The following is a 57,671-nucleotide window of genomic DNA, read 5'->3' as shown; positions in this document are numbered from 1 at the left end:
ACACGCCATGTCGTAATCAGAGACGGTAAACGCTTCATGGAACTCCAACGCAGTTGGGTATGAAGTGTAACGAGGTCCCGAATAGTTGTACTTGTTTAAGATTTCTTGGTCCCAAACGATTTGCTGATTCGTTGTTACTGGCTTGCTCGACATAGCGGTACTTCCAATTTAGATCCGCGAGAACCTAGGCTCTCTCAAATCAATTTACATACATTAAAATATAGACGCGTTATTTTGCCACACGACTTGTAAGGACGTTTGACGGCTAATCGCTTTTTGAACACCAATGCTCAAAATTGATAGCTTGATCACTAACCGACTTAGAGGATGTAAGATAACACAAAGGTGAGAGGGCTTATTTGATATGACACCATACCACATAAGCCCTTTTTATTAGATCATCTGAATGTTGATTTGGTTATTAAGAGGTTTTACTTTCTTCTGTAACTGCTTCAACTCCTCAATGATGGATTCGTTCAAGCGCGACTCTGCTTTTTGTCGAGTCAGGTTCTGCTTCATACGCTCTCGCTTCGGAAGATTTTGTCGTTCTTCGCCACGCGCCATGTCCTTAACCACATGATACAACTCCGAGGTCGCAGGGTATTCGGCGTCGAAATCGACACGTTCATCGCCCTGAACAAAGTCCATGATGTTGTACACGCGTATACTAATCTCTGACAAATCACACTGACCTTGAATGCCGGCAAGGCATAGGGTATTAACGTTGTCGAAGATGTTCGCGTTACGCTTCTCGATAGCTAGAGCTTGATGCTGCTTTTGCAACTCCGTCTGCTTCTTCACTTGAAGTAGAAGGTAACCTGCATAAGAGCCCAAGCCGAGAATAATAATTCCACCAGCAATTGCTAATAAGGTTACGTTCATTGGCTATTAACCCTTAAAACTGTCTAAGTCGATATCTTCGAATTGAGATAGCAGGTCTTCATCAGAGTTTGCTTTCTTGTTCGATACTACCGGCGTTTCTTCGAAGAACTCTTCTTCATCGTTTTCTGGCTCTAATAGACCCAAACGGCCCATTAGGTGCTCAATGCGATCAAGCTTCTCATCAACGAACTTCTGTAGACCTGCACCTAGGTTTTCACCATTTTCGATACGGTCCAGTAGCGTGTTCAGTTGTGGATCATTCTCAAGCATCTCTAACTCTTGCTCGTTAGATAGCTTACGCTCTTGCTTAGTTAGCTTCTTCACTGGTTCAACGATCAGTGGGATTTTTTTCTTGCTGCCTAAGCGTGGGTCGCGAGCTTGTGCTGCTTTACGCTGCTTCGTATCGCTACCATCTGAGTGGCGGCTGCCCGATTTTAGGCCTTTACGCTTTTTCAGACGTTTACGTTCACGACCTTCAACATCAGATTCGCTACGGTTACGAGTAACGATAACTTCAGGAGCACCATATGCTCCCGGCTTTCTAGATTTTTTACTACGGCTCATTACTGGGTCTTCCTCAGTAAAATTACATCATTTCCAATAAATTCGAGTTCGAGCTTATCCCGCTCTGCCAAAAACTGGAATGTTTGACGACTAAAGAAGACGACATGTGTCGGGTCATTCTTATAGTGCCAACCAGCAAACGCGTCCACGTCTATTACTAGCTTGGTCATCAGACCAATCCAGCCCTTGGGCTTAACTAAATTCAACCATTGCTGCCACACCTTATCTGGGTGGTAAAGATGCTCTATCACCTCGGTGGCAGTCATAAAGTCATACGTTTTCTCCAGCACAGAAGTTTCTGGGTGGTAGTAAATATCGTACAACTCCATGGTGTGTCCGACTTCTTCTAACATAATAGATAGCGTAGGGCCCGGGCCACAACCAAAATCCAACCCGTGTGAGTTGGATGAAATTTTGTCTGTTAATGGATCCGCGATGCGAGATAAAAAGCGGCGATAGCCGGCATCACTAGGATCGTTCTCATGGAGATCATAGTGCGCTTTCTCTTCGTTTGCTTCTAACCTTTGATCTGGTTTTACAAATACCAGCTCACATTGCTGACACTGCAGATAGGCTCTGCGTTTGTCTTCAAAATAGTGATTCACGCCTTGATGATGGCATAAGGGACAAGTATACATAGCACATCCTTAAACAGGGATGCGAAACATACCAGAAACTGCGTTTATAGTGGAGAGGTATTGGGTATTTTTTCATCAAATCAATAAAAAAAGCGATAGGAAAACCTATCGCTCTCTAAATCTGCCTATATCGGCCAAAATTTGCATACTCAACTTGGTACACAAATCTCCATTTGTTATTGGTGCTTTCCATGCCAAATTTGTTTGTTGTTCATCGTCCTGATGAGTTTTGGCTATCCTTTTCTAACACCTTGTTGCTGGGCTGTCCTAGCCTGATCCGTTTCTGTCTATACCGTTAGACGAGATGATCATCCATATCTAAGTCAGCTCCTAGCTGATGGCGGTTACTTTACCGTGTTACAAAAAGACTACAATAGTGCGACTTCACACTTTCGAACACTAATTGATCACACATTGATAAATTAGACACAAAAAGATAAATCATCACAAAAATCTATTAGTTAAGCCTAAAAAAAGAAAACGCCCCAATCATTTCTGATCGGGGCGTCTTCTTCAATCTCGCTCGAACGTACATTTCTTCACTCTGGCTAAGAGCGAGAAACCGACAAATTAGTGTAGACCACCAACGTACTTCGATAAGGTATCAATTTCTGCGTCTGTTAACTTTTTAGCTACATCACGCATCATCGCATTCATGTCGTTATTACGGCTACCATCGCGGAATTTTTCAAGTTGAGCCTTGATGTATTCTGCGTGTTGGCCTGAAATTTTAGGAAAGCCTGACAGCTCGGTGCCGTTACCACGAGGGCCGTGACAAGCGATACACGCTGTTAGGCCGCGCTCTGCGTTGCCCGCTGTGTATAGGATCTTACCTTCTTCAACTACGTTCTCAGGAGTAGAATTATTAGAGATTGGGAGAGATGCGTAGTATGCCGCTAGGTCAGCCATGTCTTGTTCAGACAGAGGCATCGCCATTGCACCCATTACAGGTTCATAACGACCTTGCTTACCACCACTCGTCATACCTAGCTTAAGCTCTTTTAACTGCTTCTCTAGGTACTTCTCATGTTGACCAGCCAACTTAGGGTACTGAGTGATCAGACTGTTGCCGTCAGCACCGTGGCAGGCAACACATGTTTGTGATTTGGCTTTACCAGCTTCAATACTACCTTGAGCCCATACTGAGCAGCTGGCTAAAAGACTCAAAATTAGCGCTAATTTCTTCATGACATTCCATTATAATTATCAAGCTTCCAGTACCACTCTATGTTGCCACTCATGGTACAATAGGCGACCTTATGCCGAGCACGGTTATTTTACACAAATTCACAAAAAAGTAATCAATCGACTACACAAAGTCGAGATGGAGTTAACAGTGAGCGTAAAAATTCATTATCAAAACACGCATTTCATTACCAGTGCACCTGATATTCGTCACTTACCAGAGGACGAAGGGATCGAAATTGCGTTTGCAGGACGCTCCAATGCTGGTAAATCTAGCGCGCTAAATCGCGTTACCAACCAAAAAAGCTTGGCGAAAACCAGTAAAACACCTGGTCGAACTCAGCTTATTAACCTATTTAAGGTAACGGACGGTTGTCATATCGTCGATTTACCTGGGTATGGTTTTGCTCAAGTACCGCTTGAGATGAAGAAAAAGTGGCAGAAGTCGCTAGGTGAATACCTTCAAAAACGTGAATCGTTGAAAGGTTTGGTGGTATTGATGGACATTCGCCACCCAATGAAAGACCTAGACCAACAAATGATTTTCTGGGCAATTGATAGCCGTATTCCAGTACAAGTGCTGCTAACTAAGGCTGACAAACTGAAGCAAGGTGCACGTAAAGCACAGCTGCTGAAGATTCGTAAAGATGCGCAATCTTTCGGTGGTGATGTCGCTGTTGATGTTTTCTCTTCACTGAAAGGCATTGGTGTTGACCAACTGCGTAACAAGATGGATGAATGGTTCGCGCCAGCGCTTGCTGATCAACTCATCGACGAACTAGAAAGCGAAGAACACAACGATTCAGAGTAGCCTCTTTATATCGAGGGAACACATAGCGAATCGATCGCGACTCCAAGAGATCGCACCTTATCAATACCCTGCCTTATATAGGTGGGGTATTTTTTTGTCTATAAATTAGCGGGTTAAACTCAAAAACCGAGAATAAAAAGTAAGATAAACCCGTCACAAACAACAGAAGTGAACCATACTAAAAGACAAACTTTTATAAACAGTACAATGAGAAAGGAACATTCATATGGAAAATGCCCCTAATCGTAATAGCGCTGATAATGGTTTCATTTTCAGGACTCGCCTCTGAAAAAGAAACAACGGAAACGCCACTGATCAACGTCGATATGACTTTAGACCTTGATGGCATGGAGAGGTATGCTCAAGATGCAAGCCAATCTCTGGAGGTGATATCTCAGTCACTGCAAGCCATCGTCAATAACCCTAACCTTAGTGACGAACAACAACTGGCGCTTAATCAAACGGTTGAAAGCATTAACAAACTCGCCGACACCACCAAAACCTCACTCAAGCAACTGCCACAAGCCTTAGACCAACATTCACCCACTCAATGCACTGATAAATAAGGCGCGAGCGATCAATCCTTTATCGGCACTTTGTAAAATAAAAGTTATTTCAAATGATAAAACAATCATTTTATGTGTGGATTTAAATTACCAATTGCTGATTGAATTCCAAATTCACAACGAATGGAAGAGATAAAGAAGGCACTTAAAAAGCGTAACAAAAGTACTAGAAATGGAGCATTTTTCAGGGGGTGTAGGTTGGAAATATTTTTCTTTCGCACAAGAAAAAACGCCCCAGTCAAATACTGACTGGGGCGGCTGAATCAGCCTAATCCAATAACGTGAAACAAAAGGTCTGAAAGATAGAACATCTTACCTCTGTACCCTACGAGATTTAATGTACAACAATTGCTCAGAAATGAAAACAATTTTTGTAGTTTTTTTTCATGAATGTTTTATTAAAACACCTAAACCCTTTGTGTGATTGAACTTTATTCGAGACAAAAAAAAGCCAGTGTTTGTGCACTGGCTCATACTAATTTGCTCAATAAGGTCAAAAACTGATTAGTGGGCTTGATCCCAGTTGTCACCGTGACCCGCTTCCGCAACAAGCGGCACATCTAGGTCAGCAGCAGATTCCATCAATTCTTGTACTTTACTTTCAATTTCGGCTAAAGATGACTCTTCCACTTCAAATACCAATTCATCGTGTACTTGCATCAATAGCTTAACTCGACCATCACCTTCCGCTTGAATCCATTCATCCACCAACAGCATCGCTTTCTTAATGATGTCTGCGGCTGTACCTTGCATTGGCGCGTTGATCGCTGCACGCTCAGCAGCCTTACGACGCATGCCATTACGAGATTGAATTTCAGGTAGGTGCAGACGACGACCGTAAATGGTTTCAACGAAGCCCTGCTCTGAAGCTGCGCTGCGTGTGTCTTCCATGTACTGCATCACACCAGGGTAACGCTCGAAGTAAGTATCCATGTAGTGCTGTGCTTCACCACGAGGAATACCTAGCTGCTTAGCCAAACCAAAAGCACTCATGCCGTAAATAAGACCGAAGTTAACCGCTTTAGCACGACGACGTTGCTCAGAAGTCACATCCTCAATATTAACGCCAATGATCTCAGCTGCGGTTGCCGCGTGGATATCTTTGCCTTGTTGGAAAGCTTCCAGAAGCGCTTTATCACCCGATAGGTGCGCCATGATACGCAATTCAATTTGAGAGTAATCGACCGCTAGAATCTTCCAGCCATGCTGTGCAACGAATGCTTGGCGGATACGACGGCCTTCTTCATTACGAATTGGGATGTTCTGTAGGTTTGGATCGGTCGAAGACAAACGACCTGTCGCCGTTACCGCTTGATGATACGAGGTGTGAACACGACCCGTTTCTGCATTGATCATCTTCGGTAGTTTGTCAGTGTAAGTAGACTTCAACTTCGCCAGACCACGATACTCAATGATCAACTTAGGTAGCGGGTAATCTAGTGCCAGTTCCTGTAGTACTTCTTCATTAGTTGAAGGCGAACCAGATGGCGTTTTCTTGATAACAGGCAGGCCCATTTTCTCGAACAGAATCGCTTGCAGCTGTTTCGGCGAGTTCATGTTGAACTCTTGCTCTGCAATCTCGTAAGCTTTTTGCTCTAACTCATCAAGACGAACCGCAATCTCTTGTGACTGTGCGCCTAACAACATGTCATCGACGAATACACCGGTACGTTCAATGCGAGACATGACTGGAATCAGCGGTACTTCGATCTCTTCATAAATCGCTTTTAGCTTTTCGTCTTGTTCGATGTTTTCCATTAATCGGTTATGCAGACGCAGTGTTACGTCAACATCTTCAGCCGCATATGGAGACGCTTCACCCAGCTCAATCTGATTGAACGTCAGTTGTTTCTTACCTTTACCTGCAATCTGCTCGAATGAGATGCAGCTGTGTTGTAGAAAACGCAACGCCAAGCTGTCCATATCATGCTTACCGCCAACGCTATTGAAAACGTAAGAAGCGAGCATGGTGTCATGCTTCATGCCTTTCATCTCAATACCGTAGCGCGCTAAAACGCTCATATCGTATTTGAGGTTCTGACCCACTTTAGCTTGTGCATCATCTTCAAGAATCGGCTTAAGCTGTTCTAGTACCCAATCACGATCCAGCTGTTGTGGTGCGTCTAGGTAGTCATGAGCAACCGGTACGTAAGCAGCAACACCTTCTTCTGTTGCGAACGATAGGCCAACCAGGTTAGCCACCATGTAATCTAGGCTGTCTGTCTCAGTATCAAAAGCAAACACCTCTGCCGCTTTCAGCTTTTCTAGCCAAGCGTTGAAAGTATCTTCATCAAGAATGGTTTCGTATTTGCTACGATCAATCGTCACTGCTGAAGTGTTCATCTCAACGGTTGAGGTTGCCGATGTGCCACTGCTGCGTACGGCTCCAGATTGCTCATCAGCTTCAACAACGCCAGTACCGCCCTCAAGAAGCTCATTCAGCCAAGATTTGAAGACAAGTTGACCATATAGCTTAATCAGCTCATCGGTATTTGGTTGCGTTTTTACGAGTGATTCTGGCGTCTCTTCAAGCTCAACATCCAGCTTAATCGTCGCCAGTTGGTAAGACATTTCAGCGTTATCTTTGTTGTCGATAAGCTTCTTAGCCATCGTCTTAGAACCACGGAAACCAAGCGCAGCAATATCATCTAGGTTTTGGTACAACTTCTCGATGCTACCAATGCCTTGCAGTAGAGCAGTTGCTGTTTTGTCACCGACACCTGGTACGCCAGGAATGTTATCCACTTTATCGCCCATCAGCGCCAGGTAGTCGATGATAAGCTCAGGTGGGATGCCAAACTTCTCGATAACGCCTTCGCGATCCATCACTACGTTAGTCATGGTGTTAATCAAAGTAACGTTGTCATCAACCAGTTGGGCCATATCTTTATCGCCCGTGCTGATCAAAACCGGCATGCCCGCTTTAGATGCTTGCGAAGCCAGCGTACCGATCACGTCATCCGCTTCAACGCCAGGGATAGAGATAAGTGGCAGACCCATAGCACGAATCACGTTGTGCAAGGGTTCGATTTGACAACGCAGATCATCCGGCATAGGTGGACGATTAGCCTTGTACTCTGGGTACATGTCATCACGGAACGTCTTTCCTTTCGCATCAAAAATCACCGCAATACGATCAGAAGCAAATTGACGCATCATGCTGCGCAGCATGTTAACTACACCGTAAACCGCGTTAGTCGGGATATCACCATTGCTCATGGTGCCAGGGTAAGCATGAAACGCGCGATATAAGTAAGAAGAGCCATCGATCAGAATCAATGGATTATCAGGAATACGAGCCATAATGTTTGTGTATCCAGTAAGTACAGAAATTATCTGTTAAGAATGCCACGTCTGTTGGTTGGATTCCACGTTGTCGATCCGTATCCGTTCACTCGGTTGTGTTCGATATAATCAATTTGTTGTTATTTTTTGTTCTTAGATACAGGTGTTCTGTGGATAACTCTGTTTATATTATTTATCCACCCTGTTGAGAACTAAGGCAAGCAAAGCAAAAAACACAAACAAACCATTGAAAATAAAGTAAAAATTTACAGATCGAACAGATGATCAACGATCTTTTTAAGATCTTACGTTGTGGAAAAGAATGCTGATGGCGTTTTATTCATAAAAATACGTGCTACTAAATATGCGTCCTATTGAAATGGTAGACATAAAAAAAGCGACACCCGAAGATGTCGCCTAGCAAAAACCGGTAAAGCCATTCAAATTGAATACCACAGCTTTACCTAAAAGCTATAAATTACACTGGAAGCAATGTGAGCAATGTCGTGTCAAAAAGAACTTAGTATAAGTTCGCGAGAAGTCTGTTGGGTAACCAAGTTGATACTTGATTACTTAACATCCTTGTGAACATTTCCTCATTCCCTAAGACATGTTTAATAATAATGATTATCATTTAATAGTCAACCACTAAATGATAATAAATCTCATTTAATTTTAATTGACTGATTAATGCTACGACTTCAACGCGTTGATTAAACCTATAGCTGCTTTACGAAGTGAATGCGATGTTCTCGAATATCCTCTTTTTCTTCCAGTTTTTCGATCTGATAACCATTCCTCAATAGTAGACGTAACATGGCAGGAAACTGATTACGCGATTTCACTTTGAGTTGTTGGTAGCCTTGCTGTTTCACCCGCTGCTCCTGAACATCTAATTGAGCCTGTGCGACTCCTTTGTTTCTCGCAAGCGGCGATACGCCACCAAACCAACTGTAAAAAGTGTTCGGTTCCAATTCATAGCCGATCTTAAAACCCAGTAGCACACCCGCTTCTTCCGCGACTAAAATCAAACTCTTCTTGCCTGATAAGCGTTGCGAAAGAGAAGCCACACTCTCTTTTTGAGCAAACTCGTTAATCTGCTCAACAACCGAAACCACTTCTTCCAGCGAGCCTTCACGTACGATGACTGACATACTTTCCACTCTAATAAACGAAAGGGTTGGCACGAAGGCCAACCCTTTAAATACTCTTTTGGCTTAACCTAAAGTCGTTACTTTTCTCTTAGATGCTCAGCGGCCTTTGCATTGTCTTCAGCTAGCCACTCAGCTACATCTTTAGCAAAGTAAGTTAGGATGCCATCCGCACCAGCACGCTTAAAGCACAGTAGTGATTCCATTACTGTATCGCGCTCTTTCAGCCAGCCGTTTTGAATCGCCGCTTTGTGCATCGCGTATTCGCCAGACACTTGGTATGCATACGTAGGAGCTTGCAGCTCATGCTTCACACGGCGCACGATATCTAGGTAAGGCATACCAGGTTTCACCATCACCATGTCCGCACCTTCGTTAAGATCCATAGCAACTTCGTGAATAGCTTCATCACTGTTTGCAGGATCCATCTGGTAGTTCTTCTTGTTACCACCTTTCAGGTTAGATGCACTACCGACAGCATCACGGAATGGACCGTAGTAGCACGACGCGTATTTCGCCGAGTACGCCATGATTTGAGTGTGAATGTGACCCGCTTCTTCTAGCGCTTCACGAATCTTACCAATACGACCATCCATCATGTCCGATGGAGCAACCACGTCGGCACCCGCTTCAGCGTGAGACAGTGCCTGTTTGATTAGCACTTCTGTGGTCTCATCATTCATCACGTAGCCATCTTCATCGATGATGCCATCTTGGCCATGTGTGGTGAACGGGTCGAGTGCGACATCTGTGATAACACCAATGTTCGGCACGTGTTCTTTTAGTGAACGTACAGCACGCTGAACCAAACCTTCAGAGTTATGGGCTTCAGCTGCGCATAAACTTTTAGCATCTTGGTTCACGACTGGAAATAGAGCAATCGCAGGAACACCCAATTTAGAAAGGTAATCCGCTTCCTCAAGCATAAGGTCGATGGACAGGCGTTCAACACCCGGCATAGACTCTACAGGCTCGCGGCGGTCTTTACCCATTAGGATAAACATTGGGTAGATTAGATCATCCACAGACAATTGATTTTCTGCCATTAGGCGACGGCTAAAGTCGTGCTTACGCATACGGCGCATGCGGCGACCTGGGAATTGACCTTGAATTGAAACAGACACTAGATTCTCCTTGCCTAGTCTAAGTACCGAAATACTTAGATATGAAAAGTGCTAAATACAGGCAAAAGCATATCACTGATGGCTCAGGACGCTAGCAGTAAAATATAAAACCCACTCAAAAACAGGGAGAAATGGCAAAAAATGACCTTCTCCTCACACTGCCGTATACTCATGGCAACTCAGTAAAGACCGCATTCAGGACAAAACAATGATCGACACCCATGCTCATATTTACGCTAGCGAATTCGATGAAGACCGCGAACAAGTGGTGCAGCGCGCACTGGCTCAAGGTATTGATACAATTCTACTACCAAACATCGACCTAGAATCTATCGAGCCAATGCTAGCAACGGAAGCTCAATTTCCGGAAGTATGTCGTTCAATGATGGGCTTACACCCTTGTTATGTTGATGGAAATATTGAAGAAACGCTAAAGACCATTCGCGCTTGGTTCGATAAACGCGACTTTATCGCGGTGGGTGAAATCGGTATCGATCTCTACTGGGATAAAACCTTTAAAGCCGAACAAGAGATGGCTTTCGTTACCCAACTGCAATGGGCAAAGGAACTCGACCTACCGGTGGTAATCCACACTCGAGATTCAATAGAAGAGACTCTGACTCTGCTAAAACAAGAGCAAGATGGCAGCTTACGTGGTGTATTTCACTGCTTTGGCAGCAGTCTAGAAGAAGCTCAAGCGATCAATGCGCTCGGCTTCCACCTTGGTTTAGGTGGTGTTTCGACCTTTAAGAATTCAGGTATGGATAAGGTGATCCCACACCTAGATATGGACTACGTTATCTTAGAAACGGACTGCCCTTACCTAGCGCCAGCGCCAAACCGTGGTAAACGCAATGAACCAGCCTACACAGAGCTGGTCGCCAAGCGCATTGCAGACCTACGAGGCATCACTCTAGAAGAAGTTGAAAAGATCACAACAGCCAACGCTAAATCATTGTTTAAGTTATAAATAATTTGGATAACCAATTTCTATTGTTTTCAACTAAATTCATTTGTTAAAAAAGGACTACCTGTATATTATCAACCACCTGCATATAGAGGTAGTTAATAATGTGTGACCACTCACAATACTTACAACGTCAGCATCGAACTCTATGGCATAAAATCTTGGGCATTAAAGAGCTCTATGTATGTCAGAACTGTGGCTATCAGTTGAAAATTCGATAACGAAGAAGAATAAAAAAAGCGGCCTAGGGCCGCTTTTTTTATTCTAGTTTTTACTACAAACTCTAAGTTAAGATTCTGCTTCTTCCTCTTCGTCGCCATCTGGCTTGCGCACATAGAAGCGAGCGAAGAACAGACCGATCTCAAACAGGATACACATTGGAACCGCTAACAGTGTTTGAGAAATCATATCTGGCGGTGTCAGCATCATACCGATAATAAAAGCACCCACGACAATGTAAGGGCGCTTCTCAGCTAGCGCTTTAGGTGTCGTTGCACCCGTCCAGCACAATAAGATAATCGCCACTGGTACTTCAAAGGCAATACCAAAAGCAAAGAACAGTGCGAGTACAAAATCAAGATAACTCGATATGTCCGTCGCAAACTCTACCTGCCCTAACGAGATAGCCGTAAAGAAGCTGAATACCAACGGGAATACCACGAAGTAAGCAAACGCCACACCACAGTAAAACAGCAGAGAACTTGAAGCCAAAAGTGGCATGATCAAGCGCTTCTCATGCTTGTACAAACCCGGAGCCACAAAAGCCCACACCTGATACAAAATAAACGGTACCGCGACAAACACAGCGGAAATTAACGTTAGTTTCAAAGGTGTGAAAAATGGCGATGCAACATCGGTTGCGATCATCGTCGCCCCTTCAGGTAGACGATCTACTAAAGGTGCGGATACGAATTCATAAATATCATTAGCAAAATAAATTAGCCCGATAAACACTACTAGAACGGCGAGAATCGATCGTAGTAGTCGATTACGGAGTTCTAGAAGATGGCTAATTAAAGGCTGTGTCTGCTCAGTCGAAGACATTTCAAACCTCTTAAACAGGAAGATCGAAAAGGAGCCGCGTATATCTGGCGACCCCTCCTTGCGAGACTATTCGGCTTTTTTATCTGACGGTGCTGAAGCTTCACTGTTTACCTGAATGGTTTCAGATTCGACAGTTTCCGTGACACTAGGTGTAGTCTCACTCGGCTTATCAGACCCAGGCTTAGCGTATGGACGTTGAACTTCAGCAGCGGCCTGCTTTAGTTCATCGACTGACGCTTTAAGGTCTGGAGATAAATCTTCCATACCCATTTGTTCCGCCTTGCGTAGATTTTCTTGTAGCTCTTGTACCTTAAGCTCGTGAGAAAGTTCATCTTTCACACTGTTTGCCATACTTTTCGCCGCACCCACAAACTTGGATACACTACGAATTGCCACAGGCAAACGCTCAGGCCCTAAAACCACTAACCCAACGACAGATATTAATACCAGTTCCCAAAAACCGATATCAAACACGATTTACGCCTGCTCTTTGTCTTTCTTTGTTTCAGCAGTCGCTTCTGTCTTCTGCTGTTCAATATTCTTTGGTTCGAAGTCTGCATCTTTCTGATCTGCAGGCTTTTCATCATCGCTCATTGCTTTCTTGAAGCCTTTAACCGCTGAACCTAAGTCACCGCCCATACCGCGCAGTTTCTTTGTTCCGAATAGCAAAATTACAATTACAGCAATGATTAGAAGTTGCCAAATACTGATACCACCCATTGTCATTGTCCTCGGGTCTGTCTACACAAAAAAATATAAAGAGAGTCTACTGTCTAACGACGGTAAGCTCGCCAACTAAGCAGCCAAAATGTGACACCTGCGATGCCACAGCCCATAGATAACTGCTCATAAGGGCTTGAAACTAATATTGCGGAGCATACGACTAAAGTGGCCCCAACGCCAAACAAAAACTTTCCAGTTGCTTGCTGACGCTTACTCTCTCGGTAACCTTGATAAAGCTGATCCATTCTATGGTTCATCGCTTTACCTTGGCGCAAGCTGTCATAAAGTAACTCTGGCAGCTCTGGCAGTTTTTCTGCCCAGAATGGCGCGCGCTCTTTGACTGCGTTAATCACAGCTTGCGGCCCCACCTGATTCATCATCCAGGTTTCAAGGAAAGGCTTTGCGGTTTCCCACAAATCGAGTTGTGGATATAACTGACGACCTAACCCTTCAACATACAACAAGGTCTTTTGCAGAAGTACCAACTGAGGCTGAACCTCCATGTTGAAACGTCTTGCTGTATTAAATAAGTTTAGCAACACATGGCCAAATGAGATTTCACCAAGTGGCTTGGCAAAAATCGGCTCACACACCATGCGGATCGCAAACTCGAAGTCATTAACGTTGGTATCATGCGGCACCCAACCCGAATCAACGTGCAGTTCTGCAACTTTACGGTAATCTCGGTTGAAGAAAGCCAGCAGGTTTTCAGCTAAATAACGTTTATCTTCGCTGCTTAACGTGCCGACAATGCCACAATCGAGACCAATCCATTGAGGATTATCTGGGTTCTCTGGGTTAACGAATACGTTGCCCGGGTGCATGTCTGCATGGAAAAAACTGTCTCGGAATACCTGGGTGAAGAATACCGTCACACCACGTTCCGACAGCAATTTCATATTGGTGCCGTTGGCTTTTAAGGTCTCGACATCCGAAACCTGAATACCGTAGATACGCTCTGATACCATCAAGGTTTCACTGCTTAAATCAGGAATCACCTCAGGAACGTATAACTCTTCACTGCCTTCAAAATTACGACGCAATTGAATGGCATTTGCAGCCTCTCGGCGTAGGTCCAATTCATCAAGTAAGGTTTTTTCGTACTCATGAACGACCTCAACCGGTCTTAAACGACGTGCTTCAGGAAGCGACTTAGCGACTATACTCGCCATTCGATGCATCAGTTTTAGATCTGCATCAATCACCGGGCGAATATCTGGTCGAATTACCTTCAGAACCACCTCTCGGCCGTTCTCTTTTAACTTCGCAGTATGCACCTGAGCGATGGACGCTGAAGCAAGTGGTTCAATATCAAAGTCGGTAAACCAGTTATCTAAACTGCCACCCAGAGCCTTCTCCATATCTTGCTTAGCCGATTCACCATCAAACGGCGCCACTTGGTCTTGTAAAAGTGCCAACTGATCAGCGATATGAGGGGGGAACAGATCACGACGTGTCGACATCATCTGTCCAAACTTAATCCACACTGGCCCTAGCTCTTGCAAAGCCAAGCGTAGACGATGCCCTAACTCTTTATCTTTGTGCTTGTTCTTAATCCAAAACAGTGACTTTCTCGCCAATAGAGGCGCTTTGGTCAATTGGTGCTCTGGCATCAGTTCATCAAGGCCATATTCCAACTGTACCTTGATAATATGATAAAGACGTTTCAGTTCTGTTGGGGTCATGCTTTCTCCAACAGAGCGTTCAACTTAGCTTCAAGGCGTGCAGCTGAGCTTTTTACGTCATCAACCTGATCGCAAAAATGTGCCACCTCTAATGGCGCAGGAGCAATTTTCCACTCTTCAGTCAGAACCTGAGCGAAGTGATTCTGATGTTTTGTTGCCTGCTTTGCCACAAGGCCACCAACGTTCTTAACGCCTTGCACCAAGGTATGAGCTACCACATCACCTGTCACGCGAGACAACCACTCTTCCAAGTCGGGTTTGCAGTCTGTCATCAGCTGAGAAAACTTCTGTGCCAACTGAATATCACCTTCCAAAATCAGCTTATCTTGCTTGATAAGCTTAGTAATATTCGATTGTTCACGGAGTTCTGGCAATACAGATAGATTCAAAGATAAGTAGCAATCAGGTTGCCCTTCGTATTCTGACAACACATCAATTTGTTGGCTAAAAACGAACGTAAGTGTTTTATTCAACTCTTTCAAATTGACTTGAATGATCTGCCCTTTTAAACGAGACAAACGACGAACCAGTGCTGGATCGTCGTTTACTAGCGTATTCAAAGAGGTTTCAATAACCGCGGTTACCAATGGATCAAATGGCATGACTGTCCTTACCTTTGAAAACGGATAAGCCTTAACCTATCCGTTCTATCTTTATTCTTATTTTCTATCTAACACGCTCAAAGCGCTTGCTACCAAGTTCAACTAGAACTTGTAACCTCGGTGCAGCGCTACAATGCCGCCCGTTAGATTGTAGTATTTCGTATTCTCAAAGCCCGCTTCTTGCATCATGCCTTCCAACGTTTCTTGGTCTGGGTGCATGCGGATAGATTCAGCAAGGTAACGGTAACTGTCTGCATCGTTAGCAATCAACTCACCCATTTTTGGCAATAGGTGGAATGAGTACGCATCATATACTTTTGAAAGTGGCTCAAGTACTGGCTTAGAAAATTCTAGAACCAATAGGCGACCACCCGGCTTAAGCACACGGTACATAGAGCGCAGTGCTTTGTCTTTATCGGTTACGTTACGCAGACAGAAACTGATAGTAATGCAATCGAAGTAGTTGTCTGGGAAAGGCAACTCTTCAGCATTCGCTTGTACGTAATGTACGTTGCCAACAATACCGCTATCACGCAGTTTATCGCGGCCAACATTCAGCATTGAATTGTTGATATCAGCAAGAACTACGTGGCCTTTTTCACCAACGATGCGCGAGAATTTCGCCGTCAGGTCACCAGTACCACCACCAAGGTCTAGAATACGCTGACCAGGGCGAACGCCACTGCAATCAATCGTGAATCGTTTCCACAAACGGTGAACACCACCCGACATTAAGTCATTCATGATGTCGTATTTAGCGGCTACAGAGTGAAATACCTCTGCTACTTTCGCGACTTTTTCGTCTTTCGCGACTGTTTCGAAACCAAAGTGTGTGGTTTCTGACTCTACTGCTGAATTTGTCTGCACGCTTGTGTCCATAATGCTGTTATCTACCATGGTAAGTTCTCATCGACAGCACACTCTGTGTTTAGAGGCGCTGCGGCCGATTAGTTTACTTTATCCTCAGCGGGTTGTCTTTCTACTAAGGAGGCATTTTCTGAAAAAGCCTCATTTTGCGCCATTTCTGCCAAGCCAATAGAGATAGGTTTCTTCACCTCAACGCCCAATTGCTTGAAACTTTCAGCCTGACGAATCACGTTACCGCGACCTGTTGCTAACTTGTTCATGGCGCCTTGATAGCTTTGATTGGCTCTATCTAGCGAGCTACCAAGACCTTCCATGTCATCGACAAACAGGCGCAGTTTGTCGTAAAGCTTGCTTGCGCGCTCGGCAATCACCTGCGCGTTCTGGTTCTGTCTTTCATTGCGCCACAAATTATCAATGGTGCGCAGTGCCACCAGCAAAGTAGTAGGGCTGACTAAGATGATGTTTTGCTCCATCGCGTCTTTCACCAAGCTAGGGTCAGCTTGAATCGCGACTTGGAATGCAGGCTCAACTGGGATAAACATCAGCACGTAATCCAAGCTTTGGATGCCTTTGAGCTGATGATAATCCTTCTGGCTCAGGCCTTTGATGTGCGCTCTCAGTGAGACCAAATGATCACGCAATGCGACATCACGCTGCTGATCAGTTTCAGCATTGAAGTAGCGCTCAAACGCGACCAATGCCATTTTAGAATCCACCACCACTTGCTTATCTTGTGGCAAATGGACTATCACATCGGGCTGATAGCGCTTACCTGCATCATTCTGTAGGTTCACTTGCGTTTGGTACTCGTGCCCTTCTCGCAGGCCTGACTCCGCAAGCACACGAGCCAGCACCACTTCCCCCCAGTTACCTTGCTGTTTGTTGTCACCCTTGAGCGCCTGAGTCAGGTTAACCGCTTCGCGAGTCATATTTTCATTAAGGCGCTGCAGGTTTTTCAATTCATGTACTAAGGTATGACGCTCTTTGGCTTCTTGGCTAAAGCTATCGTTAACCTGCTTCTTAAAGCCTTCTAGTTGCTCTCTCAGCGGTGAGAGTAACCCTTCTAAACTCTGCTTGTTTTGTTGATCGACCTTAGCAGTTTTGGTTTCAAACAGCTGATTGGCAAGATGCTCGAACTGCTGCTTTAGGCGTGATTCAGCCTGCTCTAAGAGCTGCAGCTTTTCACTGTTAGCAAGGTTCTCTTGATCGTGCCTTGCTTCTTGCTCACGGAGTTCAGCCTCCAACTCCGACTTATGGTCTTTCAGTACGTTAATCTCATCGGCATACTGCTGTCGTTCTTGTTTGACCGCTTCGAAGTAGCGAAGCTTTTCCATCGCCGCCATCACCTTACCGTGTGCTTGTTTAAGCTCAAATGCGGCTTTGTCTCGCTCGTCATCCATTTCATCGAGCTCTTGCTGTGCCTCTGCCAAGGAGGATTTGAGCTGTGACTGCTGAGATTCATGCAACAAACGATCAGACTCAAGTTGCTGCTCGAGCAATCGCTGCTGAAAAGAGAGTTTCTGTTTAACCCACCAACCCACGACGCCGCCACTGACGAGTGCGCCAGAAATTGCAGCAATAAGCGTTGCCTGATGTTCGATAATCCATTGCATGATAATGATTTAGCCTAATTGGAAATAACTCATTAAATGGTATTTTGATACTGGATAAATGTCCAGTTTGCCGTATTAAAATTCGACAGATAGACTAAGCGCTCCGTATTCAGTCCCACCCAATTAGAATGAGTTGCCATGAACGAACGTCGTGCCTTGGGCTTTGGCCTTTCCGCAGTGCTGCTGTGGTCAACGGTCGCTACTGCTTTTAAGCTGACCCTTGCTGAGTTTTCACCTATTCAAATGCTGACCATTGCCAGCATTGTGTCGTCGACTGCGCTAATCGCGGTCTGCGCCTTTCAAGGTAAGCTTTCTCAGCTAAGCACAACATTCCTATCAAACCCTTGGTACTACCTACTGCTTGGTTTGGTTAACCCGCTGGCCTACTACCTGATTCTCTTCAAAGCATACGACCTGCTGCCAGCTTCTCAAGCTCAGGCCATCAACTACAGCTGGGCTATCACGCTAACGCTGATGGCAGCGGTTTTTCTGGGACAAAAGATTCGCAAGCAAGATTGGGTGGCTTGTACCTTCAGTTATGCGGGTGTGGTTGTAATTGCTACCAAAGGCGATGTACTGGGTATGCAGTTCGATAGCCCACTTGGTGTTGCGCTAGCACTGCTTTCAACCCTACTGTGGGCGGGCTACTGGATCCTTAACACCAAAAACAAGGCTGATCCTGTGGTTGGTGTACTACTTGGATTCTTAGTGGCGTTACCCTTCGCGATTGGTTTAACCATTTTCCAGGGCGAAAGCTTTAGCCAAATCACGGCGAAAGGTTGGATGGCGGTGACTTACGTTGGCTTGTTTGAGATGGGAATTACCTTTGTGTTGTGGCTATCGGCATTGAAGTTAACCAACAACACGGCACGCATCAGCAACCTGATTTTCGCCTCACCTTTTATCTCTTTGATGCTACTTTCCACCATTATCGGCGAAGAAATTCACCCATCAACCCTGTTTGGTTTAGTGCTGATTATTGCTGGTTTGGTGATTCAACAAATCAAAGTAAGTAAATAGATCAGGCTCATTATAAAACATCGCTTGCTAACCTCTTCTCTTGGTAAACATTGTTAGGTGCCTACCCTCTCAAGGCTGGCACCTAAAATCGCAAACTATCCACTTCTTTGCCCCTCAACTACACCCTCTATCTCATTGAGAAAAAATAAAATCACGACCTAAATAACAAGGCTGAACAAAAAAATTTACCTTTACTGCATCCAATCGGTGAGCTCTTGCGTCTCTTGTAAGCATTTTGAGTTTAGATTAGGAGAAAAGATGCAACTTAAACTAACTACTGTAGGCCTAAGCATACTGCTTGCGAACACTTCAGCACTCGCTTCACCCCAACTTGATTCAGACATCACCCATCAACCTCAAGATGGAGAAATCAATATCTATGGCCCAGGAGGCCCCGACACCGCGCTTCGTCATGCCGCAGAAGCTTTCAGTAAAAAAAGTAAGGTGACGGTAAACGTGATCGCTGGGCCTGAATCAAAGTGGACGAAAGATGCACAGAAAAATGCTGACTTAATCTTTGGATCCGCAGAACAATCCATGAGCGCTTTTGTTGAAACCTACCCCTTTATTACCGATCAAGATGTTGAGCCAGTGTACTTGCGCCGTGCAGTGATTGCGGTGCCAAAGGGGAACCCAAAAAATATCAACGGGATTAAAGACCTACTCGAAAAACCAGCGCGAATAGTCGTGACTGAAGGTCTAGGGGTTTACAACACTTCCGGTACAGGCGTTTGGGAAGATGTCGCAGGACGCACGGGTTCACTGGCTGACGTACAGAACTTTCGCAAAAAAATCATTGCTTACGCCAAAGGCAGCGGAGCAAGTTTCAAAGCTTTTCAACAACAAAAGGCTGATGCGTGGATCACTTGGATTCACTGGCCGCTCAACCATGCCGATAAAGTCGACTATGTAGAAATTGAGCCAGAAAGACGCATCTACCGAGATCTCACCCTAGCAAAGGCAAAAGGTGCAGATCCACAAACTCAAGCTTTCATTGATTTCGTTAACAGCAGTGAGGGAGAAACCTTTTTCACTCGCGAAGGTTGGACTCGTTAATAAGGAAAACGACTGTGAAAAAACTATTATTTTCAGCATTACTGGTCACCTCAACTAGTTTTGCTGCACCAACAATAACTACGTCAGTTGGAGAGGTATACACCGATGCCTCAGGCAAATCACTTTATACCTTTAGCAAAGATCCAGTTGGGAAATCTGTATGTACTGACCAATGTGAGAAGTTATGGCCGCCTGTTCTTGTAACCGCACAATCCAGCAAGCACTTCGGTACGCAAGCAGGCTTCAGCCAAATAACAAGAGAAGACGGCAACAAACAATGGGCTTTGAACGGAAAACCACTTTATCGCTGGCTTAAAGACTCTCAGAAAGGAGAGATCACAGGTGCGGGCATCAAAGGCGTTTGGCCACTAGCCCGAGCGGATGATGTAACCATCAGACTGTACAATGATGGTAAGCAACGTTATCTGGTCGATAGCCATAATAAGACTCTCTATACCTTTGATAAAGATAAGCCAAACCAATCCGTTTGCTACGATGATTGCGCCTCTAAGTGGCCACCTGCTCTTGTGGATACAGAGATAACTCAAAAGGGGATAGCAAATCTAAAGCTGACGGGAGGATTTGGTGTGACTCAGCGCAACGACGACTCATATCAATGGACATATCACAACAAACCGCTTTATCGTTGGATAAAAGACCAAAAGCCCGGCGACACTAGCGGGAATGGCGTAAAACAAGTCTGGCACATTGTAGAACAATAATGAGGAAAGCGTGAACACCGATAAACATAAGATAGGTTTACTGCTTTCCCAAGTAGCGCTTCGAGACCAAGCTGCGTTCGAAGCGCTATACCAGTTGACCAGTACCCGGCTTTTCAACGTTATCCTCGGCGTCGTTAAAGACGAACACGTTGCAGCAGATATACTTCAAGAGGGGTTCGTAAAGCTCTGGCACAACAACCAGCAATATCCAGTAAATCACCCTTGGGCTTGGTTATGCCAAAGTATGAGAAACCTCGCTATAGATGAAATTAGAAAGCGGAACAATCGAGGGGAAGAACAACTGGTAAAGCCCCCCGAAGAGGTCGCTCTCGAAGTAACATCTGATTCAGGAGCCAACTTATCATACTGCCTAAACTCGCTCGCTGAAGAAAAAAGGAATGCGATTATCTTGGCCTATCAGCACGGGATGAGTCATCAAGAGATCGTCCACCATGTGAGCACTCCACTTGGCACAGTGAAATCGTGGATTCGCCGAGGTTTACAGGAGCTAAAACGATGCCTAACCCATTAAAAAACGCACGTTATCAAAATCAAGAGCTAAGAGATAAACTCGCCGGCGAATACGTTCTGGGAACATTAACGCCACTCGTACGAAAGAGATTGGAAACCCTCATGCGATCAGATCCCACTTGGTGGGAACACATCGACCTTTGGCATCAGCATTTGTCTAGCTTAACCCCAGCAGTCGACATGGCACATTCTGAAGGCAACTTGAAACCTCCGCCACGCCAAGTATGGAAAAACATCGCATCCCAAACAATCAAACCATCGAAGCAAACTCAAACTATGCGTTGGTGGTGGCTCCCTATTAGCATGGCTTTTTCTCTGCTCATAGGGTTGTCGCTACAACCTTTTGTATTACCAACCTCGCAACCAACAGAAATCGCACAGGTGCGCCCTATTAGTTACTTAGCCATGATGTCTTCTGAGAGCCAAAAAGACCATTTTGCTTTGGTCGCCTATCAAGGAGAAAAGCCCGGGCAATCAAGCATCCGCATGCAGCGAAATCGTGCGATGGCGAAAGTACCTATGGATAGAGCAATGGTGTGGATGAGAGATGGAAATACCGGTGAGCTCAAACTCATTGATAGCCTAGAAAATGTAAATAACGTCCGCTATATGTCGCCAACTGAGTGGCAAACGCTTAAAAGCAGTTCTGAACTGCTAGTGACCGCTAATCGCGACCCAAACAGTGAGATTTTATATCGAGGGCGTTGTGTTGAACTAAGCGACCCACCAACAAGCAAAGCATCATAAGCTCTTAGCTTTCGGCAAAGTCTAATACGGTATTGAACAGCAGCGATGGTCGTCATTATGAGTCCATCGCTGTTGCGGAGAAATTGTTAACTACACCCACTGACCAGCAGTAAAGCCTGAGCTCCAACACCATTGGAAGTTGTAACCACCAAGCCAGCCCGTTACGTCCATCACCTCACCAACGAAGAACAAGCCTTTGATGTTCTTACATTCCATGGTTTTTGAAGATAGATGATCGGTATCAACGCCACCAAGAGTAACTTCCGCCGTACGGTAGCCTTCTGTGCCATTTGGTGCGATTTTCCAGTTTTCTAGATGCTCAACAATGCCATTAAGCTGCTTTTCGTTGAACTGCTTAAGCGGTTTGTCTTCCAGCTCTTTACGGTCAATCAACACCTCAACAAAACGCTTCGGTAATACTTTTGCTAGTGTGTTCTTTAAGCTCTGGTTTGGATGCTTCTCACGAGAGTTGGCCAGCAATTCAGTCACATCAGCTTCTGGTACTAGGTTAATTGAAACTGACTGACCCGCTTTCCAGAACGAAGAGATTTGCAGTACCGATGGACCAGATAGACCGCGATGCGTAAACAGCAGCGCTTCTTTAAATAAGGTCCCATCTTGCGCTGTGATCTCCGCAGGAATCGCGATACCAGAAAGCTCTGCGAAATCTTCTTTATCTTCTTTATGCAACGTAAACGGCACTAAACCTGCTGTAGTCGGCATGACGGACAAACCAAATTGCTCTGCAATCTTATAGCCAAATGGCGTTGCGCCCAGCTTAGGCATAGACAAACCACCAGTCGCTACCACCAGTGAATCACATTCAACTTGGTCGGTATTGAGGTGCATCTTGAAGCCAGAGTCGGTCTTTTCGATAGAGTGAACGTCACAGCGGTAGCGTTGCTCAACTTTCGCTTGCTGACATTCTTCAAGCAGCATGCTCACGATATCTTTTGCTGTGTGGTCATTCACACAAAATAGCTGACCGTGATCGCGCTCTTCAAACTCAATGCCGTACTTGCTCACCATAGAGATGAAATCCCAGTTGGTGTATTGAGACAGAGCCGATTTGACGAAGTGGCGGTTTTTACACAGGAAGTTATTCGCAGACACATCGTAGTTGGTGAAGTTACAACGGCCACCACCTGAGATTAAAATTTTTCTGCCTGGTTTTTTCGCATGATCAACCACCAGCACTCGTCGGCCACGTTTACCAGCTTCCGCGGCACACATTAAGCCTGCGGCGCCCGCACCAATCACGATTACATCAAATTTTTCACTCATTGCGGTTCTGCTTTCTTCACTTTGCACCTTGAGAGCGCCCTGTTCTCAAAATGCCATCAATAAAAAAGGATGTGCATTAACAGCACATCCTTACTAATTGCTCGCTATTTTAGCGGCAATTTTAAACTTTGCAATTGGTGTTCCACCATTCAAACTTCGTATACTGGCTAGTGTTTTACAAAGTCCAACGAGAGAATAACCGACACTCTAAGCGCACTCGCTGATTTACCTAGACGATAAACGCGGCCACTAACGTCACACCAAGCAAAACCGAAGAAAGTATGAATAGCTCTCTTACTCGATCACATTTAGAAGTAAAAACCTCGTCATGATGATGGTGGTATTCTTTGCTTTTGATGTAACTAAACAAGCGAACTTGCTTGGTCATATTGCCATGAGTTGTGAAGAACCCGCCTCCGTCTACTTGTTGATAAAGTAGAGGATGTGCTTCTCGCATAATATAAATAAGCGTTCGTAGCGCCGTAAAATAACGCGCCCAGTTCACGCAAGTCACAACCATTAGTGCAAATAGAATAGTGTCGCCGCTGATCATCCTTTCCTCCCTACATCTTCAAAGGAAAACTCAAAAGAAAAAGATAATCAGAGTCTTTTTCTTACAGCCTAGGCTGCAGGAGCATCCATGATTGAAGATGAACCATCTTTTGCCAATTGCGCTAGGTCTTTATCAATAAAGAACAGTGCTTTACCGTCTTCACCAACAAGCTCTAGCTTATCCAATACACCTTTAAACAACTTCTCTTCTTCGTGTTGCTCTGCAACGTACCATTGCAGGAAGTTAAAGGTTGAGTAGTCTTGTGTGCTGAAAGCAACGTGAGCCAGCTTATTGATCTTTTCAGTAATCATCTGCTCGTGCTCGTAGGTTTCGCGGAATACTGCGCCAAGGCTTTCAAATTCATGTTTCGGGGCTTCGATCGCACCTAAAATTGGCATTGCACCTGTCTCACTTACGTAAGTGAAGAGACGCTGCATGTGTTCCATTTCTTCTACCGCATGAGCACGCAGAAACTCTGCTGCACCTTCAAATCCTTTGTCTTCACACCAAGCACTCATTTGTAAGTATAGATTGGATGAGAAAAATTCTAGATTAATTTGCTCGTTCAGTTGCTCAACCATAGTTTGTGACAGCATTTAAGACTCCTAAGTACATCCTCAATTTTCTCTACTATATCACTATTTTATTAATTTCTCGCTGACCATTAGTTAGCCGATATTTCGAACCTTCACTACGCAAGACGATGGATATGAGATCACTTCAGCAAAAAAAGGCATCGCATAGTGCTAATCTTTAATCAGACAATGAATAAAGGAGGTAGCGATATGAGTTACAAACATATTTTGGTCGCAGTCGATTTATCAGATGACAGCAAATTAATTGTGGATAAAGCGGTAGCATTGGCAAAGCCATTAGAAGCCAAAGTCTCTTTTATCCATATCGATATTAACTATGCCGAGCTCTATACCGGGCTGATTGACATCAACATGGCAGAAACCCAACACAACGCGATGGAAGCGTCTCGTATTCAGCTACAAAACTTTGCTGAACATGCTCAATACCCGATCACTCACACGCTTGTGGGTAGCGGCGATTTGAGCCATGAGTTGTGCGATACCATCACTGAGTACAACGTTGATTTAGTGGTGTGTGGTCACCATCAAGACTTTTGGAGCAAACTGCTCTCTTCTACACGACAACTGATCAATGCCACTCCGGTTGATATGCTGGTCGTGCCTCTAAGAGATTCAGAAGACTAATGATTTAAGGTTAGGTAACATACAGCTCATCTCTTAATAACGAAGTTTTACTATGAGCTATTTAGCTGGTGTTACCCTCCTATGGGCCTTCTCTTTTAGCCTGATTGGCGTCTACCTTGCTGGTCAGGTTGATTCTTGGTTCTCTGTTCTGATGCGTGTTGCTCTAGCAGGTATCGTCTTTCTTCCTTTCCTGAAGTTTCGTGGAATCCCTGGTAAGTTAATCGCTAAATTGATGGCGATTGGTGGTATTCAGCTTGGCCTGATGTACTGCTTCTACTATCAATCTTTCTTGCTGCTATCCGTACCGGAAGTGCTGCTATTTACCGTCTTTACTCCAATCTATGTCACTCTGATTTATGACTTCCTCAAAGGACAATTTTCACCTTGGTACTTAGTCACGGCTGCGATTGCGGTATTGGGCGCAGTATTCATTAAGTTCGCCGGAATTAACGACAACTTTTTGGTTGGCTTCCTTGTCGTGCAAGGTGCAAACCTCTGCTTTGCGATTGGTCAGGTGGGCTACAAAGTGGTGATGGAGAAGGAGTCGACAGAGCTTCCTCAACATACGGTATTTGGCTATTTCTACCTAGGCGCTCTGTGCGTGGCTTCGGTTGCGTTCATGCTTCTAGGCAACCCTGAGAAACTACCAACCACTGCACTTCAATGGGGAATCCTTATCTACCTAGGCTTAATTGCTTCTGGGTTGGGTTACTTTATGTGGAACAAAGGCGCATGCATGGTAAACGCAGGTGCACTTGCTGTAATGAACAACGTGTTGGTACCTGCAGGTCTAGTCGTAAACATCCTGATCTGGAACCGAGACGTTGATTTGGTACGACTATCGATTGGCGGCGGGGTTATCTTGCTTTCTCTCATCGTGAATGAGACGTGGGTGAAAAAGCGTGTGGCGAGATCGGCGGCCAACGCCTAACAAATTTTTATGCGCCAGCGCGGCCAAGTTCTCTTCGGAGACAAAAAGCAAAAGAGCGACCTAAGGTCGCTCTTTTTAGATCTGGCTAACGTGTTGAATAATGTTCAACAGTTGGTGTTAGTGAATATGATTCACAACCACAGCCTGGTTTTCAGTGAAAGCTACATCATCAAGTCGTAAGTTGATGCGTTCCAATTCACTTTCCAGTTTCTGGCTTTTCTTAAACAGCTTTTGCTGCTTCTTAATCATCTTCGCCAGCTTCTTATTGTATTTCTCTTGTTTCTTAGCCGCTTTCTTCGCTCGCTTCAGTTCTGATTTCTCATCACCACTCGCGTTAGCGATGCGTTTTTTCAGTTTGGCTTTTTTCGGTGACGCTTGTTTGTCTGCGTCTCCAAGAGCAACGGCTGGGTCAAACATCTGTACTGATGAGTCAGGCATCTCTGCCAAGGTGACTTCAGGCTTTGGTAGCGTTTCGGCTAACAGACCACAAGCCGCCTTCTCTTCAGCTGGCTTATTCTGACAACCGAGCGGTGGAATTGCTGTTGGTTTACATAGGTTCGCTTCGTCCGCCGATGAACGTGCACAAGAGCGGCACACAAACTTAGGTTCAGTAACCAAGCTGTGGATCTCGCCTAGGTGTTCGGTAATGTCTCGACGGTTTAACTTACAAAAGCGTTTAGCCATGCTACAACTCCAGCTAAGAATGATAATGATTCTTAGTTAGATATACATCCGTAACGCGACTATCGCAAGTGTTAAATGGCAATTTATCGTATTTATGACGGGAAATTTTCTTAGCGCATCGCTAAGTCATTGATGCCTTCACATACACGTCAAAACGGTTCTTTTTGGTTTCGATCGCCATACTCGGTTTTTGCTCATCTAACCAAGCCGCATAATCGGGTCTTTTGACCACAACTCGCTTTGATGCGAGCTTCATTGCAGGCGCTAATAGCGCATCAGCATCTAAGTCTGCACCGACCAAAGATTGGAATACGCGCATCTCTTTTTTAACTAGAGCCGATTTCTTTTTGTTCTCAGGGTGTGGGTACATTGGGTCTAGATAGACCACATCCGGTTGCTCAAAGTTAGGATCATCGCTGAGCTTATCCAGCGCATCATGACTTGAAGCATGAATCAACTTCATACGCTCGCTAACCCAGCCACCGATATCAGGGTCTTGCTGTGCACGCTGTAATCCATCATCAAGCAGCGCTGCAACAACAGGGTGACGCTCGACCATCTGCACCTTGCAACCTAGGGAAGCCAGTACAAATGCATCGCGCCCTAGGCCAGCCGTACCATCAAGAATGGTTGGCGTAGCGCCTTTATTTAAACCTGCCGCCTTGGCGATAGCTTGGCCTTTGCCACCACCAAACTTACGTCGATGACCAACCGCGCCGCCAACTAGATCAACGAAGATAGCGCCTAGTTTGGGCTCGTCTACTTTGCGCAGCTCAAGTCGCTCGCTAGTCAGCACCAAAGCAAATTCGCTGTTTTCATCGTGAGATAAATTCCAACGAGTCGCTAAGTCATTCAGATGATCGATTTGGGTAGCATCTTCGCAAATCAGTTGTAGTTGCAAGGTCGTCTCCAACAGACAGTAGTATTCAAAACAAAAGAGGCAACCAGTTTACCTGATTGCCTCAACAATACATATTGGCGGTGCAAACTATTAGCACTGAAAGTCACGAGATTAAAACAAGGCTGTACACAAGGCCTAGTTAGTTTGCGTTTTCTAGCGCTCGTTCTTGCTGAAGCTCATCAACCAGTTCAGCAAGCGGCTTAGGTCGGCCAATGATATAACCTTGTGCATAGTTCACTCCGAGCTCAATCAGCTTGTCGATGATCTGGGTGTTTTCAACGAACTCAGCCACTGTGTGCTTCCCCATCTGCTTGGCTAGATCATTGATAGAACGAACCATCACATGGTCCATCTCATTGACATCAATATCACGCACGAACAAACCATCGATCTTAACGATGTCGACTGGTAGCTTCTTCAAGTAACCAAACGACGATAACCCAGACCCGAAATCATCGAGCGCAATCATGCAGCCAAGGTCTTTGATTCGAGTGAAGAACTTGATCGCCTGTTTCATGTTGCTCATCGCCGCTGTTTCGGTGATCTCTAAGCAGATCTTATGACACGGAATCGACGAGTTACTCAAGCTTTCAATCAGGAACTCAACAAACTCTCGATTGCCCATCGAGTGACCAGAAAGGTTGATAGAACACATCCCTAAGTCATCAATCAGATGTGGGCGTTGCTCTAACCAACTCAATGTCTGACCGATCACTTGGCGGTCAATTAAATGCGCGATGTTGTAGCGCTCGGAAGCAGGCATGAAGATCCCCGGAGAGATGTATTCCCCATCCACATTCTTAATGCGCACCAAGATCTCGAAGTGCATTTTATCGCTGTCTTCATCTAAGCCAAGAATACGCTGCGCAAACAGTTCCAGGCGATCATTGGCTAGGGCTTCATGCACTAGGTTAACGCATTCCATCTCTAGATGACGTCGAAGTAAATCTTCATCATCTTGATGGTAAAGGTGATAGCGGTTACGTCCTTCCTCTTTAGCAGCATGACACGCCGCGTCTGCCTGAGCATGCACCATTTGTGGCGTTGCGGCAGTATGGTCGATCAATCGAATACCGATAGAGCAGGTTAAGTTAAGTCGGATGTCATCCCACAAGAATGGATTGTCGCCCATCATCGAGATGATACTGCGACACACATTCACCGCGTCTCTCTCAGTACAGTCTTTGATGAGTACCGCAAACTCGTCTCCACCCATACGCGCCAATACCGCATTGTATGGCAGTACCTCTTCCAATAACTGCGCGCTAAACAAGATCGCAGCATCGCCCGCTTCATGCCCTGCGGTATCGTTCAGTACTTTCAGCTGGTCTAGGTCTAAGAACAGCATTGCGTGGGTGCGCATGTGGCTCTCAACCTCTTTGAGTGCCTTCTGTAGCTCTTGCTCAAAGTGGTTACGGTTAAAGGTATCAGTCAGCAGATCATAACGTGCCTGATACTCCAACTTTTCAGAAAGCTCATGTGTCTCAGTGATGTCCTCGCCCACAATCAACAGCTGATCAGACTCCACCAGCGGACGGATATTTTCTCGAATCCAAATCGTGCTGCCATCGGCATGACGATACTCAATATCACGACGCCATACACCGCGAACCTTGTGCTGTGGCTGCAACAAGATATGACGTGGAATCATCGCGTTTTCATCGACATAGAACTCTCTAGGACGGTGACCTAAAAGTTCATCCAGTGGGTAACCAAGCAGCTCTTCGGCAAATTGGTTCACTTGTTGGATGCGATTATTACCGTCCAAAGTAATCATCATCACCGGTTGTTTGTCGTAATAGAGTTTTAGGTTCGCTTCACGCTGGAACAGCTTGTTCTCAGCCAACTTACGTGAAGTGACATCGCGCGCCTCAAATAAGAACTGAATATCGCCTTCTTCACTGCCCGGCATCGGCTTCAGTGAGATATCCAATACCATGGCACCGCGATCTCGGCACCAAACCTCAGCTTCAAAGCGTAAAGATGGGTGATCATCTCGCTCAACAAAATACTCTTTCAACACCTCACTGGCAGAGTCTTCCCAGTGCTGATGTTCTTGCAAAGGTGTTCCTAGCTTATAGCCCTGATTGTAGAGCAGCTCATGCAGCTTGCTATTACTCGACAGCAACACACCGCCTTTATCGATAATGCCCATAAACTGAAGGCTCTGGTCGAATATCGACTCCAACAGTCGTTGGCTTTGACGGCTTGCTCGTTCGCTCTTCTTGAGACGATTGAGGTAATACACCAAGGTGGCGATCACGCATGACATACCAAGGAACATTAAACCTATGGTGCGAATTTCATCGCGATAGCGCATCAGAAAAGGCTTAGGCTTGTTAAGGAACGTTACTGCAGCTTCGTTCTCTGCACCCAAATCCCAACGCGATATTTGTTGATAGTCGAGTTTAATCTCCGGAGCACCAGCGACCACAGGAGGCAACGGTTCATTAGGGTTCGCCAACACCTGCAACAAAACACGACCAGTGTTACGCCCTTGAGTTTCACCGCTTTGAATCACACCGCCAATGGCCCCAAAACCTAGGCCTAAGTCGTGCACCATATACAGTGGCATTTGCGTTTTAATGTTCAGCTGACGCCAGTCTTCATCACTACTCACATCACCTTTAGCGTCTCGGTAATACGCCCAAAACAGCAAGCTTTTCCCTAAGTCTGCACGCTGCGAAAAAGTCGTCAGTTCTTGGTATGAGTCTGGAACATAGTGTTCAATTAAATCTGCAAAGTTAGGATTTTTTTCAATGAATAGATCTATTTGCGCGCGAATGGCCTCACCAGTCACCGAGTGATCGGTCACCATGTAGACCTTTTTCACGGTCGCCTGGAGACGCTTAATCAGTTCGATGTTGCCAACCAGATCGATGTCTTCAGTGATGCCCGTGGCGTTCAAACCTTCGATCATTTTTGGAGAGAAGTGGTTGATGCCACCAAAGATAACCGGGGTTCCATCGAGATCCGACGCTAGGCGCTTCATCAGATTAAGAGCGTTGTTATCACTCACCACAACCGCTGCAAACTCTTCGTGCATTAATTTGGTGTGATAAAGCTGGTAAACGCGCTCGAGGTATTCAGGGTTTTGAGTGCGTTTGCTGTCGAGATAAACGACGCGGTAAGACAACCCGTCGCGATCGAGTTCTTCGGACAACCCTTTATGGAAATCATCAGTCCAAAAGAAGCCTTGATGGTAGGAGTGGATCACCAATACATCTTTTGTCTGCGCCGAAGCCAATACGCTCCAACACATCGCAATAAATAACACCCAAAATCGCACTGAATTCACCCTAACATCATTGTTGCTGCTAATATTATCACCCTTGGCTATGATATGTACTCTAGCCGATATATTTTCATTAAATCTAAGGGTTAAGCATGTCCACAACTACCGCTCGTCTCGATGACCTAGACCGTGCCATTCTGAAAACCTTAATGGAAGATGCTCGTACGCCTTACGCCGAGATGGCCAAGCAGTTTGACGTAAGCCCTGCGACTATTCACGTCCGTATCGAGAAAATGAGATCGGCCGACATTATTGAGCGCACCGAAGTGGTGGTAAACACGAAAAAGCTAGGTTACGACGTATGTTGCTTTATTGGCATCAACCTGAATGCAGCCAAAGATTACCACTCGGCAATCGCTAAACTGAATGCCCTAGATGAGGTGGTTGAAGCCTACTACACCACTGGTGCCTACAATATTTTCGTTAAGTTGATGTGTAAATCGATTGAAGAGCTGCAGTTCGTTTTGATCGATAAGTTGCAGGCAATTGATGAGGTGCAATCGACCGAGACGCTAATCTCACTGCAAAACCCAATCAATCGTAATGTGAACCCATAATCGATTGATAAGCCGATACAAAAAGAGCCTCACAAGGAGGCTCTTTTTACATTCTGACCAGCACAATATTACGCGCTGATACCTGCATGGCGCAGCATCGCGTCGATTTGAGGCTCACGACCACGGAAGCGTTTGAACAGCTCCATTGGCTCTTCACTGCCACCCATTTCTAGGATGTTATTCAGGAAGCGATTACCCGTTTCAGTGTTGAAGATACCCTCTTCTTCAAATGCTGAGAACGCATCTGCCGATAGCACTTCAGCCCATAGGTAGCTGTAGTAACCCGCGCTGTAACCACCAGCGAAGATGTGGCTGAAGCTGTGTGAGAAACGGTTCCAATCAAGGCTTGGTAGTACCGCCACTTTAGATTTCACATCAGCCAGTGTTTCAAGTACGCGCGCACCAACTTCTGGATCGTAAGTAGTGTGTAGCGTAAAGTCGAACAGACCGAACTCTAGCTGGCGTAAAATGAACATCGCTGATTGGAAGTTCTTCGCCGCTAGCATCTTCTCTAGCATCTCTTTTGGTAAAGCTTCACCTGTTTCGAAGTGACCAGAAATGAATGCTAGTGCTTCTTCTTCCCAACACCAGTTTTCTAGGAACTGACTTGGCAACTCAACTGCATCCCAAGGCACACCATTGATACCTGCAACCGCGCCTGCTTCTACTTGAGTCAGCATATGGTGGATACCATGGCCAAACTCGTGGAACAGAGTCACAACTTCATCGTGGGTAAACAACGCCGGCTTGTCGCCAACCGGTTTATTGAAGTTACACGTCAGGTAAGCGACTGGCGTTTGTAGTTCACCAGCAGCGGTAATACGACGACCACGGCAGTCGTCCATCCATGCTCCGCCACGCTTGTGTTCACGAGCGTACAAATCTAGGTAGAAGCTACCACGCAATGTGTTATTAGAATCAAAGATATCAAAGAAGCGTACCGACTCATGCCATGTGTCGACGCCTTCACGCTCTTTCACTGTCATACCGAATACACGATTCAGTACTTCAAACAGACCCGATACCGCTTTCGATTCAGGGAAGTAAGGGCGCAGCTCTTCATCTGAGATTTGGAATAGGTGCTGTTTCTGTTTTTCGCTGTAGTAAGGGATATCCCAAAGCTCTAGCTCAGACACACCAAACTCTTTTTCAGCGAACTGGCGCAGCTCTTCCACTTCACGCTCACCTTGAGGCTTCGCTTTCACCGCTAAATCATTCAAGAAGCCCAGAACCTGATCTGGCGTCTCTGCCATTTTGGTTGCCAGAGATTTCTCGCTGTAAGTGCCAAAGCCAAGCATACGTGCGATCTCATGACGCAATTTAAGCTGCTCGGTGATGATCTCTGTGTTGTCCCACTTACCAGCGTTTGGACCACGGTCTGAAGCGCGAGTAACGTAAGCTTCGTACAGCTCTTTACGCAGCTCTTGGTTATCACAGTAAGTCATTACTGGTAGGTACGATGGGATATCTAAAGTCAGTAGGTAACCTTCTTGCTCTTTAGCCTCTGCCGCCGCTTTTGCCGCAGCCAGTGCTGATTCAGGCATGCCTGCCAATTCAGCAACATCAGTCACCTGCTTGCTCCAACCCATGGTTGCATCAAGTACATTGTTTGAGAATTGAGAGCCCAGCTCAGACTGACGCTTGCTGATCTCACCATAGCGGTGCTGCTCGTCAGCGGGTAAACCAATGCCTGATAGTTCGAAATCACGCAGTGCATCGGTAATGGTTTTTTGTTGAGCACGATTTAATCCAGAGAACGCTTCGCTCGCCTTGATCGCTTTATACGCTTCAAACAGACCTTTGTGTTGACCAACCCAGGTGCCGTACTCAGACAGCAGAGGTAAACAGCTTTCATACGCTTCACGCAGCTCGTCGCTGTTCACAACCGAGTTCATGTGGCTTACTGGTGACCAAACACGGCCTAAACGATCATCCACTTCTTCAATTGGAGCAACTAAGTTGTCCCAGCTTGGTGAAGTATTACCTTCAAGTACTTGTTCTATCTTGTTGCGACACGCTTCAATCACTTGCTCAACCGCTGGCTTAACATGCTCAGGTTTGATTTGTGAAAACGAAGGTAAGTCCGTGAAGGTTAATAGCGGATTAGACATATAAACATTCCTTTGGCGTTAGAGACTTTCGTCTTTTTTGTAATGAGGTCGTCTTACAGTCATCAGGCTAAGCAGCGCCCTAAAAAATCACCTGCGAATAGTTATTAAATAGTGCCCATAAAGGCAAATTTCAATAGTAGAACCAATAACTAACTGCAGATAGCTGACGACTGTCCCTGAATTGTTCGAGAATTTATGGTCCATTGAGGGTTATAATAATCAGATTAACCCACCTACACTAACCACACTCTAAAACGAGAGTGTTACGAGAGTTTAATTTGTTAAGTTATCGCCACAGCTTCCACGCAGGTAACCATGCCGACGTAGTAAAGCATATCGTACAGAGCCTTATTCTTAATTCTTTGAAACAGAAGGATAAGCCTTTTGTTTACCATGACACTCACTCTGGTGTAGGTCGTTACGACTTAACGCATGAATGGTCTGAAAAAACCGGTGAATACAAACAAGGTATCGCTCGCGTCTGGGAACAGCAAAATCTTCCTGAAGACATTCAAAGCTACCTTGAGTCTATCTCAACGCTAAACAACGGTGACAAGCTTCGCTACTACCCAGGCTCGCCACGTGTTGCACGTGCCCACCTACGTGACCAGGACCGCATGGTACTGACCGAGCTTCACCCAGCTGACCACCCGCTGCTTGAGCAAGAGTTCCACCGTGATCGTCAGGTATCGATCTACAAAGAAGATGGCTTTAAGCGTCTAAAAGCAAGCCTGCCGCCCAAAGAGCGCCGCGGCTTAGTACTGATCGACCCACCGTACGAGCTTGCAAAAGAGTACCGTGATGTAGTGACAGCTATTGCTCAAAGCCATAAGCGCTGGGCAACGGGTATCTACGCAATTTGGTACCCAGTAGTGAACCGTTGTGACATCGAAGACATGATCGAAGGCTTAGAAAGCTTGGGCATCAACAAGATTCTACAGATCGAGCTTGGTGTATCACCAGACACCAACGAGCGTGGCATGACAGCATCAGGCATGATTGTTATCAACCCACCCTGGAAACTAGAAAGCCAAATGAACGAGATTCTTCCATTCTTGAAGGAAGCAATTGCTCCAGCAACCGGTCACTACAAAGTAGAGTGGATCGTACCTGAGTAACCTCGATACCACATTGAAGCTCAAAGAGCAGTCAAAAGACTGTGATGTGGACGAATAAATTTAAAACAGGGAGATTGAGTTCAACCAATCTGCCCTCAATATAATAATTAGACAATTTTAGAATCTATAGGACGTAGGTATCCAGTGTGCTCACTGTGACTACAACCCTCAATAAATGGAGAAAGTAATGGCGACTCATTTTGATTACATCTGTATCGGTGGCGGCAGCGGCGGCATCGCATCAGCAAACCGCGCGGCAATGCACGGTGCAAAAGTTGCACTTATCGAAGCTCAGGACCTTGGTGGTACTTGTGTAAACGTTGGTTGTGTTCCTAAAAAGGTAATGTGGCACGGCGCTCAAGTCGCTGAAGCGATCAACCTATACTCTGAAGACTACGGCTTTGATGTTGAAGTGAAGAATTTCAACTGGAGCAAACTGATTGAGAACCGCCAAGCGTACATCGGTCGTATCCACCAATCTTACGATCGCGTACTTGGTAACAACAAAGTAAACGTAATCAAAGGTTTTGCTAAATTCGTTGACGAAAAGACGGTTGAAGTAAACGGTGTACACTACACAGCTGATCACATCCTGATCGCGGTAGGTGGTCGTCCAACGATTCCAAACATCCCAGGTGCAGAATACGGCATCGATTCAAATGGCTTCTTCGAGCTAATGGAGCAACCAAAACGCGTTGCGGTTATCGGTGCAGGCTACATCGCAGTTGAGATCGCAGGCGTACTAAGCGCACTTGGTACAGAAACACACCTATTCTGCCGTAAAGAGTCTCCGCTACGTAGCTTCGACCCAATGATCGTTGAGACGTTAGTTGAGGTAATGGAAGCAGAAGGTCCAACACTTCACACGCACTCTGTGCCTAAAGAAGTAGTGAAAGAAGCGGACGGCACACTGACTCTACACCTAGAGAATGGCAACACTCAAAACGTTGACCACCTAATCTGGGCTATCGGCCGTCACCCAGCGACTGACGCTATCAACCTAGCATCAACGGGCGTGGAGACAAACGACCGTGGCTACATCAAGGTAGACGAATTCCAAGCGACTAACGTTCCTGGCATCTACTGTGTGGGTGACATCATGGAAGGCGGTATCGAGCTAACTCCTGTAGCGGTTAAAGCAGGTCGTCAGCTTTCTGAGCGCCTATTCAACGGCCAAACTAACGCGAAAATGGACTACAACCTAGTTCCTACTGTTGTATTCAGCCACCCACCTATCGGCACAATCGGTCTAACGACTCAAGAAGCTGAAGAGAAGTACGGTAAAGACAATATCAAGGTTTATACATCAGGCTTCACTGCGATGTACACAGCCGTAACCAAGCACCGTCAACCTTGTAAGATGAAACTAGTATGTGCTGGCGAAGAAGAGACTGTCGTTGGTCTACACGGCATCGGCTTCACGGTTGATGAGATGATTCAAGGCTTCGGCGTTGCAATGAAGATGGGCGCAACCAAAGCAGACTTCGACTCTGTTGTGGCAATTCACCCAACAGGCAGCGAAGAATTCGTTACTATGCGTTAATCAACACCTTTATTTGATACTTTTAAAAAGCAGTCCTTGGGACTGCTTTTTTTATGCCCGCTTTGAACCTTGGTTCTCGATTCGACGTAACACAAATATCCACCTAACTAGAAAATGGAGTTTGTGATGAATCTACTAATTGAATCATTTGAAGGCGGAATTTACTTAGCTTACCAAGTCGTTGGCGAGCAAAAGCGATTAATTAAAGACGACCACCAGCACCCGATGAAATTTTTGAGTGTCAACCAAGCGCGTGACCACTTTAGTGATCAAGGCATATCGTCAGCAACGCTGATACATAACAGCGCTTACGATGAGATGTGTGGTGAGCACTGTGGTAGTACACAACCATTCGAGATTGATTTGAAGTGGAGTTGAATGGCTTTTATGTTTCTTTATCAATAGAAAGGCTTGCACATCGGCAAGCCTTTTTCTTTGGTAGATTAACGCGCCATGCGTTTTTGCCTACGCTTAATATTCTGTTCTTTCACCATGAAATCAAATAACGGAGCAAACAGGTTCGCAAACAAGATTGCGAGCATGATGCCCTCTGGATAGGCAGGGTTGAGTACTCGAATACCGACCGTCATTACGCCAATCAGGAGCCCGTAGGCCCATTTACTATTATTAGTGAACGCTGCAGATACAGGATCGGTAGCCATGAAGAAGGTACCAAACGCGACGCCACCTAATACAAAGTGCCAGTAAAACGGCATCGAAAACATTGAGTTAGTATCCGATCCAATCCAGTTCAATAGACTCGACGTCACTACAAGACCAACAATCACACCAGCCACAATACGCCAAGACGCTATCTTCATGACAATCAGAATCACACCGGTCAGCATAATAAGCAGTGAAGACACTTCGCCCATCGAGCCTGGAATGTTTCCGATGAAGGCATCCATCCAAGTAATTGCCTCACCTGTCATGTTATTGACAAGCGATGATCCACCACCTTCATACCATTGGCTGAGCGGTGTCGCTCCTGAATAGCCGTCAGCGGCAACCCATACCAAGCCACCGGACATGTTGGCAGGGTAAGCAAAGTAAAGAAACGCTCGCCCCGCCAGTGCAGGATTGAGGAAGTTTCGCCCTGTGCCACCGAACAACTCCTTGGCAACGACAATACCAAAGGTGATACCTAAAGCGGCTTGCCACAGCGGGATGGTTGGCGGAAGAATAAGTGCAAACAATACCGAACTAACAAAAAAGCCTTCATTCACCTCGTGTTTTCGCACAACGGCAAACAAAACTTCCCAGAATCCCCCGACCACAAATACGGTGGCATAAACAGGTAAGAAGTAGAGCGCTCCCAAAAACATCTGGCTTCCCCAGCCGCTTGCTACTAACGACTGTGTATCACCAAACGCCCACGATAGGCGCCAACTACTATCGATGATAGAAGCCAGCTCGGCACCGGAATAGGTAGCCGTTAACCCCATCACGGATTGATGGCCTACGTTGTACATCCCCCAAAACATCGCGGGGAAAGTGGCCAACCACACCAGAATCATAATCCGTTTTAGGTCAATACTATCTCGGACATGAGTTATACCTCGGTTCACATTCCCTGGCGTGTAAAATATGGTCGCAAATGCCTCATACACTGGGTAGAGCTTTTCGTACTTCCCCCCAGCTTCGAAGCTAGGAGCCACATCTTCTAATCGTTTTTTCAAACTCATAATCTCAATCACCTTGTTGCTGAGTTATGGTTTTCTACGCATCAACTGCACTATTTGAGCAATTTTTAGTGCTTTTTGATCAAATTCATTTGAAGGTGTCTGCCATCGGCTATCTATATGTCGCTTAACAACGTGTCCTAGCCTCTGAATTACAAGGTCTAAAAACAACAAAGCCCCAGCAATCGCTGAGGCTTAAGTAAGGTTTCAATCCGACGAGTTACTTCACACACATCACGTTAAGTAGTGAAGAGCCTTTGAGTTGGTTTACGTTACCATTGGTGAACAGGCCTTTCTTATCCGCTCCCCAATAAGGTAGGTGCATTGGCCAATTCTGGTTTTCCATCACTCTTGAGCCGAGGATGCTCTGCCATTGCTTTTCAGTCATCAGCTTCATGTTGATCTTATTACATACCAGCTCTGCACTACCATAATCCAAACGACTCCAAGGCTTACCTTGCTCCATGTAGAACTGCTGCTCATGGTCTAGCAAGTAAGGGATCGCATATTGGCTACCGGCAACATTTGCCGTCACGCGAACTTCAATTTCTAGATCGTTATCTGAATTCTTGCCACCACTTGGCAGTGCCTGAATGGCAGCCGCACTCGTCACTGCTGCCGCTGGCTTGGCTGCTACGGGTTTCGCCGCAGGCTTAGTTGCAGGTTTTACAGGCGCCTTAACCGGTGTCGGTTTTGCTGCTTTAGGCTCGGCTGCTTTAGGCTCGGCCGCTTTTGCCACGATAGGTTGTGATGAGGTCTGCGACTTATCAACCATACGAATAAAGGCTTCGCCATAACCTTGCACCTTACGAACCTGAGCTAGATCTTTTCTCGCATCTGAAAATGTAGAGTAAGGACCAATCAAACAACGATAATCACCACCCTCAGGTTTCATCCATACGTTGGTCGAAATTTTGCCGTAAAGAGGTTTTGCTTGGCTCAGTGACAAAGGCTTGTTCAGCAGGCCACATTGAACCCAAAACAGCTCATTATCTGAATGACGCTTAGGCGCTTTATTACCCCAAACACCCTTACCGATCGGACATGATTGCTCTAGCTGTGGTAATTGATTAGTACTTGCCTGAGTAGCATCACATAAAACCGATTCTGCATTGACTTGGCTCGATACCAAGAGGGATGCAGCAATAAGCCCAATACGATAATTTCTAATCACAGCGCGACATACATCATTCATTGTCAATTTCATAACCACCACTTAAACCCTCACGGGTTAATTGTTACCGAATTAATGTCGATAAAACACGAATTCCATTTTAAGTATTATTGACACTATCAATGATACTTAGTTCAAGATCCATTAAGCAAAAAAAGAGCCGTAATTGCTTACGGCTCTTAGTTTAGTGATTTTTTTTACTAAAAATCAAACCAAGCTATCACCCTTTATAAATTTTAGGGTTAAACACGTCACGTAACCAGTCACCCAGTAGGTTGATCACCAGTACTAGCGTCACCAATACGACACCAGGGAAGGCTGTAATCCACCACGCACCAGAGAAAATGTAGTTAAAACCAGTACTGATTAGTGCACCTAGTGACGGTTGGTCTACCGGTAGGCCCAAACCTAGGAAAGAAAGTGCCGCTTCTGACATGATGGCATTTGCCACCTGTACCGTAGAGATAACCAAAATTGGCGATAAACAGTTTGGTAGAATATGACGGAACATGATGCGCGGAGCTCTGAAGCCCATCACGCGTGCTGCTTCTACATACTCTTTCTTCTTCTCAGCCAATACCGATGCACGAATCGTACGAGCATACTGCGGCCATTCAGCAATACCGATGATCACCACCAGCATCACTACCGCATATTGCGCGTAGAAGTCACTACCGAAGCTCGCCTTAAAGATAGCCGAGACAATGATCGCAACCATCATGGTGGAGAACGAGAGCTGAACATCAGCAAAACGCATCAAGAAGCTATCGATACGACCACCGAAGTAACCCGCAGATAGACCAATGATGATACCTAGGGTCAGCTGTAGACCAACGGCTAGGAAACCAATCGTCAGTGATAAGCGAGAACCGTAAAGCATGGTCGATAGAATGTCACGACCCTGTTCATCCGTACCCAGTAGGAAACGCTCTTCGCCATCTTCCATCCAAGACGGTGGTAGCTCAGAGTCCATGATGTCGATAGACGTCACGTCATACGGGTCTGTTGGCGCTAGAACAGGTGCCGCCAATGCCATCACTAAGAAAGCAGTGAAAACAGCAAAGCTGAACATTGCCACTTTGTCACGCAAGAAGTAGTACAAAATGTCTGACTGCTTAAATCGCTCCCAACGAGATGGAGCTGTTGTTGTTTGTTCCATGATTATGCTCCTTTCCCTGTGATGTTCACTGTTGGGTTAATGATGCCGTATAGCAGGTCAACAATGGTGTTCGTTACTACGAAGATAAGACCAACGAAGATAACGTATGCGGTAATCAGTGGTGTATCCACTCGGTTAATCGCTTCAAGGAATAGGAAGCCGGTGCCCGGCCACTGGAATACAGTTTCAGTAAGAATGGTGTAAGCCACCATAGTACCAATCTGAACACCACCTACCGTTAGTACAGGTAGCATTGTGTTTTTCAGAGCGTGCTGGTAGTAAATCTTGTTCAGTTCCAGACCTTTCGCTTTACCAAACTTGATGTACTCAGAGCTCAGCACTTCTAGCATCTCTGAACGAACCAGACGAATGAAAAGCGGTAGCATGATAGACGCAAGCGCGATACTTGGCAGAACTAAGTGTGCAAGGCCATCTAGCGTTAGGAAACCAGACTCCCAGCCAAACCAGTTTGCAGTTTCACCACGGCCAAACGACGGCAGCCAGCCAAGTTCAATTGAGAAGACATACATCAGCATGATTGCCGTTAAGAAAACAGGCACAGAGATACCGATACTACTGCCCGCCATCACCAGCTTAGTGAAGAAACTTTTTGGGTGTATTGCTGAATAAACGCCAAGTGGAATCGACAGACAAACGATGATCAGAGAAGCGCCAAACACAAGTTCAAGCGTCGCCACCAGCTTATCTAAGATTACGTCCACTGCAGGGCGTTTAAAGAAATATGAAGTACCAAGATCACCTTGTAGAGCTGCGCCTACAAAGCGAGTGTATTTTGTAATGAAGGGATCATTTAAGCCGAGTTCATCACGCAGCGCTTGACGCTCCGATTCTGACACAGATTGACCGACTAACTCACGCAACGGGTCGCCCAGGTTATCCTGAATGGCAAACGCCACCAAACTGATCACAAACATCACTATCAGTGCCTGAAACAGGCGCTTGACCAGAAACGTAACCATTCCTTGCCCCTTATCTATCCATGATTATCTAATCAAAATCCGCGACCAGATAACAAAAATTCAGTCTTAAAAAAGGTATTTAGCCAGACTGAAGGAAGACCAAATACCTAAACTTAAATATATTTCTTAATAGTTTGAGAGCCTGAAAGCTTCAGGCTCTCGATTCTAGCAAGCTAGGTTATTTTACAACTAGATCACCGAAGTAAGGGAAGTTCATGCCGTTGATAATTGGACCAATCTCAACGTTACTCTTAGCTGCCCATGAAGGGTCTTGCCAATGAAGTGGTACGAACGCAGCTTCATCATATAGGACGGCTTCAACTTGCTTCAGCATCGCACTTCGTTTAACAAGATCAGTTTCTGAATTCGTTTCTAAAACTACTTTATCGATTTCAGAATTTGAGTAGTGACCACAGTTATACTGACCTTTACCTGTAGCTTCATCACGGGTCATCGTGAGGAATTCAGAGAAGTTCGCAGAGTCTTCAGTATCAGGGTGCCAACCAATCATCATCATATCAGCAGCACACTTATCAAACTCAGGCCAATACTGCGCTTTAGGCATAGTTTTAAGATCAACTTTAATACCAATCTTAGATAGCATTGCCGCCGCTGCTTGCGCAATCTTAGCATCGTTCACATAACGATTATTTGGTGCCATCATAGTTAGCGTAAAGCCATCTTCATAGCCCGCTTCTTTCATCAGCTCTTTTGCTTTTTTAACATCATAGCGAGGTTTTAGTTCTTCGTTATAGCCAGCGTATCCCACAGGGCTCTGTTGCGCAGCTGCAGTAGCCGCACCTTTCATGATTTTTTTAACGATACCTTCGTTGTTAATCGCATAAACAATCGCTTGACGAACGCGCACATCTTTCAGTGCCTCATTACTGCTTTGGTTCATTTGAAAGGTAATAATACGCGTTCCAGGCATTGTATATAAATCAACACCATCAGCATTTTTAACTCGCTTGTAATCATTTGGTGCAACAGGCGCGATCATATCAACATCACCGGAAAGAATAGCAGCGACTCGCGTTGCATCTTCCTTAATTGGCACAAGCGTAAGCTTGTCGACATTACCTTTTGAAGCGCTATCCCAGTAATCAGCGAAACGTTCAAACTCAACCTTAACACCCTGTTCACGAGACTTGATGATAAAAGGACCCGTTCCAGACTCATTGGTTGATGCAAAGGAGTTACCATGCTTAACCAACTCAGATTTGTCTTTTCCGTCTGCAGTTTTTCCAGAGTAGAACTTGCTGTCCATTGGGAAAATATAGGTCGCCACATTTTCGATCAATGGATACGTACCATCAGTCTTAACTTCAACGGTATAGTCATCTACCTTAGTCAAAGATACCAAAGGACCAAAGATGCCTTTGAAATCTGCCGAAGACTTCAAACGTTCGAAAGTCCAAACTACATCATCAGCTGTAAATGCATTTCCTGAGTGGAATTTGACTCCCTTACGAAGATTGAAGCGCATAGTCTCGTTATCAATTCGCTCCCAGCTTGTCGCTAGACGGCCTTCGAAATCCATCTCTTGAGTGAAACGTACTAGAGGGTCAAATACCATGTGAGACATTTGCAGTGTACCACCAGACAGCTGCTCGTGCGGGTCAAGTGATACAGGGTCAGCTGCATAGCCAACGGTAATATCTGCTGCTGCTGCACTAAAGCTTAGGCCAGCTGCCATCAAAGCTACTGCTAATTTGCTTTTCATGGTTTTCATTGCATAACTCCTTCATGCGGGAATCCAGATCCCTAGTTGTTGTATTTGCGTCTGTTTATTGTTGTTAGCAAGCTAAACTCCAGCCTGCTGACTTTTATACCGCGGCTTGTGCCACTGCTTTTTCTTCTCTCAAACCTGTAAATTCAGGCATTAAAGAAATCAGTTGTTTGCTGTATTCATGCTGAGGTGATTGGAATAGCTGCTCTGTAGGCGCAACTTCCAATAGTGTCCCCATCTGCATCACGCCAACACGGTCACACATTTGGCGAATAACCGGTAAATCGTGACTAATGAACAGCATGGTTAGGTTTAACTCGTCTTGTAAATCTTTTAGTAGGTTGAGGATTTGAGCCTGTACCGACACATCCAGTGCCGATGTTGGTTCATCACAAATCAAAAGACGTGGGCGAGTCGCCAAAGCGCGAGCGATAGAAATACGCTGACGTTGACCACCTGAGAATTCGTGTGGGTACTTCACCCCTGCCATTTTACCTAAACCAACGTGCTCTAGCAGGTCATTAACGATCTGACGAGTTTCGCTTTCGTTGCGAGTAAGCTTATGGAATCGAATAGGTTCAGCAATGATGTCGAATATCTTCATTCGAGGGTTCATTGATGTATAAGGGTTTTGGAAAACCATCTGCATTTGGCGACGCATAGGGCGACGCTCTTTTTCAGATTTCAGGCCAGTCAGGTCAACGCCTTCAAACGTTACCTTGCCCGAGTTTGGCGCGTACAAACCAGCAATTACACGAGCAATCGTTGATTTACCTGAGCCTGATTCACCCACCAAACCAAACGTCTCACCTTCATGCACTTCAAAGCTAACGTTGTTCGACGCTTGTACGTACTCACGGCGGCTCTCGAAGAACGAATCTTTAGTGGTGAAACGCAGGTTTACGTTTTCAACATTTAATAATGGGCCTGTGTAATCACGGTGATCTTGGCTTTGACCCAACCAGTGATTTTTCACATCAAGTGGTTCCATCTCGTGTGCTTCTTCGATGTAGCTCACCAGTGGGAAACGATCGAGTTTACGGTCTGAACGCGGAACCGCAGAGATCAAGCTGTGTGTGTATGGGTGTTCTGGCGTACCAAGCACTTTGGCAGTTGGGCCAAACTCAACTAAGTCACCACGATACATTACGGCTACACGATCGGTTACGTTAGATACCACACCCATGTCGTGCGTTACCAACATACAACCTACGTTTTTCTTAATACATAGATCGCGAATCAAACCTAAGATTTGGTCTTGGATAGACACATCCAGTGCGGTGGTTGGTTCATCTGCGATGATAAGGTCAGGCTCACCTGCCAATGCAATCGCTATAACCACACGCTGACGCATACCGCCAGAGAATTGGTGAGGATACTGTTTTAAGCGGTTTTCTGGCTGTGGGATACCAACTTGATTCATCAAGTCGAGGGAGCGTTCATAGGCTTCTTGATCAGAAACCTTCATGTTGGCGTGAATCGTTTCTTTTAACTGCTGTTCTACGGTGAATAGAGGGTTAAGAGACGTCATTGGATCTTGGAAGATAAAACCAATCTTTGAGCCGCGAACAGAACGCATCTGTTCAGGAGATAAGCCAGAGACTTTTTCGCCATCCAGAAATACCTCGCCGCTAGCAATGCGACCAGGAGGGCTCAACAGATCGATAACCGCGTTACCTACCGTTGACTTACCAGCACCAGATTCGCCTACAACACCAACAATCTCACCACGTTCAATATTGAACGAAAGCGATTTAACTGCGGCGTGAACTCCATGACGAGATGGGTATTCGATACGAAGATTTTTTACTTCTAAAAGTGACATTACCAGACCTCTACTGCTTTGGCAGCTTTCTGCCCTGTCTGCAAAATTGAATCCATTCTTACCAGAATATTGTTCTGATATTTTATACGATTGACAATTTGGCAAATAATTCACAGAAAATCAACAAAAATAGGATAAAAAGTCGACATTAAACGCTTAACAAGCAAAACCAACACATAACTATTCACCACAAAGGCATATAGTAAGAAAAAACAGCATTATACTAGTGGTAATAAACACTCACAAAACCCTTGCCACAACTTACTTGTAAAGCTAAAGCCATGGTTGAGAGCAGATCTCACTACCAACCATCAAAAACAAATAATTATTCCAAAAAACAATTAACACTATAGAAACATAATCTAATTTATCTATTTATATCAAACAGAACAACTAAATAGGGTTGTGTGAGCCATATTTACAACCATTAATATAGGTTAGGCAAATATGAGATAACAAAACAAGCAGATGGATAAATTAGTTGGAATTTTCGGCGATTTGAGAGGGGGAAAAATGCTAAATACGGACATTAATCGACAGTATTGGGGTTAGGTTTCATTTTTCGTAAAAGTCCTTAGATCAAACCTATCAATCTGTCGAATTTATTAGCCATTAAATTATATAAAATTAGATATAGATCGACCGGTTTAATGAATTGTGGTTTTGTGTGGAGAAGAGCAGTCACATTGAACGCGTGACACTTCGAAGAGGTTATTTTTCTTGTACCGCATTTATGGCACGGACGGCTAGTTAAGGCTATTTATAGTAGGTTCGATCGGGTTAGCTCTCAAGCCAACAGCCTTCTGGGCACAAATACTCTAAACACCAAACGAAAAAAAGCCTCGTCATTTCTGACGAGGCTTTCTTATAGTGGTCGGTGAAGAGGGATTCGAACCCCCGACCCTCTGGTCCCAAACCAGATGCGCTACCAAGCTGCGCTATTCACCGACAAAATTAATGGGGTGGCTAACGAGATTCGAACTCGCGACCACCGGAATCACAATCCAGGGCTCTACCAACTGAGCTATAGCCACCACTAATCTTTTTGTATAACCGCTTAACAAGCGATTATTGAAATAGTGGTCGGTGAAGAGGGATTCGAACCCCCGACCCTCTGGTCCCAAACCAGATGCGCTACCAAGCTGCGCTATTCACCGACTAGTTTTGTATCGATTCTTGGGATAGTGAATCAACACTGGAAGCCGAAGCTACCGATAATTTGTAAAGAAAGAATGGGGTGGCTAACGAGATTCGAACTCGCGACCACCGGAATCACAATCCAGGGCTCTACCAACTGAGCTATAGCCACCATAATTTCTTTTTCTGCCAATTTCTCGCTTACCGAAGTAAGTGACCGGATGGCGCGCCTGAAAGGATTCGAACCTTCGGCCTTTGGCTCCGGAGGCCAACGCTCTATCCAGCTGAGCTACAGGCGCATGCCCTGTCGGCGGAGTGGAATAATACGTATATCACCCAATGCCGTCTAGTACTTTTTTAACTTTTTTTTCTGTTTGGTCTCTTTTTCGACAGTTAATATGTGATAAACCCCTTATTTGAGTACTACAACCCGCCACAGCTTATAAGTTGTTGTTTATTGCAACAACTTATCGGGATATAATCACCCATTATTTACATTGGTTTAACAGTTGCTCTTTACTGGTTAAAGCCAAAACACCCCCTCCAACACTATAATTTGGTAAGCATGTACTTACCTTGGGAATGTAAAGTGAGTTTAATGGATATGTCTCGTCGAATTTTAAGCGTTGTCATCGCAGTTTTAACCTTCTCAACTGGTGCAATGGCTTCAGGCCTAAGTGAAGCAGAGCAAGATGCAATTGCTGAGCGCATCAAACCAGTTGGTCAAGTATACCTAGTCGGCAGTGAGCCAGTAGCCGCTGAACCAACAGGCCCTCGTGATGGCGCAACAGTTTATGGTACCTTTTGTATAGCTTGTCACGCATCTGGCGTAAGTGGCGCACCTAAAACAGGTGATGCTGGTGACTGGGGTCCTCGTATTGCTCAAGGTCGCGATGTTCTAGCTGACCACGCAATCAACGGCTTCAACGCGATGCCAGCAAAAGGTTCATGTATGGACTGTTCAGACGACGAAATCAAAGATGCTATCGAGCACATGATTGCTGGTCTGTAATTTGCCGATCTATAGTTAAAAATGCCAAATTCAAAAAAGGTGACCATCAGGTCACCTTTTTTATTGTCTTCTATATAGTGCTATATAAAGCAGAACATTACTTCTTATTGAACATCGCTCGAATATTGGCAATGTGCGCCTGCCCTTTCTCCATTCGCTCTTCAGCAGACAGTGGCTTCTTGACGCTTTCCCATTCCACATCATCATGCGGCAATTCATCAAGAAAACGACTCTGTGTTGGCTTAATTAACTCACCAAACTGACGACGTTCACGACACTTAGTAAAAGTCAGCTCTTTCTGCGCTCGAGTAATACCCACATACATCAGGCGACGCTCTTCCTCAACGTTACCTTCATCAACACTGGTTTGGTGCGGCAAGATGCCCTCTTCTGTTCCCATCAAATACACATATGGGAACTCCAAGCCTTTCGATGCGTGTAGTGTCATTAACTGTACTTGGTCAGCATCGTCATCGTCTTCACCTCGTTCCATCATGTCGCGCAGGGTTAAGCGCTGTACAACCTCACGTAGCGATTTCTCTTCTTTATCGTAATTGTCGCCTTCTAAGTCAGCCACAATCCAGCTGTAGAGATCAGATACGTTTTTCATACGCATCTCTGCCGCTTTCGGACTTGCTGAGGTTTCGTATAACCAGTCTTCGTAGTTAATATCACGAACTAAAGCACGAACCGCATCCACAGTATTGCCACGCTCGGCGTTATCCGAGATACGAACAATCCAATCCGTGAATCGACGCAGGTTCTCCAAGCCTCTGCCTGTTAGGGTTTGCTCTAAGCCCATCTCAAAGCTGGCCTCAAACAAGCTCTTGCCTCGCATATTGGCGTAGCTACCTAACTTCTCTAGCGTAACCGGGCCTATCTCACGGCGCGGCGTGTTTACAATACGTAGGAAGGCGTTGTCATCATCAGGGTTCACCAACACACGCAAGTAAGCCATGATGTCTTTAATTTCCGCTCTAGCGAAGAACGAGGTACCGCCAGAGATCTTGTAAGGCACACGGTTCTGCATCAACGCTTTTTCAATTAAGCGCGATTGGTGGTTACCACGGTAAAGCACCGCGTAATCTTTATACTCAGTACGGTTCAAAAACTTGTGTGCGATGATCTCACCAGTAATACGCTCAGCCTCATGCTCCTCGTTCTTGGCATTCAATACCTTAAGCTTTTCGCCGTCTGGGATCTCAGAGAATAGAGACTTCTCATATACGTGCGGATTGTTGGCGATCAGGATGTTCGCTGCACGCAAGATTCGACTGGTTGAGCGGTAGTTTTGCTCCAGCTTAATTAAGCGAAGGTTTGGATAGTCCTCACCCAGCAACACTAAGTTTTGCGGTTTCGCACCACGCCATGAGTAAATAGATTGGTCATCGTCACCTACTACCGTCAAACGCCCACGCTCCCCAACCAGTAAGCGAACCAATTCGTACTGGCTAGTGTTGGTATCTTGGTATTCGTCCACAAGTAGATAACGAATACGCGACTGCCAACGTTCACGCACTTCTTGATTGGTTTTGAGTAATTGTACTGGCAGTGCAATCAAGTCATCAAAGTCGAGGGCGTTGTAGGCCTTCATCTGTTTTTGATACATCTCGAAGCAGAACGCAAATAGCTGCTCTTGCTCTCCTTGAGCGCGCGCTTTCGCCTGGTCTGGCGTCAGCATGTCATTCTTCCAATTCGAAATTGCACTCATCAATGCACGCAGTAAATCCTTGTCGCCATCGATTTGTCTTTCAGTTAGCTCTTTTAATAGGGCTAACTGGTCTTGGTCATCAAATAGAGAGAAGCCCGCTTTTAGGCCCAGCGCTTTGTACTCGCGACGAATAATGGTTAGGCCCATAGTATGGAACGTCGAAACGATAAGTCCTTTCGCTTCACCTTTACCTAAGGTTTGCCCAACACGCTCCTTCATCTCACGCGCAGCTTTATTGGTAAAGGTCACAGCCGCGATGTTACGCGCCTTGTAGCCACACTCCTGAACCAAATAAGCAATCTTATTGGTGATAACACGTGTTTTGCCTGATCCAGCGCCTGCTAATACTAAACAGGGTCCTGAAACATACTTCACGGCTTCATCTTGTCTGGGGTTCAGTTTCATTTGGTTCTCTATCTGTTTTTACAAGGTCAAATTAGTCGCGTGCCTATAGTAATGCTGCAACATCACGAATGCTACGTTCTCCTATTGAAGAATTTACATCATTCATACAAAAGGGGGTTACACATAAGTCTAGTTATTAGGCTATAATGAATGAACGTTCATTCGCTGGGGTGATAAGTATATGACAATTCATACACATAGGGACAAACGCCAGCAAATACTTTCTGCTGCAGAAAAACTGATTGCTGACGTCGGTTTTCAAGGTCTGTCGATGCAAAAGCTTGCAAAGGAAGCTGGAGTCGCTGCGGGGACGATATATCGCTACTTCGACGATAAAGAACACTTGATTGCTGATGTTTGTGTACTCGTAACTCAACGAGTAGCTGATGCTGTTCAAGAAGGCGTGAACGATTCAGATCCAATCAAGCAACGCTATAGAACCATGTGGCTTAACATATGGAACTTAGCAGGAACGAACTTGGCTGCGATTAAAAATCGGGTCCAGTATGAGGCTCTACCCATCACAAATAGCCTAAACTTCAGGGAACTTGAACGGAAAATGTTTGACCAAGTTGAGCAGCTATTTAATGAGGGGAAAGAGCAAGGGTTGTTTAAACCGCTTCATAACGAAGTATTAAGCGGGTTGAGCTTAGCGGCTAGTGTTTCTCTAGCGCGAAAGCATTCTTTAGGATTTTACCAAATGGATGAGGCCGCATTAGAAGCAGCAATAGAAGCCAGTTGGGACGCAATAATTACACACTAGATCGGAGTTTTGACCATAATGAAAAAGTGGACTTTCTTCATGTTACTCATCGCTGTATTACTTTTCGGCAGCGTTATTGGGTTTAACATGTTCAAGCAACAAAAAATAGCGGAATACTTGGCAAATCGCCCTGAACCAGAGTTTCCTGTCACCGTTACTGAAGTTCAGCCGATCGACTGGGTTCCGGTGATTGAAGCTATCGGCTTCATCGAACCAAACCAAGGTGTCACTCTAGCGAATGAAACCAGTGGTGTAATCGACCAAATTTCTTTCGATTCGGGCACTGAAGTTAAAAACGGTCAGCAACTTGTTCGTTTAGATTCTGATGTTGAGAAAGCGAATTTGAAAAGTTCTGAAGCGCGCTTACCTGCTGCAAAAGCGAAGTACAAGCGTTACCAAGGCCTATTCAAAAAAGGGTCTATCTCTAAGGAAGCTTATGACGAAGCAGAAGCAAACTACTTCTCTCTTTCGGCTGATATTGAGAGCTTAAAAGCGTCTATCGATCGTCGTGAAATTCGCGCACCATTCGATGGCACCGTTGGTATCCGTAACGTTTACCTAGGCCAGTACCTACAATCAGGTACAGATATCGTTCGTCTAGAAGACACCAGTGTAATGCGCCTACGCTTCACAGTATCTCAAACTGACATCTCTCGCATCAGTGTGGGTCAAGCGGTTGATATCTTCGTTGACGCTTACCCTGAAATCCCATTTGAAGGATCAATCAGTGCTATTGAGCCAGCAGTAAGCGTACAAAGCGGTCTTATTCAAGTTCAAGCAGACATTCCAAACAATGATGGCAAGCTTCGTAGCGGTATGTTTGCTCGCGCTAACATCATTCTGCCTAAACTAGAGAACCAAGTAACCCTGCCTCAAACAGCGATTACTTTCACTCTATACGGTGACAATGTTTACATCCTGAATGAAGAAGACGGTGTTCAACGCGTTACTCAACATGTTGTAAAAGTTGGTGAGCGTACCGCTGATATTGCACACATCCTTGAAGGTGTGAAAGCTGGCGATACCGTTGTGACTTCTGGCCAAGTACGTCTAAGTAACGGTGCCAAAGTTAAGGTTGTGGAAAGTGATGCAATCACACCACCAACTGAAACACCTAAGCTGTAACTGGAGGCATAATGCGCTTTACTGATGTTTTTATTAAACGTCCAGTTCTAGCGGTATCCATCAGCTTTTTGATTGCTCTGCTTGGCTTACAAGCAATCTTCAAAATGCAGGTGCGTGAATACCCTGAAATGACGAATACCGTCGTAACAGTGACCACGAGTTACTACGGTGCAAGTGCCGATCTTATTCAAGGCTTTATCACCCAGCCCCTCGAACAGGCTGTGGCACAAGCGGATAACATCGATTATATGACTTCATCTTCTGTACTCGGTAGCTCTACGATTACCGTTAACATGAAGTTGAACACCGACCCGAATGCAGCGCTATCTGACATACTGGCCAAGACAAACTCGGTTCGTTCTCAGCTTCCAAGAGAAGCGGAAGATCCAACCGTAACCATGTCGACCGGTTCAACGACAGCGGTACTCTACATTGGTTTTACTAGTGATGAGTTGGTATCGAGCCAAATTACCGATTATCTAGAGCGTGTAATCAACCCGCAGCTATTTACGGTAAACGGTGTATCGAAAGTTGATCTATACGGTGGTATGAAATACGCACTACGCGTGTGGCTAGACCCGTCAAAAATGGCTGCAGTTAATCTAACCGCTAGCGATGTGATGTCGGTACTGAATGCCAACAACTACCAATCGGCAACTGGTCAGGCAACGGGTGAGTTCGTTCTCTACAACGGCAGTGCTGATACCCAAGTATCTAACGTTGAAGAACTAGAGAATCTTGTAGTGCGAAGCGGTGAAGGCGAAATCATCCGTCTATCTGACATTGCTAAGGTTTCTCTAGAGAAAAGCCACGATGTGTACCGTGCAAGTGCGAACGGTCAGGAAGCGGTTGTTGCAGCGATTAACGCGGCACCAAGTGCTAACCCGATCAACATTGCAGCCGATGTTCTTGAGCTTCTTCCTCAGCTAGAGAAGAACCTACCAAGCAACATCTCAATGAACGTAATGTACGACTCAACGATTGCGATTAACGAGTCGATTCAAGAGGTTATCAAGACCATCCTTGAAGCAGCATTAATCGTACTGGTTGTAATTACCTTGTTCCTTGGTTCGTTCCGTGCGGTTCTTATCCCTATCGTTACTATCCCACTGTCTTTGATTGGTGTGGCAATGGTAATGCAGGCAATGGGCTTCTCTTGGAACCTGATGACGCTACTGGCAATGGTACTCGCTATCGGTCTGGTAGTAGATGATGCGATCGTAGTACTAGAGAACGTCGACCGACATATCAAGCTCGGGGAGTCCCCTTTCCGTGCTGCAATCATCGGTACTCGTGAAATTGCGGTACCCGTTATTGCAATGACACTAACGCTAGGCGCGGTATACGCTCCTATCGCGATGATGGGTGGTATCACAGGCTCGCTATTTAAAGAGTTTGCATTAACCCTAGCAGGTTCGGTATTTGTATCCGGTATCGTGGCATTAACGCTGTCGCCAATGATGTGTTCAAAAATGCTGAAAGCTCATGCTGAGCCAAGCAAGTTTGAACAAAAGGTACATAGCGTACTGGATGGTATGACTAACCGTTACGAGCGTATGCTTGGTGCGGTAATGAACCATCGCCCAGTATTCATTGGTTTTGCGGTTATCGTATTTGCCAGCTTACCGATGCTGTTTAAGTTTATCCCAAGTGAGTTAGCACCTTCTGAAGATAAAGGTGTAGTCATGCTGATGGGTACAGCACCATCAAACGCAAACTTAGACTTCATGCAAAATACCATGAACGACGTAAACACGATTCTGTCTGATCAGCCAGAAGTGGCGTACGCACAGGTGTTTACTGGTGTGCCAAATGCAAACCAAGCGTTTGGTATCGCATCTATGGTTCCATGGAGTGAACGTAAGGAAAGCCAGTCAGCAGTGACTAACCGCGTAGGTGAGCTAGTAAAAGACGTACCAGGAATGTCAGTAACGGCTTTCCAAATGCCTGAACTTCCAGGTGCCGGTTCAGGCCTTCCAATTCAGTTTGTTATTACAACACCAAACAGTTTTGAAAGCTTGTTCCAAATCACTACTGACATCTTGGCTGATGTAGCATCGAACCCACTGTTCGTATACTCAGATCTTGATCTGAACTACGACTCAGCAACGATGAAAGTGCACATCGATAAAGACAAAGCGGGCGCATACGGTGTGACCATGCAAGATATTGGTATCACACTTGGTACTATGATGTCTGATGGCTACGTAAACCGTATCGACTTAAACGGTCGTTCTTATGAGGTTATCCCTCAAGTAGAACGTAAGTTCCGTTTGAACCCTGAATCGATGAATAACTACTATGTACGTGCTGCGGATGGTAAAGCGGTGCCACTGGGCAGTTTAATTACGATTGATGTTGTGGCAGAGCCTCGCTCTCTTCCTCACTTCAACCAATTGAACTCAGCAACGATTGGTGCAGTACCAGCTCCTGGCGCGGCGATGGGTGATGCGATTGCATGGTTTGAAGATACGGCAACGAACAAGCTACCAAGTGGCTACAACCACGATTACATGGGTGAAGCTCGTCAATACGTAACAGAAGGTAGCGCACTTTACGCAACCTTTGGTCTGGCGCTAGCAATCATCTTCTTGGTACTGGCGATTCAGTTCGAATCTCTAAAAGATCCACTGGTTATCATGGTATCTGTACCACTGGCGATCTGTGGTGCCCTAATTGCTCTAGCTTGGGGTGCGGCAACGATGAACATCTACTCACAAGTAGGTTTAATCACGCTGGTCGGCCTGATTACCAAGCACGGTATCTTGATCTGTGAGGTAGCGAAAGAAGAACAGCTACATCACCACAAGACACGTATTGAAGCAGTAATGGAAGCAGCGAAGGTTCGTCTTCGTCCAATTCTGATGACAACAGCTGCGATGATCGCGGGTCTAATCCCACTGATGTACGCAAGTGGTGCAGGTGCAGCTCAGCGCTTTAGTATCGGTATCGTAATCGTTGCTGGTCTGGCGATTGGTACTATCTTTACGCTGTTTGTACTACCTGTGATTTACAGCTACCTAGCTGAAAAACACAAGCCTCTTCCTGTGTTTGTTGAAGACAAAGACCTAGAAAAACTAGCTCGCGTCGATGAAGCAAAAGCAGCGCACAGAGAATTAGCAGACAACAAGTAATCGCTAAGTCGTAAAACAATCAAAAAGGCTACTTCGGTGGCCTTTTTTTATACGCGATAGGCGACATCTTAGGTGTGATTAAATAGAATAGTGATAAATAGTCAGGAGTTTTAATCGATATGTTTGATCCAAAAAAACTAGAGCAAATTGCTAAGCAGATCCACGACTCTATGCCTCAGCCAGTGAAAGAACTAGGTTCAGACGTAGACCAGAAAGTTCGCCAAGTTATCCAAGGCCAGCTAAACAAACTAGATGTTGTAAGCCGTGAAGAGTTTGATGTTCAAACTCAAGTACTACTGCGCACTCGTCAAAAGCTGACTGAAATGGAACAAAAGCTTGCAGAGCTAGAAGCTAAGCTTGCAGACAAGTAAGCACTCAAGCGAGCAAAGATAAGAGGGCTGACGTGAAAACGTCAGCCCTTTTTTATGCACTCGAGTTTTTCGATCTAGACTCCTAACAACACTCCGAGTCGCGACACATCTTCCCAATAAACAAAAAAAGGCTTGGTCAACGGCGACCAAGCCTTTTAATTAGATGTTGTGTTTTTATTTATGACTCCAGTTTTTGGAGATCTTGAAATTTGTTCGATGTTATCGAGTTAAGAGATTAGCCACCTACTGCGATGCGCTTCATGTCGCTCATGTAGCTACGTAGCTCTTCACCGATGTACTCAACTGGGTGGTTACGGATAGCTTCGTTCACTTCAATTAGACGAGCGTTATCTACTTGGTTAGATGTTTCACCTAAACCGCGACCGATTACGTCTGTTGCTACTGAAGGCATGAACTTCTCACGTAGTAGTGGTGTTGCAACGTTAGCGAACAAGTAGTTTCCGTATTCAGCAGTATCAGAGATTACAACGTTCATTTCGTATAGGCGCTTACGAGCAACCGTGTTCGCGATTAGTGGAAGCTCATGTAGAGACTCGTAGTATGCAGACTCATCGATGATGCCAGATGCTGTCATTGCTTCGAATGCTAGCTCAACACCCGCACGAACCATAGCAACAAGTAGGATGCCGTTATCGAAGTACTCTTGCTCAGAAATTTCTACATCAGAAGCTGGGTAGTTTTCGAATGCTGTTTCGCCTGTCTCTTCACGCCAGCCTAGTAGGTTCGCATCGTCGTTCGCCCAGTCAGCCATCATAGTGCTAGAGAATTCGCCTTGGATGATGTCGTCCATGTGCTTGTTGTAAAGCGGACGCATTAGGTCTTTTAGCTCTTCAGAAAGCTCAAATGCTTTGATTTTAGCTGGGTTAGATAGACGGTCCATCATGTGAGTTACGCCACCAAACTTAAGCGCTTCAGTGATGGTTTCCCAACCATATTGTAGAAGCTTACCTGCGTAGCTTGGGTCGATACCGTCAGCAACCATCTTCTCGTAAGACACGATAGAACCAGCTTGTAGCATGCCACAAAGGATAGTTTGCTCCCCCATAAGGTCAGATTTAACTTCAGCAACGAAAGAAGATTCTAGACAACCTGCACGGTGACCACCAGTACCAGCAGCCCAAGCTTTAGCAATGTCCCAACCTTCACCTTTAGGGTCATTCTCTGGGTGAACAGCGATCAGTGTTGGAACACCGAAACCACGTTTGTATTCTTCACGAACTTCAGTACCTGGACACTTAGGTGCAACCATTACAACCGTTAGGTCTTTACGGATTTGCATGCCTTCTTCAACTACGTTAAAGCCGTGTGAGTAACCTAGTGCAGCGCCCTCTTTCATTAGAGGCATTACTGTTTCAACTACATTAGTGTGTTGTTTGTCTGGAGTTAGGTTGATTACTAGATCCGCTTCAGGAATTAGCTTCTCGTAGCTATCTACTTCAAAACCGTTCTCTTTTGCGTTTTTGTAAGACTGACGTTGCTCGTCAATCGCAGCCTGGCGTAGAGCGTAAGCTACGTTTAGGCCTGAATCACGCATGTTTAGACCTTGGTTAAGGCCTTGAGCACCACAACCAACAATTACGATTTTCTTGCCTTCAAGGTATTCAGCTTCTGTCGCAAATTCTTCACGATCCATGAAGCGGCAACGACCTAGTTGGTCTAGTTGTTCACGAAGGTTTAATGTATTGAAATAGTTAGCCATTTGAGGCACTCCTTTAAAAATAAGTCCGTAAGGTCGATATCTCTCTATCGAATGACTTCATACTAAAGCAGACACTCCGTTGCTGAAAGTGATATATTCACAATTAGTTATTGCAATAAATGCAAGATGGAAACGATCACAGAACATGAACATAAAATCTCTACAATTATTTATACATTTATGTGATAGCAAGAGTTTCAGCAAAACCGCTGCAGCTATGCATGTCAGCCCTTCAGCACTGAGCCGTCAGGTACAAAAGCTTGAGGAAGAAACAGGACAGGAACTGCTTATTAGGGACAACCGAAGCGTTGATCTCACTCCAGCAGGAAAACACCTATTGCCAGTAGCGTTGAGTATTGTTGGAGAGTGGCAGCAATATAACCTTCACCTAAAAGGTGGTGAACAAGAGTTAAAGGGTGAGATCAGGATATTTTGCTCCGTGACTGCAAGCTATAGCCATCTTCCTGAATTAATTACCGAGTTCAGAGCTATTCATCCATATATTGAGTTCAAGCTCTCGACGGGCGATCCAGCTCAATCTATCGATAAAATATTAAATGACGAAGCGGATATCGCGATTTCAGCGAAACCAGACATCCTTCCTTCAAGATTAGAATTCGAAACCATTAGTGATATACCACTATCAGTCATCATCCCATCTGGCGTCAGTAGTTTTGGTCAACAACTACAATCCGACAAGCCAAACTGGAATGAAGTGCCTTTTATCATCCCTGAAGCGGGTACAGCGCGTGAACGAGCCAATGCATGGTTCAAGAAGATGAAGATTAAACCCAACATTTATGCACAAGTGTCAGGTCATGAGGCAATTGTAAGTATGGTAGCGCTAGGGTGTGGTGTTGGCATCGCACCGGATGTGGTGATTAACAACAGTCCAGTAAGAGATAAAGTTAGCCGCTTAAAGATAGAGCCCATCAAGCCATTTGAGTTAGGCGTATGTTGTAAGCGAGCACAGCTAGATAACCCTCTAATTCGAGCGTTCTGGCAAGTCGCAGAAGGTAAGTATTTGGCTGACTAGTTGTCACGGCTTTCAATACTAAGAAGGGAAGAGCACGTTAGTGCTCTTCCCTTTTTTATTTATATATCGCAGATAAGAGAAAAGCCCGCTGATTTCTCAGCGGGCTTTTCTAATGGTGGTGGAGGGATAGGGATTTGAACCCTAGAACCGCTATTAACGGTTGCCGGTTTTCAAGACCGGTGCTTTCGACCACTCAGCCATCCCTCCAACAAATTGTCATCAACAGATTAGTACACTGTTGAGGTTGTTATTTTCATAGCAAATAATGAAATCAAAGCCTGGCGATGTCCTACTCTCACATGGGGAAGCCCCACACTACCATCGGCGCTATTGTGTTTCACTTCTGAGTTCGGCATGGAATCAGGTGGGTCCACAATGCTATGGTCGCCAAGCAAATTTTAAAATTCGGAAAGCTGTTTCTGTTCTCTTCAAACTCATTCAAGCGTTTGTATTTTTGAGTCCATCAAAACCCCTTGGGTGTTGTATGGTTAAGCCTCACGGGCAATTAGTACAGGTTAGCTCAACGCCTCACAGCGCTTACACACCCTGCCTATCAACGTTCTAGTCTTGAACAACCCTTTAGGACGCTTAAAGCGTCAGGGAAAACTCATCTCAGGGCTCGCTTCCCGCTTAGATGCTTTCAGCGGTTATCGATTCCGAACTTAGCTACCGGGCAATGCCATTGGCATGACAACCCGAACACCAGAGGTTCGTCCACTCCGGTCCTC

Annotated in this window: 50 protein-coding genes, 6 tRNA genes, 1 rRNA gene and 1 pseudogene (1 of these 58 cut by a window edge); 20 read left to right on the top strand and 38 right to left on the bottom strand. The window is 45.4% G+C overall.

What is annotated here, in order from left to right; genetic code table 11:
- The 5 genes from hemN to BTO10_RS20530 form a co-directional block, all read right to left on the bottom strand.
- Positions 1-153, bottom strand: the 5' end (the start) of a protein-coding gene (gene hemN, locus BTO10_RS20550) for an oxygen-independent coproporphyrinogen III oxidase (RefSeq protein WP_004741477.1). The gene continues 1,239 nt to the left of window position 1, outside the view; only the first 153 of its 1,392 coding nucleotides appear in the window; the start codon lies at positions 151-153; the stop codon falls past the left edge of the window.
- Positions 154-393: 240 nt separating this feature from the next.
- Positions 394-882: a DUF2489 domain-containing protein gene (locus tag BTO10_RS20545; protein ID WP_004741478.1), complete on the bottom strand. Its 489-nt coding sequence runs from the start codon at positions 880-882 to the stop codon at positions 394-396.
- A 6-nt stretch (positions 883-888) separates the two neighbouring features.
- Positions 889-1,446 carry a Der GTPase-activating protein YihI gene (gene yihI, locus BTO10_RS20540; RefSeq protein ID WP_004741479.1) on the bottom strand — a complete coding sequence of 186 codons (558 nt, stop codon included), beginning with the start codon at positions 1,444-1,446 and terminating at the stop codon, positions 889-891.
- Positions 1,446-2,084, bottom strand: a complete 639-nt coding sequence (locus tag BTO10_RS20535) for a class I SAM-dependent methyltransferase (protein WP_105025678.1) — start codon at positions 2,082-2,084, stop codon at positions 1,446-1,448. Before BTO10_RS20535 ends, yihI begins: the two co-directional genes overlap by 1 nt.
- Positions 2,085-2,654: 570 nt before the next feature.
- Positions 2,655-3,272, bottom strand: coding sequence for a c-type cytochrome (locus BTO10_RS20530; protein ID WP_004741481.1), 618 nt, complete (start codon positions 3,270-3,272; stop codon positions 2,655-2,657).
- A 148-nt stretch (positions 3,273-3,420) separates the two neighbouring features.
- Here BTO10_RS20530 and yihA point away from each other — a divergent pair, with 148 nt between their 5' ends.
- Together yihA and BTO10_RS20520 are read left to right on the top strand one after the other, a co-directional pair.
- Complete coding sequence (gene yihA / locus BTO10_RS20525; protein ID WP_004741482.1) at positions 3,421-4,080, top strand: ribosome biogenesis GTP-binding protein YihA/YsxC; 660 nt, start codon at positions 3,421-3,423, stop codon at positions 4,078-4,080.
- Positions 4,081-4,304: 224 nt separating this feature from the next.
- Positions 4,305-4,613, top strand: a pseudogene (locus BTO10_RS20520) (GTP-binding protein); the annotation flags it as partial.
- Between the two features lie 296 nt (positions 4,614-4,909).
- On the opposite strand, the gene BTO10_RS23985 reads toward BTO10_RS20520, so the two are convergent.
- The 4 genes from BTO10_RS23985 to hemB all read right to left on the bottom strand — a co-directional run bounded on the left by BTO10_RS23985 (position 4,910) and on the right by hemB (position 10,206).
- Positions 4,910-4,957 (bottom strand): hypothetical protein, encoded by a 48-nt coding sequence (locus tag BTO10_RS23985; protein WP_438356636.1) that lies wholly within the window; start codon positions 4,955-4,957, stop codon positions 4,910-4,912.
- 193 nt (positions 4,958-5,150) lie between these two features.
- A complete protein-coding gene (gene polA / locus BTO10_RS20515) occupies positions 5,151-7,949 on the bottom strand; it encodes a DNA polymerase I (RefSeq protein ID WP_105025677.1) in 2,799 nt (932 codons plus the stop codon).
- A gap of 701 nt (positions 7,950-8,650) precedes the next feature.
- Positions 8,651-9,085 (bottom strand): GNAT family N-acetyltransferase, encoded by a 435-nt coding sequence (locus BTO10_RS20510; protein ID WP_004741485.1) that lies wholly within the window; start codon positions 9,083-9,085, stop codon positions 8,651-8,653.
- Between the two features lie 77 nt (positions 9,086-9,162).
- The gene (hemB, locus tag BTO10_RS20505; protein ID WP_004741486.1) at positions 9,163-10,206 is read right to left on the bottom strand and encodes a porphobilinogen synthase; all 1,044 of its coding nucleotides are present in this window, start codon (positions 10,204-10,206) and stop codon (positions 9,163-9,165) included.
- A gap of 208 nt (positions 10,207-10,414) precedes the next feature.
- Here hemB and BTO10_RS20500 point away from each other — a divergent pair, with 208 nt between their 5' ends.
- Positions 10,415-11,176: a TatD family hydrolase gene (locus BTO10_RS20500; protein ID WP_004741487.1), complete on the top strand. Its 762-nt coding sequence runs from the start codon at positions 10,415-10,417 to the stop codon at positions 11,174-11,176.
- 285 nt (positions 11,177-11,461) lie between these two features.
- Here the strand turns inward: BTO10_RS20500 and tatC are convergent, their stop codons facing one another.
- From tatC to rmuC, 7 genes are all read right to left on the bottom strand, one after another.
- Positions 11,462-12,217, bottom strand: coding sequence for a twin-arginine translocase subunit TatC (gene tatC, locus BTO10_RS20495; protein ID WP_004740984.1), 756 nt, complete (start codon positions 12,215-12,217; stop codon positions 11,462-11,464).
- A 66-nt stretch (positions 12,218-12,283) separates the two neighbouring features.
- Positions 12,284-12,691 carry a Sec-independent protein translocase protein TatB gene (gene tatB / locus BTO10_RS20490; protein ID WP_105025676.1) on the bottom strand — a complete coding sequence of 136 codons (408 nt, stop codon included), beginning with the start codon at positions 12,689-12,691 and terminating at the stop codon, positions 12,284-12,286.
- Between the two features lie 3 nt (positions 12,692-12,694).
- Complete coding sequence (gene tatA, locus BTO10_RS20485; RefSeq protein ID WP_004740981.1) at positions 12,695-12,937, bottom strand: Sec-independent protein translocase subunit TatA; 243 nt, start codon at positions 12,935-12,937, stop codon at positions 12,695-12,697.
- A 53-nt stretch (positions 12,938-12,990) separates the two neighbouring features.
- The gene (ubiB, locus tag BTO10_RS20480; RefSeq protein ID WP_105025675.1) at positions 12,991-14,625 is read right to left on the bottom strand and encodes a ubiquinone biosynthesis regulatory protein kinase UbiB; all 1,635 of its coding nucleotides are present in this window, start codon (positions 14,623-14,625) and stop codon (positions 12,991-12,993) included.
- A complete protein-coding gene (locus BTO10_RS20475) occupies positions 14,622-15,227 on the bottom strand; it encodes a ubiquinone biosynthesis accessory factor UbiJ (protein WP_004740977.1) in 606 nt (201 codons plus the stop codon). Before BTO10_RS20475 ends, ubiB begins: the two co-directional genes overlap by 4 nt.
- A gap of 102 nt (positions 15,228-15,329) precedes the next feature.
- Positions 15,330-16,109, bottom strand: coding sequence for a bifunctional demethylmenaquinone methyltransferase/2-methoxy-6-polyprenyl-1,4-benzoquinol methylase UbiE (ubiE, locus tag BTO10_RS20470; RefSeq protein ID WP_032554326.1), 780 nt, complete (start codon positions 16,107-16,109; stop codon positions 15,330-15,332).
- 65 nt (positions 16,110-16,174) lie between these two features.
- Entirely contained in the window at positions 16,175-17,707 is a 1,533-nt protein-coding gene (gene rmuC / locus BTO10_RS20465; RefSeq protein ID WP_105025674.1) for a DNA recombination protein RmuC, read from the bottom strand.
- Between the two features lie 138 nt (positions 17,708-17,845).
- On the opposite strand from rmuC, the gene BTO10_RS20460 reads away from it, so the two are divergent.
- The 5 genes from BTO10_RS20460 to BTO10_RS20440 all read left to right on the top strand — a co-directional run bounded on the left by BTO10_RS20460 (position 17,846) and on the right by BTO10_RS20440 (position 21,783).
- On the top strand, positions 17,846-18,727 hold the full coding sequence (locus BTO10_RS20460) for a DMT family transporter (RefSeq protein WP_105025673.1): 882 nt from the start codon (positions 17,846-17,848) through the stop codon (positions 18,725-18,727).
- Between the two features lie 258 nt (positions 18,728-18,985).
- Entirely contained in the window at positions 18,986-19,783 is a 798-nt protein-coding gene (locus BTO10_RS20455) for a substrate-binding domain-containing protein (protein ID WP_105025672.1), read from the top strand.
- A gap of 14 nt (positions 19,784-19,797) precedes the next feature.
- Positions 19,798-20,505: a hypothetical protein gene (locus BTO10_RS20450; protein WP_105025671.1), complete on the top strand. Its 708-nt coding sequence runs from the start codon at positions 19,798-19,800 to the stop codon at positions 20,503-20,505.
- A 10-nt stretch (positions 20,506-20,515) separates the two neighbouring features.
- Positions 20,516-21,037, top strand: coding sequence for an RNA polymerase sigma factor (locus tag BTO10_RS20445; RefSeq protein ID WP_043883286.1), 522 nt, complete (start codon positions 20,516-20,518; stop codon positions 21,035-21,037).
- A complete protein-coding gene (locus BTO10_RS20440; RefSeq protein WP_105025670.1) occupies positions 21,022-21,783 on the top strand; it encodes a hypothetical protein in 762 nt (253 codons plus the stop codon). Before BTO10_RS20445 ends, BTO10_RS20440 begins: the two co-directional genes overlap by 16 nt.
- Positions 21,784-21,873: 90 nt before the next feature.
- Here the strand turns inward: BTO10_RS20440 and BTO10_RS20435 are convergent, their stop codons facing one another.
- From BTO10_RS20435 to ftnA, 3 genes are all read right to left on the bottom strand, one after another.
- Entirely contained in the window at positions 21,874-23,067 is a 1,194-nt protein-coding gene (locus BTO10_RS20435; RefSeq protein ID WP_105025781.1) for a BaiN/RdsA family NAD(P)/FAD-dependent oxidoreductase, read from the bottom strand.
- Between the two features lie 229 nt (positions 23,068-23,296).
- Positions 23,297-23,620, bottom strand: coding sequence for a universal stress protein UspB (uspB, locus tag BTO10_RS20430; protein WP_004740961.1), 324 nt, complete (start codon positions 23,618-23,620; stop codon positions 23,297-23,299).
- Positions 23,621-23,688: 68 nt separating this feature from the next.
- Positions 23,689-24,216 (bottom strand): non-heme ferritin, encoded by a 528-nt coding sequence (gene ftnA / locus BTO10_RS20425; RefSeq protein ID WP_004740959.1) that lies wholly within the window; start codon positions 24,214-24,216, stop codon positions 23,689-23,691.
- 189 nt (positions 24,217-24,405) lie between these two features.
- Between ftnA and uspA the strand changes: the two genes are divergently transcribed.
- Together uspA and BTO10_RS20415 are read left to right on the top strand one after the other, a co-directional pair.
- A complete protein-coding gene (gene uspA, locus BTO10_RS20420) occupies positions 24,406-24,840 on the top strand; it encodes a universal stress protein UspA (RefSeq protein WP_004740958.1) in 435 nt (144 codons plus the stop codon).
- 52 nt (positions 24,841-24,892) lie between these two features.
- Entirely contained in the window at positions 24,893-25,771 is an 879-nt protein-coding gene (locus BTO10_RS20415; protein WP_105025669.1) for a carboxylate/amino acid/amine transporter, read from the top strand.
- A gap of 117 nt (positions 25,772-25,888) precedes the next feature.
- Here BTO10_RS20415 and BTO10_RS20410 read toward each other — a convergent pair whose 3' ends face one another.
- The 3 genes from BTO10_RS20410 to BTO10_RS20400 form a co-directional block, all read right to left on the bottom strand.
- Positions 25,889-26,455, bottom strand: coding sequence for a hypothetical protein (locus tag BTO10_RS20410; RefSeq protein ID WP_004740954.1), 567 nt, complete (start codon positions 26,453-26,455; stop codon positions 25,889-25,891).
- Positions 26,456-26,576: 121 nt separating this feature from the next.
- Positions 26,577-27,356: a class I SAM-dependent methyltransferase gene (locus tag BTO10_RS20405; RefSeq protein WP_061033086.1), complete on the bottom strand. Its 780-nt coding sequence runs from the start codon at positions 27,354-27,356 to the stop codon at positions 26,577-26,579.
- A gap of 139 nt (positions 27,357-27,495) precedes the next feature.
- The gene (locus tag BTO10_RS20400; RefSeq protein WP_105025780.1) at positions 27,496-30,618 is read right to left on the bottom strand and encodes an EAL domain-containing protein; all 3,123 of its coding nucleotides are present in this window, start codon (positions 30,616-30,618) and stop codon (positions 27,496-27,498) included.
- A gap of 125 nt (positions 30,619-30,743) precedes the next feature.
- On the opposite strand from BTO10_RS20400, the gene asnC reads away from it, so the two are divergent.
- Positions 30,744-31,208, top strand: coding sequence for a transcriptional regulator AsnC (gene asnC / locus BTO10_RS20395; RefSeq protein ID WP_008218581.1), 465 nt, complete (start codon positions 30,744-30,746; stop codon positions 31,206-31,208).
- Positions 31,209-31,276: 68 nt separating this feature from the next.
- Here asnC and prlC read toward each other — a convergent pair whose 3' ends face one another.
- The gene (gene prlC, locus BTO10_RS20390; protein ID WP_105025668.1) at positions 31,277-33,319 is read right to left on the bottom strand and encodes an oligopeptidase A; all 2,043 of its coding nucleotides are present in this window, start codon (positions 33,317-33,319) and stop codon (positions 31,277-31,279) included.
- A 278-nt stretch (positions 33,320-33,597) separates the two neighbouring features.
- On the opposite strand from prlC, the gene BTO10_RS20385 reads away from it, so the two are divergent.
- The 3 genes from BTO10_RS20385 to BTO10_RS20375 all read left to right on the top strand — a co-directional run bounded on the left by BTO10_RS20385 (position 33,598) and on the right by BTO10_RS20375 (position 36,358).
- Positions 33,598-34,437, top strand: coding sequence for a 23S rRNA (adenine(2030)-N(6))-methyltransferase RlmJ (locus tag BTO10_RS20385; protein ID WP_004740945.1), 840 nt, complete (start codon positions 33,598-33,600; stop codon positions 34,435-34,437).
- A 187-nt stretch (positions 34,438-34,624) separates the two neighbouring features.
- Entirely contained in the window at positions 34,625-35,980 is a 1,356-nt protein-coding gene (gorA, locus tag BTO10_RS20380; protein ID WP_105025667.1) for a glutathione-disulfide reductase, read from the top strand.
- 126 nt (positions 35,981-36,106) lie between these two features.
- Positions 36,107-36,358 (top strand): DUF6482 family protein, encoded by a 252-nt coding sequence (locus tag BTO10_RS20375; RefSeq protein WP_004740941.1) that lies wholly within the window; start codon positions 36,107-36,109, stop codon positions 36,356-36,358.
- A gap of 65 nt (positions 36,359-36,423) precedes the next feature.
- On the opposite strand, the gene BTO10_RS20370 is transcribed toward BTO10_RS20375, so the two are convergent.
- The 11 genes from BTO10_RS20370 to BTO10_RS20320 all read right to left on the bottom strand — a co-directional run bounded on the left by BTO10_RS20370 (position 36,424) and on the right by BTO10_RS20320 (position 45,965).
- A complete protein-coding gene (locus BTO10_RS20370) occupies positions 36,424-37,665 on the bottom strand; it encodes an NADH:ubiquinone reductase (Na(+)-transporting) subunit B (protein ID WP_105025666.1) in 1,242 nt (413 codons plus the stop codon).
- 217 nt (positions 37,666-37,882) lie between these two features.
- On the bottom strand, positions 37,883-38,869 hold the full coding sequence (locus tag BTO10_RS20365) for an SPOR domain-containing protein (protein ID WP_105025665.1): 987 nt from the start codon (positions 38,867-38,869) through the stop codon (positions 37,883-37,885).
- Between the two features lie 187 nt (positions 38,870-39,056).
- Positions 39,057-39,995, bottom strand: a complete 939-nt coding sequence (locus tag BTO10_RS20360; protein ID WP_004740935.1) for an ABC transporter permease — start codon at positions 39,993-39,995, stop codon at positions 39,057-39,059.
- Between the two features lie 2 nt (positions 39,996-39,997).
- Positions 39,998-40,975: an ABC transporter permease gene (locus BTO10_RS20355; RefSeq protein ID WP_061033080.1), complete on the bottom strand. Its 978-nt coding sequence runs from the start codon at positions 40,973-40,975 to the stop codon at positions 39,998-40,000.
- Positions 40,976-41,153: 178 nt separating this feature from the next.
- On the bottom strand, positions 41,154-42,707 hold the full coding sequence (locus BTO10_RS20350; protein ID WP_105025664.1) for an ABC transporter substrate-binding protein: 1,554 nt from the start codon (positions 42,705-42,707) through the stop codon (positions 41,154-41,156).
- A 94-nt stretch (positions 42,708-42,801) separates the two neighbouring features.
- The gene (locus BTO10_RS20345) at positions 42,802-44,529 is read right to left on the bottom strand and encodes a dipeptide ABC transporter ATP-binding protein (protein ID WP_004740930.1); all 1,728 of its coding nucleotides are present in this window, start codon (positions 44,527-44,529) and stop codon (positions 42,802-42,804) included.
- A gap of 871 nt (positions 44,530-45,400) precedes the next feature.
- A tRNA-Pro gene (locus tag BTO10_RS20340) sits at positions 45,401-45,477 on the bottom strand.
- Positions 45,478-45,487: 10 nt separating this feature from the next.
- Positions 45,488-45,563: transfer RNA gene (locus BTO10_RS20335), tRNA-His, on the bottom strand.
- Between the two features lie 46 nt (positions 45,564-45,609).
- A tRNA-Pro gene (locus tag BTO10_RS20330) sits at positions 45,610-45,686 on the bottom strand.
- Between the two features lie 76 nt (positions 45,687-45,762).
- Positions 45,763-45,838: transfer RNA gene (locus BTO10_RS20325), tRNA-His, on the bottom strand.
- A gap of 50 nt (positions 45,839-45,888) precedes the next feature.
- A tRNA-Arg gene (locus BTO10_RS20320) sits at positions 45,889-45,965 on the bottom strand.
- Between the two features lie 299 nt (positions 45,966-46,264).
- Between BTO10_RS20320 and BTO10_RS20315 the strand changes: the two genes are divergently transcribed.
- Positions 46,265-46,678, top strand: a complete 414-nt coding sequence (locus tag BTO10_RS20315) for a c-type cytochrome (RefSeq protein ID WP_004740929.1) — start codon at positions 46,265-46,267, stop codon at positions 46,676-46,678.
- Between the two features lie 97 nt (positions 46,679-46,775).
- Here the strand turns inward: BTO10_RS20315 and rep are convergent, their stop codons facing one another.
- Positions 46,776-48,794, bottom strand: coding sequence for a DNA helicase Rep (gene rep / locus BTO10_RS20310; RefSeq protein ID WP_105025663.1), 2,019 nt, complete (start codon positions 48,792-48,794; stop codon positions 46,776-46,778).
- Positions 48,795-48,975: 181 nt separating this feature from the next.
- Between rep and BTO10_RS20305 the strand changes: the two genes are divergently transcribed.
- The 4 genes from BTO10_RS20305 (at position 48,976) to ubiK (ending at position 54,187) form a co-directional block, all read left to right on the top strand.
- Entirely contained in the window at positions 48,976-49,557 is a 582-nt protein-coding gene (locus tag BTO10_RS20305; RefSeq protein WP_004740926.1) for a TetR/AcrR family transcriptional regulator, read from the top strand.
- Between the two features lie 18 nt (positions 49,558-49,575).
- Entirely contained in the window at positions 49,576-50,682 is a 1,107-nt protein-coding gene (locus BTO10_RS20300; RefSeq protein ID WP_004740924.1) for an efflux RND transporter periplasmic adaptor subunit, read from the top strand.
- Between the two features lie 11 nt (positions 50,683-50,693).
- The gene (locus BTO10_RS20295) at positions 50,694-53,816 is read left to right on the top strand and encodes a multidrug efflux RND transporter permease subunit (protein ID WP_004740923.1); all 3,123 of its coding nucleotides are present in this window, start codon (positions 50,694-50,696) and stop codon (positions 53,814-53,816) included.
- Between the two features lie 119 nt (positions 53,817-53,935).
- A complete protein-coding gene (gene ubiK, locus BTO10_RS20290; protein WP_004740921.1) occupies positions 53,936-54,187 on the top strand; it encodes a ubiquinone biosynthesis accessory factor UbiK in 252 nt (83 codons plus the stop codon).
- Between the two features lie 235 nt (positions 54,188-54,422).
- Here ubiK and ilvC read toward each other — a convergent pair whose 3' ends face one another.
- Positions 54,423-55,907 carry a ketol-acid reductoisomerase gene (gene ilvC, locus BTO10_RS20285; protein ID WP_105025662.1) on the bottom strand — a complete coding sequence of 495 codons (1,485 nt, stop codon included), beginning with the start codon at positions 55,905-55,907 and terminating at the stop codon, positions 54,423-54,425.
- Positions 55,908-56,052: 145 nt separating this feature from the next.
- Between ilvC and ilvY the strand changes: the two genes are divergently transcribed.
- A complete protein-coding gene (gene ilvY / locus BTO10_RS20280; RefSeq protein ID WP_032498796.1) occupies positions 56,053-56,943 on the top strand; it encodes an HTH-type transcriptional activator IlvY in 891 nt (296 codons plus the stop codon).
- Positions 56,944-57,059: 116 nt separating this feature from the next.
- Here the strand turns inward: ilvY and BTO10_RS20275 are convergent.
- Together BTO10_RS20275 and rrf are read right to left on the bottom strand one after the other, a co-directional pair.
- Positions 57,060-57,150 (bottom strand) — tRNA-Ser (locus BTO10_RS20275).
- A 69-nt stretch (positions 57,151-57,219) separates the two neighbouring features.
- Positions 57,220-57,335: ribosomal RNA gene (gene rrf, locus BTO10_RS20270) — 5S ribosomal RNA — on the bottom strand.
- Positions 57,336-57,671: the final 336 nt, after the last annotated feature.

Origin of the sequence: Vibrio chagasii (genome assembly GCF_002954585.1) — a bacterium.
Lineage (GTDB): Bacteria > Pseudomonadota > Gammaproteobacteria > Enterobacterales > Vibrionaceae > Vibrio > Vibrio chagasii_A.
The sequence above is the reverse complement of the archived record's forward strand: the minus strand, read 5'-3'. Positions and strand labels throughout refer to the sequence as shown.

Bases quoted from the DNA above. Each gene is read 5' to 3' on its own strand.
- tatC (WP_004740984.1), bottom strand. From the start codon at position 12,217: ATGTCTTCGACTGAGCAGACACAGCCTTTAATTAGCCATCTTCTAGAA.
- rmuC (WP_105025674.1), bottom strand. From the start codon at position 17,707: ATGCAATGGATTATCGAACATCAGGCAACGCTTATTGCTGCAATTTCT.
- BTO10_RS20365 (WP_105025665.1), bottom strand. From the start codon at position 38,869: ATGAAATTGACAATGAATGATGTATGTCGCGCTGTGATTAGAAATTAT.
- BTO10_RS20400 (WP_105025780.1), bottom strand. From the start codon at position 30,618: ATGTGTTGGAGCGTATTGGCTTCGGCGCAGACAAAAGATGTATTGGTG.
- BTO10_RS20440 (WP_105025670.1), top strand. From the start codon at position 21,022: ATGCCTAACCCATTAAAAAACGCACGTTATCAAAATCAAGAGCTAAGA.
- BTO10_RS20510 (WP_004741485.1), bottom strand. From the start codon at position 9,085: ATGTCAGTCATCGTACGTGAAGGCTCGCTGGAAGAAGTGGTTTCGGTT.
- asnC (WP_008218581.1), top strand. From the start codon at position 30,744: ATGTCCACAACTACCGCTCGTCTCGATGACCTAGACCGTGCCATTCTG.
- ubiB (WP_105025675.1), bottom strand. From the start codon at position 14,625: ATGACCCCAACAGAACTGAAACGTCTTTATCATATTATCAAGGTACAG.
- BTO10_RS20305 (WP_004740926.1), top strand. From the start codon at position 48,976: ATGACAATTCATACACATAGGGACAAACGCCAGCAAATACTTTCTGCT.
- uspA (WP_004740958.1), top strand. From the start codon at position 24,406: ATGAGTTACAAACATATTTTGGTCGCAGTCGATTTATCAGATGACAGC.
- BTO10_RS20300 (WP_004740924.1), top strand. From the start codon at position 49,576: ATGAAAAAGTGGACTTTCTTCATGTTACTCATCGCTGTATTACTTTTC.
- BTO10_RS20350 (WP_105025664.1), bottom strand. From the start codon at position 42,707: ATGAAAACCATGAAAAGCAAATTAGCAGTAGCTTTGATGGCAGCTGGC.
- BTO10_RS20475 (WP_004740977.1), bottom strand. From the start codon at position 15,227: ATGCCATTTGATCCATTGGTAACCGCGGTTATTGAAACCTCTTTGAAT.
- BTO10_RS20345 (WP_004740930.1), bottom strand. From the start codon at position 44,529: ATGTCACTTTTAGAAGTAAAAAATCTTCGTATCGAATACCCATCTCGT.
- BTO10_RS20410 (WP_004740954.1), bottom strand. From the start codon at position 26,455: ATGGCTAAACGCTTTTGTAAGTTAAACCGTCGAGACATTACCGAACAC.
- BTO10_RS20375 (WP_004740941.1), top strand. From the start codon at position 36,107: ATGAATCTACTAATTGAATCATTTGAAGGCGGAATTTACTTAGCTTAC.
- gorA (WP_105025667.1), top strand. From the start codon at position 34,625: ATGGCGACTCATTTTGATTACATCTGTATCGGTGGCGGCAGCGGCGGC.
- BTO10_RS20455 (WP_105025672.1), top strand. From the start codon at position 18,986: ATGCAACTTAAACTAACTACTGTAGGCCTAAGCATACTGCTTGCGAAC.
- ubiK (WP_004740921.1), top strand. From the start codon at position 53,936: ATGTTTGATCCAAAAAAACTAGAGCAAATTGCTAAGCAGATCCACGAC.
- polA (WP_105025677.1), bottom strand. From the start codon at position 7,949: ATGGCTCGTATTCCTGATAATCCATTGATTCTGATCGATGGCTCTTCT.
- yihI (WP_004741479.1), bottom strand. From the start codon at position 1,446: ATGAGCCGTAGTAAAAAATCTAGAAAGCCGGGAGCATATGGTGCTCCT.
- BTO10_RS20500 (WP_004741487.1), top strand. From the start codon at position 10,415: ATGATCGACACCCATGCTCATATTTACGCTAGCGAATTCGATGAAGAC.
- BTO10_RS20545 (WP_004741478.1), bottom strand. From the start codon at position 882: ATGAACGTAACCTTATTAGCAATTGCTGGTGGAATTATTATTCTCGGC.
- BTO10_RS20370 (WP_105025666.1), bottom strand. From the start codon at position 37,665: ATGAGTTTGAAAAAACGATTAGAAGATGTGGCTCCTAGCTTCGAAGCT.
- rep (WP_105025663.1), bottom strand. From the start codon at position 48,794: ATGAAACTGAACCCCAGACAAGATGAAGCCGTGAAGTATGTTTCAGGA.
- tatA (WP_004740981.1), bottom strand. From the start codon at position 12,937: ATGGGTGGTATCAGTATTTGGCAACTTCTAATCATTGCTGTAATTGTA.
- BTO10_RS20435 (WP_105025781.1), bottom strand. From the start codon at position 23,067: ATGAGTGAAAAATTTGATGTAATCGTGATTGGTGCGGGCGCCGCAGGC.
- ftnA (WP_004740959.1), bottom strand. From the start codon at position 24,216: ATGCTGTCACAAACTATGGTTGAGCAACTGAACGAGCAAATTAATCTA.
- BTO10_RS20415 (WP_105025669.1), top strand. From the start codon at position 24,893: ATGAGCTATTTAGCTGGTGTTACCCTCCTATGGGCCTTCTCTTTTAGC.
- prlC (WP_105025668.1), bottom strand. From the start codon at position 33,319: ATGTCTAATCCGCTATTAACCTTCACGGACTTACCTTCGTTTTCACAA.
- BTO10_RS20535 (WP_105025678.1), bottom strand. From the start codon at position 2,084: ATGTATACTTGTCCCTTATGCCATCATCAAGGCGTGAATCACTATTTT.
- BTO10_RS20530 (WP_004741481.1), bottom strand. From the start codon at position 3,272: ATGAAGAAATTAGCGCTAATTTTGAGTCTTTTAGCCAGCTGCTCAGTA.
- ilvY (WP_032498796.1), top strand. From the start codon at position 56,053: ATGAACATAAAATCTCTACAATTATTTATACATTTATGTGATAGCAAG.
- BTO10_RS20360 (WP_004740935.1), bottom strand. From the start codon at position 39,995: ATGGAACAAACAACAACAGCTCCATCTCGTTGGGAGCGATTTAAGCAG.
- BTO10_RS20315 (WP_004740929.1), top strand. From the start codon at position 46,265: ATGGATATGTCTCGTCGAATTTTAAGCGTTGTCATCGCAGTTTTAACC.
- uspB (WP_004740961.1), bottom strand. From the start codon at position 23,620: ATGATCAGCGGCGACACTATTCTATTTGCACTAATGGTTGTGACTTGC.
- BTO10_RS20355 (WP_061033080.1), bottom strand. From the start codon at position 40,975: ATGGTTACGTTTCTGGTCAAGCGCCTGTTTCAGGCACTGATAGTGATG.
- BTO10_RS20460 (WP_105025673.1), top strand. From the start codon at position 17,846: ATGAACGAACGTCGTGCCTTGGGCTTTGGCCTTTCCGCAGTGCTGCTG.
- BTO10_RS20295 (WP_004740923.1), top strand. From the start codon at position 50,694: ATGCGCTTTACTGATGTTTTTATTAAACGTCCAGTTCTAGCGGTATCC.
- ilvC (WP_105025662.1), bottom strand. From the start codon at position 55,907: ATGGCTAACTATTTCAATACATTAAACCTTCGTGAACAACTAGACCAA.